59 protein-coding genes and 2 pseudogenes (1 of these 61 cut by a window edge) are annotated in these 54520 nt (G+C 61.8%); 41 read left to right on the top strand and 20 right to left on the bottom strand.

The features are described from left to right. Window positions 1–704: the 3' portion of a glycoside hydrolase family 25 protein gene (locus NKI20_RS21170; protein ID WP_352833872.1), read on the top strand. The gene continues 7 nt to the left of window position 1, outside the view; the window shows 704 of its 711 coding nt (coding positions 8–711); the start codon falls outside the window, past its left edge; it ends in the stop codon at window positions 702–704. Between the two features lie 41 nt (window positions 705–745). Here the strand turns inward: NKI20_RS21170 and NKI20_RS21165 are convergent, their stop codons facing one another. Together NKI20_RS21165 and NKI20_RS21160 are read right to left on the bottom strand one after the other, a co-directional pair. Beyond that, window positions 746–1402 (bottom strand): uracil-DNA glycosylase, encoded by a 657-nt coding sequence (locus tag NKI20_RS21165; protein ID WP_352833870.1) that lies wholly within the window; start codon window positions 1400–1402, stop codon window positions 746–748. Between the two features lie 11 nt (window positions 1403–1413). Further along, window positions 1414–1995 (bottom strand): LabA-like NYN domain-containing protein, encoded by a 582-nt coding sequence (locus NKI20_RS21160; protein WP_023762095.1) that lies wholly within the window; start codon window positions 1993–1995, stop codon window positions 1414–1416. A gap of 328 nt (window positions 1996–2323) precedes the next feature. On the opposite strand from NKI20_RS21160, the gene rpoZ reads away from it, so the two are divergent. The 14 genes from rpoZ (at window position 2324) to NKI20_RS21090 (ending at window position 16778) form a co-directional block, all read left to right on the top strand. Then, on the top strand, window positions 2324–2725 hold the full coding sequence (gene rpoZ / locus NKI20_RS21155) for a DNA-directed RNA polymerase subunit omega (RefSeq protein ID WP_023762094.1): 402 nt from the start codon (window positions 2324–2326) through the stop codon (window positions 2723–2725). Window positions 2726–2853: 128 nt separating this feature from the next. Further along, entirely contained in the window at window positions 2854–5082 is a 2229-nt protein-coding gene (locus NKI20_RS21150) for a RelA/SpoT family protein (RefSeq protein ID WP_352833866.1), read from the top strand. Between the two features lie 95 nt (window positions 5083–5177). Beyond that, complete coding sequence (gene pyrE / locus NKI20_RS21145) at window positions 5178–5756, top strand: orotate phosphoribosyltransferase (protein WP_023762092.1); 579 nt, start codon at window positions 5178–5180, stop codon at window positions 5754–5756. Window positions 5757–5822: 66 nt separating this feature from the next. After that, window positions 5823–6203, top strand: coding sequence for a VOC family protein (locus NKI20_RS21140; protein ID WP_352728226.1), 381 nt, complete (start codon window positions 5823–5825; stop codon window positions 6201–6203). A gap of 251 nt (window positions 6204–6454) precedes the next feature. Next, window positions 6455–7054, top strand: a complete 600-nt coding sequence (locus tag NKI20_RS21135; protein WP_352599223.1) for a DUF2062 domain-containing protein — start codon at window positions 6455–6457, stop codon at window positions 7052–7054. Further along, the gene (gene acpS, locus NKI20_RS21130) at window positions 7051–7464 is read left to right on the top strand and encodes a holo-ACP synthase (protein WP_023762088.1); all 414 of its coding nucleotides are present in this window, start codon (window positions 7051–7053) and stop codon (window positions 7462–7464) included. Before NKI20_RS21135 ends, acpS begins: the two co-directional genes overlap by 4 nt. 78 nt (window positions 7465–7542) lie before the next feature. Next, complete coding sequence (gene lepB, locus NKI20_RS21125; RefSeq protein WP_352599221.1) at window positions 7543–8292, top strand: signal peptidase I; 750 nt, start codon at window positions 7543–7545, stop codon at window positions 8290–8292. Further along, window positions 8292–9047, top strand: a complete 756-nt coding sequence (rnc, locus tag NKI20_RS21120) for a ribonuclease III (protein WP_352833860.1) — start codon at window positions 8292–8294, stop codon at window positions 9045–9047. The genes lepB and rnc overlap by 1 nt, the downstream gene beginning before the upstream one ends. Beyond that, a complete protein-coding gene (gene era / locus NKI20_RS21115) occupies window positions 9044–9970 on the top strand; it encodes a GTPase Era (RefSeq protein ID WP_352833857.1) in 927 nt (308 codons plus the stop codon). The genes rnc and era overlap by 4 nt, the downstream gene beginning before the upstream one ends. Before the next feature lie 82 nt (window positions 9971–10052). Further along, window positions 10053–10946: an aminoglycoside phosphotransferase family protein gene (locus NKI20_RS21110; RefSeq protein ID WP_352833854.1), complete on the top strand. Its 894-nt coding sequence runs from the start codon at window positions 10053–10055 to the stop codon at window positions 10944–10946. Window positions 10947–11335: 389 nt separating this feature from the next. After that, window positions 11336–12505, top strand: a complete 1170-nt coding sequence (locus NKI20_RS21105; RefSeq protein WP_352833852.1) for a porin — start codon at window positions 11336–11338, stop codon at window positions 12503–12505. Window positions 12506–12641: 136 nt separating this feature from the next. Further along, the gene (recO, locus tag NKI20_RS21100) at window positions 12642–13418 is read left to right on the top strand and encodes a DNA repair protein RecO (protein WP_352599210.1); all 777 of its coding nucleotides are present in this window, start codon (window positions 12642–12644) and stop codon (window positions 13416–13418) included. Further along, window positions 13415–13933 (top strand): PaaI family thioesterase, encoded by a 519-nt coding sequence (locus NKI20_RS21095; RefSeq protein WP_352833849.1) that lies wholly within the window; start codon window positions 13415–13417, stop codon window positions 13931–13933. Before recO ends, NKI20_RS21095 begins: the two co-directional genes overlap by 4 nt. Before the next feature lie 79 nt (window positions 13934–14012). Further along, the gene (locus NKI20_RS21090) at window positions 14013–16778 is read left to right on the top strand and encodes a DUF2339 domain-containing protein (protein ID WP_352833845.1); all 2766 of its coding nucleotides are present in this window, start codon (window positions 14013–14015) and stop codon (window positions 16776–16778) included. Window positions 16779–16781: 3 nt separating this feature from the next. Here the strand turns inward: NKI20_RS21090 and NKI20_RS21085 are convergent, their stop codons facing one another. Both NKI20_RS21085 and NKI20_RS21080 read right to left on the bottom strand, forming a co-directional pair. Further along, window positions 16782–17210, bottom strand: a complete 429-nt coding sequence (locus NKI20_RS21085) for a type II toxin-antitoxin system VapC family toxin (protein WP_352663473.1) — start codon at window positions 17208–17210, stop codon at window positions 16782–16784. Beyond that, a complete protein-coding gene (locus tag NKI20_RS21080; RefSeq protein ID WP_023762078.1) occupies window positions 17200–17454 on the bottom strand; it encodes a type II toxin-antitoxin system VapB family antitoxin in 255 nt (84 codons plus the stop codon). Before NKI20_RS21080 ends, NKI20_RS21085 begins: the two co-directional genes overlap by 11 nt. Before the next feature lie 289 nt (window positions 17455–17743). On the opposite strand from NKI20_RS21080, the gene NKI20_RS21075 reads away from it, so the two are divergent. From NKI20_RS21075 to NKI20_RS21060, 4 genes are all read left to right on the top strand, one after another. Further along, window positions 17744–18262, top strand: coding sequence for an RNA polymerase sigma factor (locus NKI20_RS21075; protein WP_023762077.1), 519 nt, complete (start codon window positions 17744–17746; stop codon window positions 18260–18262). Next, window positions 18259–19050 (top strand): anti-sigma factor family protein, encoded by a 792-nt coding sequence (locus tag NKI20_RS21070; RefSeq protein ID WP_352833841.1) that lies wholly within the window; start codon window positions 18259–18261, stop codon window positions 19048–19050. Before NKI20_RS21075 ends, NKI20_RS21070 begins: the two co-directional genes overlap by 4 nt. A gap of 204 nt (window positions 19051–19254) precedes the next feature. Then, the gene (locus tag NKI20_RS21065; protein ID WP_352833838.1) at window positions 19255–20352 is read left to right on the top strand and encodes a peptidase C39 family protein; all 1098 of its coding nucleotides are present in this window, start codon (window positions 19255–19257) and stop codon (window positions 20350–20352) included. A 5-nt stretch (window positions 20353–20357) separates the two neighbouring features. Then, entirely contained in the window at window positions 20358–21821 is a 1464-nt protein-coding gene (locus NKI20_RS21060; protein ID WP_352599200.1) for a RimK family ATP-grasp domain-containing protein, read from the top strand. Between the two features lie 263 nt (window positions 21822–22084). Here the strand turns inward: NKI20_RS21060 and NKI20_RS21055 are convergent, their stop codons facing one another. The 3 genes from NKI20_RS21055 to ygfZ form a co-directional block, all read right to left on the bottom strand. Beyond that, window positions 22085–24223 (bottom strand): putative bifunctional diguanylate cyclase/phosphodiesterase, encoded by a 2139-nt coding sequence (locus tag NKI20_RS21055; protein WP_352833834.1) that lies wholly within the window; start codon window positions 24221–24223, stop codon window positions 22085–22087. 61 nt (window positions 24224–24284) lie between these two features. Further along, a complete protein-coding gene (locus NKI20_RS21050) occupies window positions 24285–24920 on the bottom strand; it encodes an HD domain-containing protein (protein ID WP_352599196.1) in 636 nt (211 codons plus the stop codon). Further along, window positions 24920–25780, bottom strand: coding sequence for a CAF17-like 4Fe-4S cluster assembly/insertion protein YgfZ (gene ygfZ / locus NKI20_RS21045; protein WP_352833830.1), 861 nt, complete (start codon window positions 25778–25780; stop codon window positions 24920–24922). The genes NKI20_RS21050 and ygfZ overlap by 1 nt, the downstream gene beginning before the upstream one ends. A gap of 74 nt (window positions 25781–25854) precedes the next feature. On the opposite strand from ygfZ, the gene NKI20_RS21040 reads away from it, so the two are divergent. Together NKI20_RS21040 and NKI20_RS21035 are read left to right on the top strand one after the other, a co-directional pair. Then, window positions 25855–27186, top strand: coding sequence for a dihydroorotase (locus NKI20_RS21040; protein WP_352833827.1), 1332 nt, complete (start codon window positions 25855–25857; stop codon window positions 27184–27186). A gap of 50 nt (window positions 27187–27236) precedes the next feature. Next, entirely contained in the window at window positions 27237–27464 is a 228-nt protein-coding gene (locus tag NKI20_RS21035) for a hypothetical protein (protein WP_352833824.1), read from the top strand. A gap of 58 nt (window positions 27465–27522) precedes the next feature. Here the strand turns inward: NKI20_RS21035 and NKI20_RS21030 are convergent, their stop codons facing one another. The 4 genes from NKI20_RS21030 to NKI20_RS21015 form a co-directional block, all read right to left on the bottom strand. Beyond that, the gene (locus tag NKI20_RS21030; protein WP_352833821.1) at window positions 27523–28311 is read right to left on the bottom strand and encodes a hypothetical protein; all 789 of its coding nucleotides are present in this window, start codon (window positions 28309–28311) and stop codon (window positions 27523–27525) included. Between the two features lie 70 nt (window positions 28312–28381). Continuing rightward, window positions 28382–28639 (bottom strand): hypothetical protein, encoded by a 258-nt coding sequence (locus NKI20_RS21025; protein ID WP_008874920.1) that lies wholly within the window; start codon window positions 28637–28639, stop codon window positions 28382–28384. 458 nt (window positions 28640–29097) lie between these two features. Further along, window positions 29098–29475 (bottom strand): TIGR02301 family protein, encoded by a 378-nt coding sequence (locus NKI20_RS21020; protein WP_031261008.1) that lies wholly within the window; start codon window positions 29473–29475, stop codon window positions 29098–29100. Window positions 29476–29568: 93 nt separating this feature from the next. Continuing rightward, entirely contained in the window at window positions 29569–30003 is a 435-nt protein-coding gene (locus tag NKI20_RS21015) for an NUDIX hydrolase (RefSeq protein ID WP_023762065.1), read from the bottom strand. Between the two features lie 125 nt (window positions 30004–30128). Here NKI20_RS21015 and NKI20_RS21010 point away from each other — a divergent pair, with 125 nt between their 5' ends. Then, window positions 30129–30890, top strand: coding sequence for an SOS response-associated peptidase (locus tag NKI20_RS21010; RefSeq protein WP_352833817.1), 762 nt, complete (start codon window positions 30129–30131; stop codon window positions 30888–30890). A 70-nt stretch (window positions 30891–30960) separates the two neighbouring features. Here NKI20_RS21010 and NKI20_RS21005 read toward each other — a convergent pair whose 3' ends face one another. Beyond that, entirely contained in the window at window positions 30961–31116 is a 156-nt protein-coding gene (locus tag NKI20_RS21005; protein WP_023762063.1) for a hypothetical protein, read from the bottom strand. Window positions 31117–31502: 386 nt separating this feature from the next. Between NKI20_RS21005 and cysS the strand changes: the two genes are divergently transcribed. The 10 genes from cysS (at window position 31503) to NKI20_RS20955 (ending at window position 40054) form a co-directional block, all read left to right on the top strand. Then, the gene (cysS, locus tag NKI20_RS21000) at window positions 31503–32936 is read left to right on the top strand and encodes a cysteine--tRNA ligase (protein WP_352833813.1); all 1434 of its coding nucleotides are present in this window, start codon (window positions 31503–31505) and stop codon (window positions 32934–32936) included. A gap of 298 nt (window positions 32937–33234) precedes the next feature. Continuing rightward, window positions 33235–33642 (top strand): endonuclease domain-containing protein, encoded by a 408-nt coding sequence (locus NKI20_RS20995; protein ID WP_352833810.1) that lies wholly within the window; start codon window positions 33235–33237, stop codon window positions 33640–33642. Next, the gene (locus NKI20_RS20990) at window positions 33639–34025 is read left to right on the top strand and encodes a VOC family protein (protein WP_352833807.1); all 387 of its coding nucleotides are present in this window, start codon (window positions 33639–33641) and stop codon (window positions 34023–34025) included. The genes NKI20_RS20995 and NKI20_RS20990 overlap by 4 nt, the downstream gene beginning before the upstream one ends. A 6-nt stretch (window positions 34026–34031) precedes the next feature. Then, entirely contained in the window at window positions 34032–34523 is a 492-nt protein-coding gene (locus NKI20_RS20985) for a GFA family protein (RefSeq protein ID WP_023762059.1), read from the top strand. Further along, on the top strand, window positions 34520–34996 hold the full coding sequence (locus NKI20_RS20980; RefSeq protein WP_031261007.1) for a GFA family protein: 477 nt from the start codon (window positions 34520–34522) through the stop codon (window positions 34994–34996). The genes NKI20_RS20985 and NKI20_RS20980 overlap by 4 nt, the downstream gene beginning before the upstream one ends. Continuing rightward, a complete protein-coding gene (gene pip / locus NKI20_RS20975) occupies window positions 34993–35952 on the top strand; it encodes a prolyl aminopeptidase (protein WP_352833802.1) in 960 nt (319 codons plus the stop codon). Before NKI20_RS20980 ends, pip begins: the two co-directional genes overlap by 4 nt. A 197-nt stretch (window positions 35953–36149) precedes the next feature. Then, window positions 36150–37766, top strand: coding sequence for a citramalate synthase (gene cimA, locus NKI20_RS20970; protein WP_352833797.1), 1617 nt, complete (start codon window positions 36150–36152; stop codon window positions 37764–37766). Window positions 37767–37770: 4 nt separating this feature from the next. Next, window positions 37771–38310, top strand: a complete 540-nt coding sequence (locus NKI20_RS20965; protein WP_352833794.1) for a hypothetical protein — start codon at window positions 37771–37773, stop codon at window positions 38308–38310. Between the two features lie 130 nt (window positions 38311–38440). Continuing rightward, complete coding sequence (gene rarD / locus NKI20_RS20960) at window positions 38441–39358, top strand: EamA family transporter RarD (RefSeq protein ID WP_352833791.1); 918 nt, start codon at window positions 38441–38443, stop codon at window positions 39356–39358. A 9-nt stretch (window positions 39359–39367) separates the two neighbouring features. Beyond that, window positions 39368–40054, top strand: coding sequence for a glutathione S-transferase family protein (locus tag NKI20_RS20955; RefSeq protein WP_352833788.1), 687 nt, complete (start codon window positions 39368–39370; stop codon window positions 40052–40054). A gap of 12 nt (window positions 40055–40066) precedes the next feature. On the opposite strand, the gene NKI20_RS20950 is transcribed toward NKI20_RS20955, so the two are convergent. Both NKI20_RS20950 and NKI20_RS20945 read right to left on the bottom strand, forming a co-directional pair. Then, window positions 40067–41065: a transporter gene (locus tag NKI20_RS20950; RefSeq protein ID WP_352833785.1), complete on the bottom strand. Its 999-nt coding sequence runs from the start codon at window positions 41063–41065 to the stop codon at window positions 40067–40069. 176 nt (window positions 41066–41241) lie between these two features. Next, window positions 41242–41532: a muconolactone Delta-isomerase family protein gene (locus NKI20_RS20945; protein WP_352833782.1), complete on the bottom strand. Its 291-nt coding sequence runs from the start codon at window positions 41530–41532 to the stop codon at window positions 41242–41244. Between the two features lie 110 nt (window positions 41533–41642). Here NKI20_RS20945 and NKI20_RS20940 point away from each other — a divergent pair, with 110 nt between their 5' ends. Continuing rightward, window positions 41643–42539, top strand: a complete 897-nt coding sequence (locus NKI20_RS20940) for a LysR substrate-binding domain-containing protein (protein WP_352833779.1) — start codon at window positions 41643–41645, stop codon at window positions 42537–42539. 354 nt (window positions 42540–42893) lie between these two features. On the opposite strand, the gene NKI20_RS20935 is transcribed toward NKI20_RS20940, so the two are convergent. Further along, window positions 42894–43505, bottom strand: a complete 612-nt coding sequence (locus NKI20_RS20935) for an LOG family protein (RefSeq protein WP_352833777.1) — start codon at window positions 43503–43505, stop codon at window positions 42894–42896. Window positions 43506–43648: 143 nt separating this feature from the next. On the opposite strand from NKI20_RS20935, the gene NKI20_RS20930 reads away from it, so the two are divergent. Next, window positions 43649–45124 (top strand): LysM peptidoglycan-binding domain-containing protein, encoded by a 1476-nt coding sequence (locus NKI20_RS20930; protein WP_352833774.1) that lies wholly within the window; start codon window positions 43649–43651, stop codon window positions 45122–45124. A gap of 29 nt (window positions 45125–45153) precedes the next feature. Here the strand turns inward: NKI20_RS20930 and NKI20_RS20925 are convergent. After that, window positions 45154–45393: pseudogene (locus NKI20_RS20925) on the bottom strand (NAD(P)H-dependent oxidoreductase); the annotation flags it as partial. On the opposite strand from NKI20_RS20925, the pseudogene NKI20_RS20920 reads away from it, so the two are divergent. The 4 genes and pseudogenes from NKI20_RS20920 to NKI20_RS20905 form a co-directional block, all read left to right on the top strand. Further along, a pseudogene (locus tag NKI20_RS20920) lies at window positions 45385–45517 on the top strand (LysR family transcriptional regulator); the annotation flags it as partial. The pseudogenes NKI20_RS20925 and NKI20_RS20920 overlap by 9 nt on opposite strands. A 67-nt stretch (window positions 45518–45584) precedes the next feature. Beyond that, window positions 45585–45926: an ArsR/SmtB family transcription factor gene (locus NKI20_RS20915; protein ID WP_352833771.1), complete on the top strand. Its 342-nt coding sequence runs from the start codon at window positions 45585–45587 to the stop codon at window positions 45924–45926. A gap of 77 nt (window positions 45927–46003) precedes the next feature. Continuing rightward, complete coding sequence (locus NKI20_RS20910) at window positions 46004–47884, top strand: ABCB family ABC transporter ATP-binding protein/permease (protein WP_352833769.1); 1881 nt, start codon at window positions 46004–46006, stop codon at window positions 47882–47884. 129 nt (window positions 47885–48013) lie between these two features. Continuing rightward, complete coding sequence (locus NKI20_RS20905; RefSeq protein ID WP_352833766.1) at window positions 48014–48361, top strand: antibiotic biosynthesis monooxygenase family protein; 348 nt, start codon at window positions 48014–48016, stop codon at window positions 48359–48361. A gap of 9 nt (window positions 48362–48370) precedes the next feature. Here NKI20_RS20905 and NKI20_RS20900 read toward each other — a convergent pair whose 3' ends face one another. Continuing rightward, window positions 48371–49234: an SMP-30/gluconolactonase/LRE family protein gene (locus NKI20_RS20900; protein WP_352833763.1), complete on the bottom strand. Its 864-nt coding sequence runs from the start codon at window positions 49232–49234 to the stop codon at window positions 48371–48373. 345 nt (window positions 49235–49579) lie between these two features. On the opposite strand from NKI20_RS20900, the gene NKI20_RS20895 reads away from it, so the two are divergent. Continuing rightward, window positions 49580–50809 carry a DMP19 family protein gene (locus NKI20_RS20895; protein ID WP_352833761.1) on the top strand — a complete coding sequence of 410 codons (1230 nt, stop codon included), beginning with the start codon at window positions 49580–49582 and terminating at the stop codon, window positions 50807–50809. Window positions 50810–50838: 29 nt separating this feature from the next. Here the strand turns inward: NKI20_RS20895 and NKI20_RS20890 are convergent, their stop codons facing one another. After that, window positions 50839–51102 carry a lysozyme inhibitor LprI family protein gene (locus NKI20_RS20890; protein WP_352833758.1) on the bottom strand — a complete coding sequence of 88 codons (264 nt, stop codon included), beginning with the start codon at window positions 51100–51102 and terminating at the stop codon, window positions 50839–50841. 131 nt (window positions 51103–51233) lie between these two features. Between NKI20_RS20890 and NKI20_RS20885 the strand changes: the two genes are divergently transcribed. Both NKI20_RS20885 and NKI20_RS20880 read left to right on the top strand, forming a co-directional pair. Continuing rightward, window positions 51234–51932 (top strand): phosphatidylserine decarboxylase, encoded by a 699-nt coding sequence (locus tag NKI20_RS20885; RefSeq protein ID WP_352833755.1) that lies wholly within the window; start codon window positions 51234–51236, stop codon window positions 51930–51932. A gap of 2 nt (window positions 51933–51934) precedes the next feature. Then, complete coding sequence (locus NKI20_RS20880) at window positions 51935–52753, top strand: CDP-alcohol phosphatidyltransferase family protein (protein ID WP_023761626.1); 819 nt, start codon at window positions 51935–51937, stop codon at window positions 52751–52753. On the opposite strand, the gene NKI20_RS20875 is transcribed toward NKI20_RS20880, so the two are convergent. Then, window positions 52750–53349, bottom strand: coding sequence for a TetR/AcrR family transcriptional regulator (locus NKI20_RS20875; protein ID WP_352833752.1), 600 nt, complete (start codon window positions 53347–53349; stop codon window positions 52750–52752). The genes NKI20_RS20880 and NKI20_RS20875 overlap by 4 nt on opposite strands. Before the next feature lie 103 nt (window positions 53350–53452). Then, a complete protein-coding gene (locus NKI20_RS20870; RefSeq protein WP_352833749.1) occupies window positions 53453–54253 on the bottom strand; it encodes an SDR family oxidoreductase in 801 nt (266 codons plus the stop codon). Between the last annotated feature and the right edge of the window lie 267 nt (window positions 54254–54520).

Here is a 54520-nt window from a genome sequence, read left to right as displayed (position 1 = left end):
ACCGGATTGTCCTCTTGGGTTTGGCCAGCCTTGCCGTGGTATGTTTCGTCGCAGCGGGCGGCTATCTCTATTTCAGGTCATTCTCGCCGGACCGCGATAGATATCCGGTCAGGGGCATTGACGTCTCCCATCATCAGGGCCGGATCGACTGGCGGCGCGTTGCCGCCGACGATGTCGCCTTTGCCGTCATCAAGGCGACGGAAGGTGGTGACCACATCGACGATGCCTTCGCAAGGAATCTGGAAGAGGCCCGGGCTGCCGGTCTGGCTGTCGGCGCCTATCATTTCTTCACCTTCTGCCGGCCAGGTGGCGACCAGGCGAAGAATTTCATCTCGGTGGTACCGCGCGATCGGCCCTTGCTGCCGCCGGTCGTCGACATCGAGTTCGGCGGCAACTGTCCGCAGCGACCAACTCCGGAGCAACTTAGCGCCGAACTGGCGGCGTTCCTCTCGCCTGTCGAGGCGGCGTTCGGCAAGCCGGCAATCATCTATCTGACCGACGAGGCCGCGCGGACCTATGCCGGGCGCATCACTGCGCGCCCGCTTTGGCTTCGCTCATTGCTTCAGCAGCCGGACCGTGACGACTGGGTCTTGTGGCAATACCACAACAGGGGTCGCGTCGACGGCATCGATGGCGATGTCGACCTGAATGTGCTGCAGGGTGGGCCAGCGGTGTTGAACGTGCTGTCTGCGCCGCTGCGCTGACAGTCTGCCGACGCCAGATTCTATTCCCCGCAGAACATCCGCTACGTCCGCAGGAATGTCGCTATCTGGCTGAAAACACCAACGAACATCGCCTCGGTCAGCACGCCGGTATTGGTATTGTAGCGTGAGCAGTGATAGCTCGAAAACAGCGTGATGTCCCCGGCCGGCAGTTGTCCGCCATGCTTGAACGGATAGGCGGCGACACGCCTACCCAGTGCCCGCACCGTCGACTGGTGCGCGATCGATCCCAGCGCCAGTACGGCGCGCAAATTGGGGAACCGGGCAATCGTCGGCACCAGGAACGTACGGCATGTGGCGATTTCGGCGCCCGCCGGCTTGTTCTCCGGCGGGACGCAGCGCACCGCATTGGTGATCGCCGTGCCGACCAGTTCCAGTCCGTCATCCGGCCGAGCCTTGAACTCGCCGCGTGCAAAGCCGTGCAAAATCAGGGTCGAGTAGAGCAGGTCGCCGGCAAAGTCGCCGGTGAAAGGGCGTCCGGTACGGTTGGCACCGCGCAAGCCAGGCGCCAGTCCGACGATAAGCAACCGAACCGTGGCATCGCCTTCCGGCGGCAGGAAAGTCGGCACCGGCGCATTGAACCAGGACGGTTCGCGCTGCCGCCACTCGGCGATGAAATCATGCAGCCGTGGGCAGAGCGGGCAATCGCGATCGGGTTCGGATGCGGAACGGGCGGTCAAAGCGACCGGCCTCAATAGTCGTCCTCGTCGACTTCGGCCGGCTCTGGCCGGCGCACCGGCCGCTCGGACGGATCGCGGCCAACCTCGTTCTTCAGTGTCGTCAGGTCGATGAAATGGTCGGCCTGGCGACGCAGATCGTCGGAAATCATCGGCGGCTGAGAGGCCATGGTCGAGACGATCGACACCTTGCGGCCACGCCGCTGCAGCGCCTCGACCAGTGTGCGGAAATCGCCGTCGCCGGAAAAGATGACGTAGTGGTCGACGACATCGGCGAGTTCCAGCGCATCGACCGTGAGCTCTATGTCCATATTGCCCTTGATCTTGCGGCGGCCCGTCGAGTCGGTAAATTCCTTGGCCGGCTTGGTAACCACCTTGAAGCCGTTATAGTCGAGCCAGTCGATCAGCGGACGGATCGAGGAGTATTCCTGATCCTCGACCAGCGCCGTGTAATAATAGGCGCGCAGCAGATAACCACGCTTCTGGAAGCTCGCCAGAAGCTTGCGATAGTCGATGTCGAAGCCTAGCGCGCGCGACGTCGCATAGAGATTGGCGCCGTCGATGAATAGGGCGATTTTTTCACGAGGGTCGAACATGGAAAATTATTCCTTCTCGAAATAAATGGCCGTCTTAACGAAATGCGATAGCGACGTTCGGTCAGGCTCATAATAAACCGGCTGACCTCTATGCCATCCGAGATAGCGCCAGTTTCGCGGCAATCCAAGGGCGTGTCGCAGCACAGCAAGCAATTGTGATCGGAACACCGAACGCATACGTACAGGCTGATTTTGCGGAATCGGGTGTTTGACCCAGAGAATGAGCGCCCTGCAGTCCCGCCATTGCCATGATGCTTGTATTTTGGCGGCGTTCGGGTTATGGACCGCGCCTGTTTTCCATCAAATCCATCGCATGAAAGGGGCATCCATGGCCCGCGTAACCGTTGAAGATTGCATCGACAAGGTCGACAACCGCTTCGAGCTGGTGCTGTTGGCCGGCCACCGCGCCCGGCAGATCAGCCAGGGCGCACCGATCACCGTGCCGCGTGACAACGACAAGAACCCGGTCGTGGCGCTGCGCGAGATCGCCGACGAGACCCTGTCGCCCGACGACCTCAAGGAAGATCTGATCCATTCGCTGCAGAAGCATGTCGAGGTCGACGAGCCCGAAGCTGATGGCGAAGCGATTGCCGATCAGACCGGCGCCGCTGTCGCGGCCACCGACGCCGACGACACCGAGGAGAACATCACCTTCGATCGCATGACCGAGGAAGATCTCCTGGCCGGCATCGAGGGCCTGGTACCGCCGGAAAAGAGTGACGACTACTAAGCGAGCGCTCTGGGCCTGCCTGGAATACGTTTCCGGCACTTCCGTCCAGTCAGTTTCGTGGCTATCTAGGAGATGCGCCGTACGCTAGTGCGGCGCATCAATCATTTCACCGCTGCGAGATCCCGCCCATGATGCGTCAGTATGAGCTTGTCGAGCGCGTCCAGCGCTACAAGCCTGACGTCAACGAGGCGTTGCTCAACAAGGCCTATGTCTATGCCATGCAGAAGCATGGCCACCAGAAACGCGCTTCCGGCGATCCCTATTTCTCGCATCCGCTCGAAGTCGCCGCCATCCTCACCGAAATGCATATGGACGAGGCGACGATCGCGGTCGCCCTGCTGCACGACACGATCGAGGACACCACGGCGACACGGGCCGAGATCGATGAGCTGTTCGGGTCCGAAATGGGCAAGCTGGTCGAGGGACTGACCAAGCTGAAGAAGCTCGACCTCGTGTCGAAGAAGGCCGAGCAGGCGGAAAACCTGCGCAAGCTTCTGCTGGCGATTTCGGAAGACGTCCGCGTGCTTCTGGTCAAGCTCGCCGACCGCCTGCACAACATGCGAACCCTCGACCATATGCCGGAGGCCAAGCGCCTGCGCATCGCCGAGGAGACGATGGAGATCTATGCGCCGCTGGCCGGACGCATGGGTATGCAAGGCATGCGCGAAGAGCTCGAGGAGATCGCCTTCCGCTTCATCAATCCGGAGGCCCATCGCGCCGTCACTGCCCGGCTCGCCGAAATCTTCGAGCGCAACAAGGGTGTGCTGTCCGAGATCGAAAAGGCGCTGTCGGGGCTGTTCGAGAAGCATGCGATCAATGCCAGCGTGAAAAGCCGTCAGAAGAAGCCGTGGTCTGTGTTCCGCAAGATGGAGGCCAAGGCGCTGTCCTTCGAGCAGCTGTCAGACATTTTCGGCTTCCGCGTCGTCGTCGACACCATCGAGGACTGTTACCGGGCGCTTGGCGCCATTCACACGACATGGTCGATGGTGCCGGGCCGCTTCAAGGATTACATTTCGACACCGAAGCAGAATGACTACCGATCGATCCACACCACGATCGTCGGGCCGTCGCGTCAGCGCGTCGAGCTGCAGATCCGCACCCGAGAGATGAACAAGATTGCCGAATACGGCGTCGCCGCCCATTCGATCTACAAGGATACCGGCGGCAAGACGAACGGTGCCGCCCATGCGATCTCGAAAGAGACCAACGCCTACGCCTGGCTGCGGCGCACCATCGAGCAGCTTGCCGAGGGTGACAATCCCGAGGATTTCCTCGAAAACACCAAGCTGGAGCTGTTCCAGGACCAGGTATTTTGCTTCACCCCGAAAGGCATGCTGATTGCGCTGCCGCGCGGCGCGACACCGATCGACTTTGCCTATGCGGTGCATACCGATGTGGGTGACACCTGCGTCGGCGCCAAGGTCAACGGCCGCATCATGCCGCTGATGACGGAACTGAAGAACGGCGACGAGGTCGAGATCATCCGCTCCAAGGCACAGGTGCCGCCGGCGGCGTGGGAATCGGTCGTCGTCACCGGCAAGGCGCGCTCGGCCATCCGCCGCGCCACCAAGAACGCCATCCGCAAGCAATATTCAGGTCTCGGCATCCGCATCCTGGAACGCGCCTTCGAGCGCGCCGGCAAGACTTTCACCAAGGAGAGCCTGAAGCAGGTGCTGCACCGCTTGGCGCGCAAGGACATCGAGGATGTGCTGGCCTCGGTCGGGCGTGGCGAGCTTGCCTCCGCCGACGTCATGAAGGCAGTATTCCCCGACTACAAGGACGAGCGCATCACCACGGCCGCACCCAAGCCGCGCGAGGAGGGCTGGTCGAAGATCCGCAATGCCGCCGGCATGCTATTCCAGATTCCGGGCCGCGCCGCGCGCAAGGACAAGGACCAGCCACGTGATGGCGCCGTGCCGATCCGCGGCGTGCGCGGCGACCTGCCGGTGCGTTTCGCGCCGGAAGGCGCGGTCCCTGGCGACCGCATCGTCGGCATCGTCCAGCCGGGCACCGGCATCACCATCTATCCGATCCAGTCGCCGGCGCTGCAGGCTTTCGATGATCAGCCAGAACGCTGGATCGACGTGCGATGGGACATTGACGAGCGCACCAAGGAACGCTTTCCGGCGCGCGTCTCGGTCACCGCCATCAATGCACCGGGTTCGCTCGCCGATATCGCCCAGGTGGTGGCATCGAACGACGCCAACATCCACACGCTGTCGATGGTGCGTACCGCGCCCGACTTCACCGAGATGCTGATCGATCTCGAGGTCTGGGATCTGAAGCATCTCAACCGGCTGCTGTCGCAGCTCAAGGATAATTCGAGCGTCAGCGACGCACGGCGTGTGAACGGGTGAATAGTGAATAGTGAATAGTGAATAGTGAATAGTGAATAGTGAATAGTGAAAGAAGGTGCTCACCACCATTCACCATTCACCGCATGGAGCAAACAATGAACACTGATGAAGTGCTGGACATTTTCCGCGAGGCCGGTGCTGTTCTGGAAGGGCATTTCATTTTGACCTCGGGCCTGCGCAGTCCGGTCTTCCTGCAGAAGGCGCGCGTGTTCATGCATGCCGACAAGACCGAACGGCTGTGCACGGCGTTGGCCGAGAAGATTCGCGCTGGCGTGCCCGGCAAGATCGACTACGTCGTCGGCCCGGCAATCGGCGGGCTGATCCCGGCGTACGAGACTTCGCGCCATCTCGGCGTGCCGGCGATCTGGGTCGAGCGGGAAGGGGGCGAGTTCCGCCTGCGCCGCTTCGAGATCACCAAGGGCGCGCGCGTCGTCATCGTCGAGGACATCGTCACCACCGGCCTGTCGATCCGCGAGACCGTCGCGTGCCTGCGCGAGCTTGGCGCCGAAGTGGTTGCCGCGGCCTGCATCATCGACCGTTCGGCCGGCAAGACGGATGTCGGCGTGCCGCTGATCGCACTCGCCGAATATGAGGTTCCGGCCTATCCGGCCGACCGGCTGCCGCCGGAGCTGGCCGCCATCCCGGCGATCAAGCCCGGCAGCCGCAACATCTGACCATCCATGTCGCCCAAAAGTGTGGAGCGGTTTTGGGGTAACGAGATGCATGAAAACAAATTGGATATGATTGCCGGCATCGATCATTTCGTGTTGACGGTCGCTTCGCTGGAAGTGACCTGTGACTTTTATCAGCGCGTGCTGGGCTTTGAACGCATCGATACGCCGGGCCGGCCGACAGCACTGGCTTTCGGCACCCAGAAGATCAATGTGCATGAGGTTAGCCGCACCTTCGAGCCGAAAGCCAAGGCGCCGACGCCGGGCTCGGGCGACTTCTGCTTGATCACAGACCGGCCGTTGGGCGAAGTCAGCACCCATCTTGCTGCCAATGATGTGGTGGTGGAACTAGGTCCGGTCGAACGTGTCGGGGCCCGAGGACCGATGATGTCGGTCTATTTCCGCGACCCGGACGGCAATCTGATCGAGGTCAGCGAATACCTCCCATAGCCGCAGGCCAGGCTACGCCTTTCGGCGATCCGACTGTCCGTTCCTTAAATTCGCCGCTATTGTCCAATGTTCGAAGCAAGGACTGCCACCGCGAAGGCGGCAACAAGCGCGCACGAAAGGGTTTGGTTGTTCTCCCGCCAGCGCGTCGCTATATCAAGGTTGCGATTGCCATAGGGTGATCGTCAAGCGCAAGATGTGGCTGTCACGTCCGGCTGAAAGTGCCGGCGCGGAACCTGTGGAACGGGAACAGAGTGCTTTTTCGACGCCGCAAGCCTGATGGCCTATTCGAACGGGTGCGCACCTACCTTTGGCCGCGCCGCTCGTTTTCGCGCTCCCTTCAATATTTTTCCAAACGCATCCTGCGGCTGAAGGCCACACCGCACGCGGTGGCGGCCGGCGTCGCTGCCGGCGTCTTCGCTTCGTTCTTTCCCGTCGGCTTCCATTTCATCATCGCCGCCGTCCTTTGCTGGGTGATTGCCGGCAATCTCGTCGCGGCGGCACTCGGCGCGGTGTTCTTCGGCAATCCGCTGACATTTCCTCTGCTGTGGGGCGCCTCCTGGGAAACAGGCAAGCTCATCCTGCATGATCGCCTGCCGCAGCACGGGCCGCCGGCACATCTGGGCGAGATGCTGCATAGCCTGTCCTTTGCGCAATTGTGGAAACCTATCCTTGAGCCGATGCTGATCGGCGCGATTCCTCTCGGGTTGGTGTTCGGACTGCTGTTCTATGGCGTCACGCGCTGGGGCATGAACGCTTTCCGCGAGCAGCGGCGCAAGCGCCTGGCCGAGCGTGCACGCCGACATCAGCAATCGTCTCATCCTGGCGCCAGCATCGGTTCCGCCGCACGATGATCATCGGCATCGGCAGCGACCTGATCGATATCAGACGCATCGAGAAGTCGCTGGAACGTCACGGTCGGCGTTTCATCCAGAGAATCTACACCGAGGTCGAAGAGGCCCGCTCCGAGAACCGCCGGGCGCGTGCGGCGTCCTACGCCAAGCGCTTCGCCGCCAAGGAGGCCTGTGCCAAGGCGCTGGGCACCGGTCTGGCGCAGGGCGTGTTCTGGCGCGACATGGGTGTCGTCAACATGCCCAGCGGCGCGCCGACCATGGCGCTGACGGGAGGCGCACAGGCGCGGCTGGCCAAAATCCTGCCAAACGGTCATCGGGCGGCAATCCATCTCACAATCACGGACGATTTCCCGCTCGCCCAAGCCTTTGTGATCATCGAGGCGTTGCCCGTCGAAGAAGCGCCACATTGATTGCATCTGACGACCGGCATTGACGTTGCCCAGCGCGCGCCGAGACTCTATACCATCCAACGCACAATCGAGGACGACATGAGCGTGGCTGAAAAAACTGTGAAGAAATCCGGCGGCCTTGGCGAGACCGTCAGCGTCATCGTGCAGGCGCTTTTGCTCGCCCTGGTCATCCGCACGCTCTTGTTCCAACCCTTTTCGATCCCATCGGGATCGATGCGGCCGACGCTTCTGGAAGGCGATTATCTGTTCGTCACCAAATGGTCCTACGGCTATTCGCGCTATTCGCTGCCTTTCGGCCCCGACATCTTTTCGGGTCGCATCTGGGGCTCCGAGCCAAAGCGTGGCGATGTGGTGGTGTTCAAGTTCCCGCCGGATCCGTCCGTCGACTACATCAAGCGCGTTATCGGCCTGCCCGGCGACAAGATCCAGGTCAAGGACGGCCAGCTTTTCATCAACGGCGAAGGCGTGCCGCGCGTGAAAACCGGCCAGATCGACAATCCCGACATTACCGAGGAATCGCGCCCTATCGACGTCTATCGCGAGACCTTGCCCAATGGCGTCAGCTACGACACGCTCGACTTGAATTCGAACTCGATCGGCGACAATACGCGCGAATTCGACGTGCCGCCCGGCCATTATTTCATGATGGGTGACAACAGGGACAATTCCGCCGACAGCCGTTTCACTGTCGGCTACGTTCCCGCGGAAAATCTGGTTGGCCGCGCCAATCTTGTTTTCTTCTCTATCGCCGGCAAGGCGAGCCCGCTCGAAATCTGGAAATGGCCGTCGCTGATGCGTGCTTCGCGCCTGTTCCACTTCGTCAATTGATGGCTTTGAAGCGCCCGACAGGCGAAACACTGGCCGGTTTGGTGAAGGCCAAGACCGGCCACGTCTTCAAAGATATCCGCTTGCTTGAGACCGCCTTGACGCATTCCAGTGCGGTCAAGGCGGCAAGCAACAATCAGCGTCTGGAATTCCTTGGCGATCGCGTGCTTGGGCTCGTCGTCGCCGATATGCTTTTCGAAAGGTTCCCTGACGCCCCGGAGGGTGAAATCGCGCCGCGCTTCAACGCGCTGGTCGATGCGAAAACATGCTCCGAGATCGGCATCGAAATGCAGCTCGAGGATCTGGTCCGGGCCGACGCTGCCTTGAAGATGCGGTCGCGTGGCTCCGGCGGAAACTATCTGGCGGATGCGGTCGAAGCTCTGATCGCGGCGGTCTACGTCGACGGCGGCATCGAGGCCGCGCGGCGGTTTGTCCTGCGTTACTGGGAACCGCGCTCGCGGTCGGTGGTGACAAAGCCGCTCAATCCGAAATCCGATTTGCAGGAATGGATTGCCAAGACCAGCGATGCACGCCCCGAATATGTGATCGAAAGGCGCGAAGGCCCGGACCATCAACCTGTCTTCACGGTGTCCTTGCAGGTCCGCGGCTTTGCGCCGATAAGCGGCACCGGCGGCTCACGCAGGGCCGCCGAAGAAGCAGCGGCTTCGGCGTTTCTTTTGCGCGAAGGCGTCTGGGCAACCGCATCGGCTCAAAAAACGGAGGGCGCGGGGCGCTCTAGAGAAGGGAGCGCGGCATGACCGCTACCGAAGAGCCGGCAATGGAAGCTGCCCCGACGCATTCCGGCTTCGTCGCCCTGATCGGCGCGCCCAATGCGGGCAAGTCGACGCTGGTCAACCAGCTGGTCGGCGCCAAGGTGTCGATCGTCACGCACAAGGTGCAGACGACCCGCGCCATCGTGCGCGGCATTGCCACGCATGACAATGCGCAGATCGTTTTCGTCGACACGCCCGGCATTTTCAAGCCGAGGCGGCGGCTCGACACGGCGATGGTGACCACCGCCTGGGGTGGCGCCAAGGACGCCGATATCGTGCTGCTTTTGATCGACGCCGAGCGTGGTATCCGGGGCGACGCGGACGCCATCCTGGAACGGTTGAAAGATGTGCGCCAGCCTATGGTGCTGATCCTAAACAAGGTCGACCGCGTCAAACACGAGGCGCTGCTGGCCTTGTCGGCGGCGGCCAACGAAAGGGTGCCGTTCAAGCGCACCTTCATGGTTTCGGCGCTCACCGGCTCCGGTTGCAAGGACGTGCTCGATTATCTGGCTGAGGCTCTGCCGGCCGGCCCATGGTACTATCCGGAAGACCAGATCTCGGATCTGCCGATGCGCCAGCTCGCCGCCGAGATCACCCGCGAAAAGCTTTATCTCAGGCTGCATCAGGAACTGCCCTATTCCTCGCATATCGAAACCGAGAAATGGGAAGAGAAGCCGGACGGCTCGGTGCGTATCGACCAGACGATCTATGTCGAGCGCGACAGCCAGAAGAAGATCGTGCTCGGCCACAAAGGCGAGACCATCCGCGCCATTGGCCAAGCGGCGCGTATGGAGATAGCCGGCATCCTCGAACAGAAGGTGCACCTGTTCCTGTTCGTCAAGGTGCGCGAGAACTGGGGCGACGACCCCGAACGCTACCGCGAGATGGGGCTCGAGTTTCCGCGCTAATGCGGGATCCGGACCTGAAGGTCCACGCATGGAAAAAGCGGGACCCGGAAAAGACTATGCTCAATAAATCCGCTTCCGGTCCATGGTCAGCAGGCTGAACATCGACACAGCGCTTGTCAGCCGACTGGTCGCCACTCAATTTCCCCGCTGGAAGGATCTTGCGGTCAGGCCGGTCGAGTTTGGCGGCTGGGACAACAGGACCTTCCATCTTGGCGACGAGATGACCGTGCGGTTGCCGAGCGCCGCGGCCTATTCCCTGCAAGTGGAAAAGGAGCACCGCTGGCTGCCAAGGCTGGCGCCATTGCTGCCGCTGCCGATCCCCGTGCCGTTGGCGATGGGAGTTCCGGCTGAAAATTATCCCTGGCCTTGGTCCATCTACCGCTGGATCGAAGGCGAGACGGCAAAGCGGGAGCGTATCGCCAGCCTGCCGCAATTCGCGACGGATTTGGCCGCGTTCCTGGTTGCCTTGCAGCGTATCGATCCCACAGGCGGCCCGGCGCCGGCACAGCACAACTTCTTTCGGGGCGGACCGCTGACCGTCTATGACAACGAAGCGCGGCAAGCGATTGCTGCCCTCGACGGCAAGATCGATACCGCCGCCGCCAGCGCGGTCTGGGAAGCAGCGCTTGCCGCAACATGGCACGGCGCGCCGGTCTGGTTCCACGGTGACGTCAGTTGGGGAAACTTGCTGGTCAGGCAAGGCCGGCTCAGCGCGGTGATCGACTTCGGAACCTCGGGCGTCGGCGATCCCGCCTGCGATCTGGCGATCGCATGGACGCTGTTTGAAGGCAAAAGCCGGGAAGCGTTCCGCGCCGGCGTTCCGGCTGATCAGGCGATGTGGGCGCGCGGTCGTGGCTGGACGCTTTGGAAGGCGCTGATCACCGTTGCCGGGCAGATAGACGTCAATCCGGTCGAGTTTGAGAAATCCCGATATGTGATCGACGAAGTGCTTGCCGAACACGCGCAGCGGGCCTGACGCGCCACGGCGATGCGGCCAAGAACCCCGATTGATGTCTGAAAGATTCCGTTATTTTGATAGGACGGGCCGATATTGTTCAGCGTTCTCTGGTTGAAATATATGATTAGCCGCGAAACTATCGAAATATATATTGAATATATGACGTCGTGCCGATTGTGCCATCGAGATATGCATAAGTGTTATTTGTGCAACACGGTATTAAACTGTTTCAAGGAATCACCGTTATTTCCCAAATCGTCATTGAAGGCCGAAGATCGATGGGTATGTTCGCCCTCGAAAAGGGGGCGCGGTGCGAACCTTTTTCGTTGTGGGGATGAGGCGGGAAAACATTGCCGCCAGCCACAAATCCGAAAGCCATTTAAAACTTTGACTGGAGAGGTCAGAAAATGAACATCAAGAGCCTCCTTCTCGGCTCAGCCGCGGCACTTGTCGCGGTCAGCGGCGCGCGCGCCGCGGACGCTGTCGTCGTCGCCGAACCGGAACCGGCCGAATACGTCAAGATCTGCGACGTCTACGGCGCCGGCTACTTCTACATTCCGGGCACCGAGACCTGCCTGCGCATCGGCGGCTATGTCCGTTATGACATCGGCGTCGGCGATGCCGGCTCGCTTGATGGTGTCAACCATGTCCCTGACCATCAGAGCGACAGCACTCATTCGACCTATTACAAGAACACACGCTTCACACTGAAGACCTGGACCGGTCAGGAGACCGAGCTCGGTACCCTTAAGACCTACACCGAGACCCGCTTCAACTACGGCAACAGCAGCGGCGACTATTCTGATCAAAGCGCCACCAACGCGAACGACTGGCAAGGCCGTAACAAGTCTCTCTCGCTGCGTTTCGCTTGGATTCAGCTCGGCGGCCTGCGCGTCGGCAAGGACGATACTGCTTTCGATACGTTCATCGGCTACGCCGGCAACGTCGTCCAGGACACGCTGGTTCCGTATGGCGGGCAGGAGAGCAACGTCGTTCAGTACTACTTCGACGGAGGCAACGGTCTCACGGGGTTGGTCTCTCTTGAAGAAGGCGCCGGCAAGGTCGGCACCATCGACAGCTATGTTCCGCATGTCGTCGGCGGCTTGAAGTACAAGGGCGACTGGGGTGCGCTCACGGGCGTCGTCGCCTATGACAGCAATTACGAGGAAGTGGCCGGCAAGGTTCGTTTGGACGTCAACGTGAGCAAGGAACTGACGTTGTTCATCATGGGCGGCTACGGCACGGACGACAATCTCAACGACAATGCGGGCAACGCCATCGATGCCAGTGGTCGCGGCTTCTACAAGCAGTGGGGCGGCAACTGGGCGGTCTGGGGCGGCGGCACCTACAAGTTCAACGACAAGACCGCGTTCAACGCCCAGGTCTCTTATGACGACTGGAAGAACCTCGGCGTCGCCGCTAACGTTGCCTATACCGTTGTGCCCGGCTTTACGGTCACGGCTGAAGTCGACTACCTCAATGCTGGTAAGTTCGAGGACGCCGACTTCAACAACTGGACCAAGGCTAACAAGAAGAGCAGCGTCGGCGGCATTCTCCGCTTCCAGCGCTCGTTCTAACGGATCGACTGACCTTACCAGCCCGCCCGCAGCGATATGCTGCGGGCGGTTTTTTTATGCGCTGTGCCGGCATCAGCCCGTCAAGCATCAAACCCAACCCTTGATTTCGCTATCCAACCGGTGAAATGCTTAGGGCATGGAATGGCGCGACGAGGGAATCATTCTCGGCACCCGCAAGCATGGCGAAACCAGCGCCATTCTCGAGGTGATGACGCGTACGCATGGCCGTCATCTCGGCCTTGTTCGGGGCGGCCGTTCGCGCAAGCAGCAGCCTGTCCTCCAACCGGGCAATCGTGTCGACCTGTTGTGGCGGGCGCGCCTTGACGAGCATCTCGGCACGTTCCAGGCCGAGGCGATAGAGATGAACGCGGCCCGCCTGATGGACAGTGCCGTCGCCGTCTACGGGCTGCAGACCATGGCCGCGCATCTGCGGCTGTTGCCCGAGCGCGACGCGCATGAAGGTCTCTACGAAACGCTTGCCGTGATGATCGCCCATCTCGACGATGCCGATGCCGCCGGCGAACTGGTGGCGCGCTTCGAGCTTCTGGTTCTGGACGAACTCGGCTTTGGCCTCGATCTCAGTCAATGCGCCGCTACCGGCACGCGGCAGGACCTGGCCTATGTCTCGCCAAAATCGGGTCGCGCTGTATCGCGTGAAGCAGGCGCACCATGGCGCGACAAGATGCTGGCTCTGCCGGCCTTCTTGCAGCGCGGCTCCGGCCTGCGCGCGGATCCGACTGATGTCGAAGACGCCTTCCAGCTGACCGGTTTCTTCTTAACCCGCCACGTCTATGAGCCGCGCGGCATAGAGCCGCCCGACGCTCGCGCCGGCTTCCTCGCCGCATTGCGCAAACACCATGCGCGCGGCAAGACCATAGCCGGCGAGGATGCGGCCAGAGAAATCATCACATGAGCGAGGTCGAGCTTTATCCGGGCCGGGTCTCGCTGCTCGGCCTCGGCACCATTCCGCATGCCGACATCCTGAAATACACCGGCTTGGAATTGCTGCAGCGCATCGTCGACGGCAAGTACCCTGCGCCGCCAATCTCCTTCCAGCTCAGCTTCGCGCTGACCGAAGTGTCGGAAGGCCGTGCCGTGTTTCGCGGCGTACCCAATGAGCGCCATCTCAACCCGCTGGGCGGCGTACATGGCGGCTGGGCGGCGACTCTGCTCGATTCGGCCCTGGCCTGCGCAGTGCAGACGCTGCTCGAAAAGGGCGAGGCCTACACGACAGCGGAGTTCAAGGTGAACTTGACGCGACCCATCACGCCGAAAACCGGCGAGGTGGTCTGCGAGGGCAAAGTCATTCACAAAGGTCGCACATTGGCCGTATCGGAAGCGACGTTGAAGGATGCCGGCGGCAAGCTGCTGGCTTTCGGCACCGAAACATGCTCGATCTTTCCGGCCGCCAATCTGACGGCAGTTTGAGTTTTGCGGCCGTTTGGCCGCCGCATTTGAGTGTCACTAAAACTGTCAGCGAAAACCGGCCTGGTTTGGGGGAACCGCCATGTTTGAGAGCCTGATCGGCCTTGTCGCCATCATCGCCTTGTTCGTCATCGTTTCGCGCCAGCAAAGCCGCATCGGCCTGATCGAGCGCGAGCTTGGCGCGCTGCGCAGCCTCGTGCTTTCAGGCGTCGTGCCGTCCAAGGCCAGGCCGTCCGAACGGGCCTCACCCGACAGCGCGCCCGCCGATGTGGCTCCGGCCGTAGCAGTCGCGGCCGACATTCCCTCGCCAGCGATAAGCGAGCCCGTGGTCGCACAGCGGTCGCCCGCCACGGAAGAGGAAGCCCCGGAGGCCGGGCCATGGGCTCCAAGCAAGACGGCACCGAAGGCAGCGGAACCTTCCGCGCCGACCGCTCCGGCGAGAGCCGCCCGCCAGTCGGATGTCGAAACGGCACTCGGCACCCGCTGGGCGGTCTGGGTCGGCGGCATCGCGCTGGCGCTGGGCGGCCTGTTCCTGATCCGCTACACCATAGAGGCCGGTATTTTCGGCCCCGGCGTAAGGCTGACCATGGCCGCGGTGCTCGGCCTGGTGCTGGTCGCCGGCGGCGAGTTCATCCGTCGCACAGGCTTTAGAGTGCCGGTGCAAGGCGTTGCCGGTGCCTACATTCCAGCGATTCTGACCGCCGCCGGTGCCTTCATCCTGTTCGGCACCGTCTATGCCGCGCACGGCATTTATGGCTTCATCGGCCCGGCATTCGCCTTCACGCTGCTCGGCGCCATCGGCGTTGCGACGATCGCCGCCGCCCTTGTCCATGGTCAGGCGCTGGCCGGCATTGGCCTCGTCGGCGCCATGGTGACGCCGGTGCTGGTCGCCTCGCAGGCACCCAATCCCTGGGCGCTGTTCGGTTATCTCGCGATCGTGCTTGCCGCCACCGGAATCATCGCCCGCATGCGCGACTGGAAGGCGCTGATGGCGGCGGCCTTTTTCGGCACCGGTGCCTGGACCATCCTCTACATGACCGATGCGCCGGAGGCGAACCTCTCCGCCATCCTGTTCATCGACGCCGTCACGCTGGCCGTGCTCGCCCTTGTCTGGCTCGCCCGCCGTGGCGATGAAGCCGTGCAAGCCAGCGTTTTCGACTGGCCGTCCATCGTGCCTGGCCTGTTCGTCGCATTTTCGGCGCTGGGCCTGTCGGTCGACCCGGTCTTCGCCGCCGCCGGCTATGCCTTGCCGGGCGCGGTGGTGATCGCCGCAATGGTGGCCGTGGCGCTCTATCACCCGCTGGCGCTGCCGCTGCTTTATGCCGCCGGACTGGTCACCGTGCTGATCTACCTCGGCATTATCCCCCCAACATCGATCGTTTCCGACCTTTCGGGCGGGGCGCTGGGCGTCGATGGACTGCCAGTGGCCATGTCCAATGCGCTGACAATGCGCATAGGCATCGCACTTGGCCTGGTCTTCATCGGCACCGGCTTCTGGGCCGCGCGCAGGTTCGCCGCCGGAACGCAGATCCGCCCCGCCTCATGGGCGGCATGGGGCGTCATCGTTCCGCTGGTCATCTTGGTGGCGCTCTGGTTCACCTTCGGCAATCTCGACCGCGACTTTGTCTATGCCGCCGTCGCGGCACTGCTGGTCGTCGTTTTCGCCGCCGGCGGCGAGTGGATCGCGCGGGCCGAGGATCCGCCCCTCAAGGGTGGTATCGTGGTGTCGTTTGCCTTGGGCGGCGCGGCCGTCGCCGGTCTCCTGATGCTGCATATGGCTTTCGATTCCGGCTGGACCACCATCCTGCTCGGTGCGGCGGCCATCGTGCCGGCGCTGGCCACGCGCTGGCGCTCCTATCCGGTGCTCGGCTGGATTTCGGTCGGCGCGGTGATCGCAGTGCTTGGCCGCGTCGCCTTCGACCCGACCATCGTCGGTGCGGAGTTCCTCTCCACGACACCGGTGTTCAACTGGCTGCTGCCGGGCTACGGTGTGCCGGCGTTGGCCTTCGGCTTCGCCGCCTGGCAGCTCGCGCGCACCACCCCCACACTACCAATGGCTGGCAATGGCAGGCCGCGCCTGGCTATGGAAGCAGCAGCGGCACTGTTTGCGCTGCTGACGCTCGCCATGCTGGTGCGCCATGCCATGCATGGGGGCGTCATCGACACGGGTGCTATGACGCTCGCCGAACAGGCGATCTACACGCTGATCGCCATCGGCGCCGGCGCCATCCTGGTCGCCATCGACATGCGTTCGCCAAGCTCGGTGCTGCGCTATGGTTCGATGGCCGCCGGTGTGGCTTCGGTCGCCTTCATCGTCATCCGGCACTTCGTGGTGCTGAACCCGTTGTTGTCAGACGAATCGACCGGCCGGATCCCGGTGTTCAACCTGTTGTTCCTCGCCTATCTCTTGCCGGCCATCGCTGCCGGCGGGCTGGCGCTCTACACCAGGGACAAGCGGCCGAAATGGTATGCGCAGATGCTGTCCGTGGTGGCGGCCGTGCTTGCCCTGGCCTATGCCACACTGTCGGTCAGGCGGCTGTTCAAGGGCGAGTTCATCGGCTTGTGGAGCGGGCTCGGCCAGTTGGAGACCTACACCTATTCGGCGCTCTGGCTGATCATCGGCGTCGCCCTGCTCACCGCCGGCGTATGGCTGAAGTCGCAGGTGCTGCGCATTGCCTCCGCCGCGCTGATCGCGATCGCCGTGCTGAAGGTTTTCATCTTCGACATGTCGGAGCTGGAAGGTGTGCTCAGGGCACTGTCCTTCATCGGCCTCGGCGCCGTGCTGATCGGCATCGGTCTGTTCTATCAGCGGCTGCTGACGCGGGCGGCCAAATCTGAAGTCGGGTAGGGCTCAAGCCAGGTCGGTCTGCGAAAAATCGTTGCCCTTGTAGAGCAGCGGTATCCGGTGAGCCTTGGCACACGCGTAACTGAAGCAATCTCCGAAATTCAGCTTGGCGGGATGGCCCACATATCGGCCATAGTCGCGAGCGGCTTTGATGGCGAGTTCGCGGATTCGTGCATCTATTGGTATCTCTACAGCTCTAAGCTCGGCCAGGAAGCCTACAACGATCGTTTGGCACCGATCGATTAAGACTGCTGGTGTCAGGGCTTGGTCGCCGTTTTCCGCCAGGGATGTACTGCGGGCTATCCCAATGATCGCTTCGAATGCGGAGCTCGGAGAAAAATAGAGCTTGTCGGCACGTTCAGCTTTTCCTAGCAGACTGTCCGCATCTGCCTCCTGCAGGAGGATCGCGATGATAGCCGAAGCATCAAGGAACATCAGGTTCTCCCCATCCTTCGTCCATGAATTTTTTCATGTCGAAGTTCGGGTCACGAGGACCAAGCGCGCTTGCAGCGTCCTGAAACTTCTTGATGCGCTCGCTCAATGGAAGGACGGCGTTCGTCCGTTCAAGCTCGCGCTTGAGGGCAATCCGGACCGCTTCCGTCTTTGTCGGCGCCTTGATCGCAGACTGCAACTGGCGAGCCAGCGCGTCGACCTCGTCATCACGGATGTAAAGCGACATACTCGGCTTCCTCGTCAGACGTATATCTTAAGTTGAATATACAGAATATACGATTTTGAATATACATTCTCCCGGGCGGATTTTCAATTCTGCCGGATGCGTTTTCGTCTATCGTGCGGAAAGACGAGATACCCTCTCAGTTTTCTGCCGGGAATAATTTAGCCGGTCATGTCGTTATCTCATTGCTTGGGTGACCGGGGCGGCGGACCGCTTCGCGCTGGCCGCTTGCGCCGCGCTCGGAAGGCGCGTTCAATCGCTATCAACAATGGTGACCTCAGAAACAGCGGTCATGGACGAAAAGAAGGCAGCAATCCTTGGCGAAATACCGCGCCTGCGCCGCTACGCACGCTCGCTTTTGCGCGACCGCGACGCTGCCGACGATCTCGTCCAGGATTGCCTCGAGCGGGCGCTTGTGCGGCTCGATAACTGGCAGACAGGAGAAAGCCCCCGTAGGTGGCTGTTTACGATCATGCATCATTTGTTCATCGACCAGATGCGCAAGGTGAACCGCCGCGGCGAGGCGGCGATGCTGCCATTAGCGGCCGCTGAGGCAGTCGCCCAGCCGTCCGAGCAGATGGAGAGCATCGCCTCGCGCGAGATCATCGACGCGTTGCAGGCGATCAGCCCCGACCGCCGCGCAGCCCTGGTCATGGTTGCCATCGAAGGCTTCTCCTATGCCGAAGCCGCCAGCATTCTTGCCGTGCCCGCCGGCACGCTGATGTCGCGCATCGCGCGCGGGCGTGAGGAATTGCGCGGATTGCTGGACGACACGGCGCGTCGCCGCGCGATAAGGATCGTCGAGAAATGATCCGCCGTGACTTCTCCGAACGTGACATCCACATGGCGCTCGATGGCGAGTTGCCCAGCGACGAGCGCGCCGCCTACGAAGCCTGGCTCGACGCCAATCCCGAGATGAAGGCCAAGAGCGCCCGCTTCACCGCCGATCGGACGGCGTTGCAGGCCGCCTTCGCCGGAGTGCTGGACGAACCCGTGCCTGCGCGGTTGCGCAAAGTCGTGCTCGGCGAGGCACCGGTCAAGGTCGCGATGCCACGCTCGCGCTGGTGGCTTGCCGCGGCCGCTGCTGTGCTTGTGGTCGCCGGCGGGCTTGGCGGCTACCTTGCCGGCATCGATGGCATCGGGCAGGAGAACCCGGCGGAGGATCGGCTGGCCGAGCAGGCAATCGCGGCCCATATCGTCTTCGCCGCTGAAAAGCTGCATGCTGTCGAAGTGCCGGCCAGCGACAAGGATCATCTGGAGACCTGGCTGTCCAATCGGGTAGGACTGAAGCTGGTGGCGCCGGACCTGACCGCGAACGGTTTCCAGTTGGTCGGCGGCCGGTTGCTGCCAGCCGGAGAGAGCAAGGCCGCGATGCTGCTCTACGAGGACGACAAGGGCCAGCGCATATCTCTCTTCGTGACGGCACAATCAGCGGAGAACGCCAAGGGAACTTATGCATCGGCGCAGGACGGTCCCCGGGCCGTCTACTGGCTGGACAAGGGCTATGGCTGCGCCGTCGTCGGCTCGCTGCCGCGCGAGCAATTGGCCATCGTGGCAAAGAGCGCCTATGGTCAGCTTCTGGCCGGCCTGGCCAGTTGAAAGGCGCCGCTTTTGATGGCAACACCGATCTATATTGGTGATCTGGTTCAACGCGTTTTTACATCGCCGACTGCTGTCGAATCTGTCACAATTCGGCCCTATTCGAGGTGCGATAGCGCTTTCTGGCCGTCAGTATTTCGACTGATGTCTTGAACGTTTCAAGTAGGGCATTTCCCACCACCAATCGAGGTTCTCTGAAGCCGCATGCCTGCCGAGATCCGCACGGCCCGCGCGTCTGACGTCGATGATCTCGCCGCCATAGAGAAAGCTGTTTTCTCGACCGACCGTATTTCCCGCCGCTCCTTCCGCCTGTTTATCGAACGTGAAACCGCCGAGACCCTGGTCGCCGAAGTCGATGGCCGCTTGGCCGGCTACGCGATCGTGCTGTTTCGCAAGGGAAGCGGCGTGGCGCGCCTCTATTCGATCGCCACCGGTCCGTTTTTCGGTGGGCTAGGTGTCGGCCGCATGCTGCTCGGATCCGCCGAAGAGGCCGCCTTCGAACACGATCGCATGATGCTGCGTCTCGAGGTGCGCGAGGACAACAGCCGCGCGATCCGCATCTACGAGCAAGCCGGCTATCGCAAGATCGGCCGCGAACCAGGCTACTACGAGGATGGCGAGACGGCGCTGCGCTACGAAAAGACCTTGCGCGGCGACGTTCCGATCGCCACCAAGGTGCCGTTCTACCAGCAGACTTGCGAATTCACTTGCGGCCCGTGCTGCCTGATGATGGCCATGGCCAATTTCGATCGCGGCTTCGTGCCGGATCCGGTCATGGAAATCCGCCTGTGGCGCGAGGCGACGACCGTCTTCATGATGTCGGGGCCGGGCGGGTGTGAGCCTTTCGGCCTTGCTGTCTCGGGGTACGAAAGCGGGCTTGCGGCGGAGGTCTACGTCTCCTTCTACGGCGCGCTGTTCCTGCAATCGGTGCGCAGCGAGGACAAGCGCCGGGTGATGGAACTGGCCCAGGTCGACTTTCGCCGGCGCGCGGAACTTTACGGCATCCCGGTGAATTACCGTCCGTTCACCATCGACGATATCAGGGCCGCGATCGCTGGGGGAAAACTGGTGCTGGTGCTGATCAGCGGCTTCCTGATGTTCGGAAAGAAGGTGCCGCATTGGGTGCTGGCGATCGGCGATGACGGCGACCATATCCTGATCCACGATCCTTGGGTCGAGGACGAAAGGCAGGAGACCATCCTTGATGCCGCCAATATTCCCGTGCCTTACGGCATCTTCATGAACATGGCGCAGTTTGGCCGCGACGGACTGCGTGCCGCCATCACTCTGGGAAAGCGCTGATAACAATGACCTGGGTTATTCTTACAGGCAGGCAGAGCGATCTCGACCAGGTGGCGACACCACACAAGATCATCACCAATCGCGACTATCTCGCGCATCCTTCGTTGTTTCGCGGCCAGCGCCCGAAAGTCATCAACCTCTCGAACAACTACGCCTACCAGAGCCGAGGCTACTATGCCTCGCTGCTGGCAAGCTCGCGCGGGCATAAGGTGATCCCGACGGTCGAGACGATGATCGACCTGTCGGAGCGCAAGCTTTATGAGCACGCGCTGCCGGAACTGGAGCTGGCGCTCAACAAATGCCGCAAGGACCTCGGCGGCGCCTTCCCGCAAAAAGTCTGCATCTTCTTCGGCATCGGGCCGTCGAAAATCTGGGACCGTTTCGCCAAGCTGTTGTTCGACTGGTTCCGCGCACCGGCGCTCGAAGTCCACATCAAGGACAGCGCCGAATGGGCCTCGATCCGCAAGATCGGCTTCCATCCGCTGGCGCGCATGACCGAGGACGAGGAAAAAAGCTTCATCCAGTGCCTGGAGACCTACACCAACCGCGAGTGGCGCGACACCAAGGGCCGCACGCCGGCGCGCTACACCTTCGCCACGCTGGTCGATCCACATGAGGAATTGCCGCCGTCGGAGATATCGTCGCTGCGCTATTGGGCCAAGATCGCCGAAAAAATGGGCGTCGAAATCGAGCCTATCACCAAGCGGGACCTCGCCAAGCTCGCCAACTACGACGCGCTGTTCATCCGCGAGACGACTTCGATCTCCAACCACACCTATCGTTTCGCCCGCCGCGCCCAGCAGGAAGGCATGCCGGTCATCGACGATCCGTTGTCGATGATCCGTTGCACCAACAAGGTCTATCTCAACGAGCTGATGGCCTACAACAAGGTCCCGGTGCCACCGACGGTGATGATCGCCGGTACCTCGGACCTCGAACTGGCGGCGCAGACACTGGGCTTTCCGCTGGTGCTGAAAATCCCGGATTCGTCTTTCTCACGCGGCGTCAAGAAGTGCGCCAACTTCGATGAACTGAAGACGCTCGCCACCGAATGGCTGGAGGATTCCGATCTTCTGATCGCGCAGAAGTTCATTCCGACCGAATATGACTGGCGCGTCGGCGTGCTCGGCGGCCAGCCGCTGTTTGCCGTGCATTATCTGATGGCCAAGAAGCACTGGCAGATCGTCAATCACAAGGCCAACGGCAAGCCCGACCAGGGCGGCATCAAGACCTTCACGCTGAAGGAAACGCCGGCGCATGTCGTCGAGACGGCGGTAAAGGCGGCGCGCTGCATCGGTGACGGGCTCTATGGCGTCGACCTCAAGGAAACCAAGGACGGCGTCTTCGTCATCGAAGTGAACGACAATCCCAATCTCGACCATGGCTGGGAGGACTCCGGCGAAAAGGACGAAGTCTGGGTGCGGCTGACGCAGTGGTTCCTGGAGCGGCTGGATCGACCTGGGCGGTAGTCAACCGGGCTTCGAGGTTTTGCCGGCTGCGATCGCAAGGAGATCTACCGCACCTTTCGTGATGGGGACCGGGCGAGCTCCGCGTGCACCACATCGCGGCTGACATAACCGCATAGAGTTGCATGCCGAGCATCACGCGGTGCGCCTTCTCATCAACTGCCGCAGTTTCATACGCTGATTGGAGGGCATTTGAAGGTGGTCGAGCCGAGCTCTGTCAGCTTCCACGGCAAATACTTCGAGATGCTACGCTGATGAAGGCCGGCTCACCCGGTTTGGCTATGCACCGAACGGGATTCTAACAGGCGCTGAATATCGGCCGCCTTTGACGGCACGCCGATCAGATAGCCCTGCGCCTCGTTACAGCCATTGCCTCTCAGCATGTCGAGCTGCGCCTCGGTCTCGACACCCTCGGCGGTGACGGTGATGCCAAGCTCGGCACCCAGCCCAATGACGGTGCGAACGATCGCCGCAGTGTCGCGATTGCCCAGATCGTGGATGAACGAACGGTCGATCTTGATCTTGTCGACGGGAAAACGCCTGAGATAACCGAGCGAGGAATAGCCGGTGCCGAAATCGTCGAGCGCGATGCGAATGCCGAGCCCGCGCAACTGCCGCAATGTCCTCAGCACGGCTTCACTCTCATCCATCAGCACGGTTTCGGTGATTTCCAGTTCCAGCCGGTCGGCGGGCACGCCGGAAAAGGCGAGAGCCGAGACGACGCTACGGGCAAAGTCGCCGCTTTTGAGCTGCACGGCCGAGACATTGACCGCGATGCGCAGGCCGGCTGGCCAGCCTGCCGCAGCGCTGCAAGCCTTTCTCAGCGCCCACTCGCCAAGCGGCACGATCAGTCCGATTTCTTCGGCGACCGGAATGAACTTGTCGGGCGCCACCGTGCCCCGCTCTGGCGAATGCCAGCGCATCAAGGCTTCGGCACCGACGATCTCACCGGAGGCGATGTTCATGATGGGCTGGAAATCGAGATCGAACTCCTGTCGAGGCAGCGCTGCCTCGAGGTCGGTCTCGAGTGCGCGTCGTGCCCGCACCATGGCGTCCATTCCGGGCTCGAAAAAACGGTACAGATTGCGCCCTTCGCTCTTCGCCCGGTAGAGCGCCGTATCGGCGTTTTTCAGCAGCGTATCGGCGTCGCTGCCATCGTCGGGAAACACAGCGATGCCCATGCTGATGCCGACATGCATATCGCGGCTCTTGTCGCGGAAGGGTTTTGCGATCGTTTCGACGATCCGCTTCGCCAGTTTCTCAGCATCGGCGATACCCTTGAAATTGAACTGGATAATGACGAATTCGTCGCCGCCGAAACGGGCGACGACATCCGTTTCACTGCGCAGGCAACGCTGCAGCCTGTCGGCCACGGTCTTCAGCAGCCAGTCGCCGGCCGGGTGCCCCCAGCTGTCGTTGATGGCCTTGAAGCGATCCAGATCGAGCGAGAAGATTGCTAGCGGCGTAGCCGCCGGGTCTTCCAACGCAAGATCGAGGCGTTCGCGAAACATCTGGCGGTTGGGCAACCCGGTCAGCGTGTCGTGATGCGCAAGATGTGTCATGCGCTCTTCGGTGCGGCGGCGTTCGGTGACGTCGTCGAAGGTCGCCACCCAGCCGCCGCTCATCGGCTGGCGTGTGACCAGAATCGTCCTGCCGTCGGTAAGATGCCGATACGCCGAATGCATTTTCCCTGCCACCAGGCAGGCTTCGGTTTTGGCGACTTCGCTATCGACGTCGATCTTCGTATAGATGCCAAGTTCCAGCAATCGTTCGAGTGCGTCGCGGTGCGTCGTCCCGAGCGGGAAGTCCGCCGCGGTGACGTTGTAGAGTTCCAGAAAGCGCCCGTTGCGCACGATCATCTTGCCATCGGCGTCATACATCAGCAGGCCCTGCGACATGTTGGCGAGCGCGGCGTCGAAGCGGCGGTGCTGCTCCTTGAGCTCTTGTTCGGCGCGCCGGTGTTCGGTGATGTCCTCGTAGATCGAGACCCAGCCGCCCAGAGCCAGCGGGCGATGCGAGATGTTGATGATGCGACCATCCGACAACGTCTCCTCATAGGTCGAGGGTTTCGCCTGGTCGATATAGGGCTTGCGGATGGCGTAGAGCTGTTCGGCGCTTTCCGAGGCGATGCCTATGTCGACGCTATGGCGCAGAATGTCGAGGAACGGGATGCCGGGCCGTATCACCTTGGGGTCGAGACAGAAGATGTTGATATAATTGCCGTTGCAGATGATCATCCGCTCGTCGGCGTCGAACATGCAAAGGCCATGCGACATGTTTTCGACCGCGGCCGAAAAACGTTCGTTCCGTTCGCGCAGTTCGTCTTCCATATGGCGCGAGCGATCCATGCCTTCGGGCTCCCGATCCGGGACGGCCGAACCACCCTTGGCATCAGCGACGGGCATGAGGCGCCTGCGGATCGTCATCGAACGAGCTACTGTGGTCTCCGCCGGTTAATTTAGCGTTTTAGCCGACCGCGGACGCCGAAGCCTGATGCCGCGACCTCTCGATGGCGGAAAACCGCTTCAGGAACGCATTCTGCGCCCAGGTCACCGATCGCGGCGTGAGGTCGAAGCGGTCGGCATTGAAGCCGCGCGGACGGCCGAAGAATTCGGTCGCCTCGGCGGTCGAAAACCCGGCAAGCAGCGTCGCCTCGAAATAGGCGGCGATCTGGTCGGCGCGCTTGATCTCCTTGCGCAGCGCGGCAGCTGGTTCCGGCGGCAGCGAGAAGCGCAGATGGATGGCGCGCTGCAACCGCAACTCACAGTCCTTGTAGCTTCCGCCCATCACCGATTTGAACGGTGAGATCATGTCGCCGATGACATATTCGGGGGCGTCGTGCAGCAGCGCGGCCAGCCGCGCATCGGGCGAAGCCTCAGGCACCAGATCGCAGAACAGCGCCTCGACCAGCAGCGAGTGCTGGGCAACCGAAAAGGCATGTTCGCCGCTGGTCTGGCCGTTCCAGCGGGCAACGCGGGCGAGCCCATGCGCAATGTCCGAAATCTCGATATCGAGCGGCGAGGGGTCGAGCAGGTCGAGTCGGCGGCCCGATAGCATACGCTGCCAGGCGCGTGCCGGCGCGCCGACACGGTCGGCCGCCATCAGGCCTCCTCCGCGCTGACGGCTTCCTGCGGGAAGGCGAATTTTGCCCAAGTCGGGATGGCAAGTGAAACGGTGGCGTCCCCGGCCATGATCGGCTGACCGGCGTCGATCGCCGCCTTGATCCGGTCGATGCGGGCAATGGCCAGACCTGTCGTGCCGACAGTCGAGCCGAGCGTGCCAACCGGCCGTCCCGCGACGGTTAGCTCGGTGCCTGATGCGGGTAGGGACCTGTCGGCCGATGCAATCAGTACGCGCCGCCGGGCCGTGCCGCGATGCTGCATGCGCGAGACGACCTCCTGGCCGACATAGCAGCCCTTTCTGAAACCGACACCGCCGGTTTCGTCCAACAGCACGTCATGGGGGAAAGCGTCTCCAAGTTGGTAGTCGCTGCCGCTTTCGGCAACACCGCCGGCGATACGGAAGGCGTGCCATGCGGCGAGGTCGCTTCGATCATCGGTTTTGCTATAGGAGCGCGCGACGGCGCCGCTCGGAAAGCGCGTGTCTGTCACCGCCGTTGAATCGGATTGTGAGGGGGTTGATTCCGGTCCCCATGCGACGGTGACAAGCGCCTGATCGGATTTGGCAATCTCGACCTTGGCGCGCAGTCTGTAGAGCGTCAGCCGGCGCATGAAATCGTCCGAGATATCGGCACGGCATTCGAGCCGGAATGCATTCTTGCCGGCGCGCGAGATGAGGAAATCGAACAGGATCTTGCCTTGCGGCGTCAGCAGCGCGCCGGGCTTCGCCTCGCCAGGTGCCAATATGTCGAGATCGGTGGTCAGGATGTTCTGCAAAAAATGCTTGGCGTCGGGACCCGAGACGGAAATGAGGGCGCGGTCTTTGAGCTGGGCAAAGGGCATGGGCGGAAAGCAGCCTGATCTTGCAAAATGGTCGGCCTTTACGTAAGCCGCTGGCACTCCCCCCGCAAGAGAGCATGGCCATGATCTACGACCTCATCCTGACAGGCGGCACAGTGGTCAACCATGATGGCGAAGGGGTCCGCGATATCGGCGTGAAGGACGGGCGCATCGCCACCATCGGCGATCTCCGCCAAGCTTCGGCCGGCGAGACGATCGACTGCCGCGGCCTGCATATCCTGCCGGGTGTCATCGACAGCCAGGTGCATTTTCGTGAACCTGGACTGGAGCACAAGGAAGATCTGGAAACGGGTTCGCGCGCGGCGGTGCTTGGCGGCGTTACCGCCGTGTTCGAGATGCCCAACACCAATCCTTTGACCACCAGCGAGGCAGCGCTTGCCGACAAGGTTCGGCGCGGCAGCGGTCGCATGCACTGCGATTTCGCATTCTGGGTCGGTGGCACCCGCGAGAATGCGAAAGATGTCGGCGAGCTCGAGCGGCTGCCGGGCTCGGCCGGGATCAAGGTTTTCATGGGCTCGTCCACCGGCGATCTGCTGGTCGAGGACGACGAGGGCGTGGCATCGATCCTCCGAAACACGCGCCGTCGCGCAGCCTTTCATTCCGAGGACGAGTTCCGGCTGCGCGAGCGTCTGAACGAACGCATCGATGGCGATCCGTCATCGCACCCGGTCTGGCGAGATGAGATCGCCGCCTTGCGCTGCACCGAACGGCTTGTACGCATCGCGCGCAATGTTCGCGCCCGCATCCATGTCCTGCACATCTCGACGGCCGAGGAGATCCTATTCCTCGAACAGCACAAGGATGTCGCGACCTGTGAGGCGACGCCGCATCATTTGACGCTGAGCGCGGACGATTATGCGCGGCTCGGCACGCTGATCCAGATGAACCCGCCGGTGCGTGCCGCGCGCCATCGCGATGGCGTCTGGCACGGCATCGCGCAAGGCATCGTCGACGTGCTCGGCTCCGACCACGCGCCGCACACGCTGGCCGAGAAGGCAAAGCCCTATCCGACTTCACCCTCGGGGATGACCGGCGTGCAGACGCTGGTGCCGATCATGCTCGACCACGTCAATGCCGGCCGATTCACGCTGCAACGCTTTGTCGACCTGTCCAGCCACGGCCCGCAGCGTATCTTCGGCATGGCTAGAAAAGGCCGCATCGCCGCCGGCTACGACGCCGACTTCACCATCGTCGATATGAAGCGGCGCGAAACCATCACCAACGCGCAGGCCGGCTCGAAAGCCGGCTGGACGCCTTATGACGGGAGAGAAGTGACCGGTTGGCCGCTCGGCACCGTCATTCGCGGCCGCCGCGTCATGTGGGAAGGCGAGATCGCCACGCCAAGCCAGGGCAAAGCGGTGGAGTTTTCCGAGGCATTGGTTGGATAGCTGGTTCAAGCGTCGGATTTTAACCGGCGATCCATTAAGTTAAGAGGGCTATGAACGCAGATATCGCGCCCATGATTGTCCCTGCCGAGTTTCCAGAGCTTGGTGCACTTGCTTGGAATCGCGACCCTGTGCGCTCGATTCCAGCCGGGGAGGCATTTGCGCTATTCGAGCGAAATTGGCGTTTTGTCGATCAAAAGCGGCTTTCGACGCGTGAAAAGCTGCTTATCCAGACTCTGGCAGATAAGTTTGGTCACGGCATCCTTTTGACCACTGTCTGAAGTTCCTTTCGGCCGGATGCCGGAATCGACGAGGGACCGCGTCGATAGCTGGCGGAACTCAATCCCCGGCGACGAAGAAGGTCCATTGTCCGGTGGGCGTAATGCCGACACGGTAGAAAATGTAAGCGCCGAACTGCTTCATGTCGTCGAAATCGCCAGCGGTGACGATCTTGAACAGTTCGACCCGCTGCTTGGCATCCAGCTTGTCCAACGGCATGGCAAAGAAATACGGCCACACATAGAGTTCTTCCGGCTTGCCGGCATCGAGGTGAACATAACCGGCATTGAGCACCTCTTCGAGGATGGCAAGGATCTCCTGGCCATCCGGATCACCCGAGAGGCCTTTAAGGAAGGCGATGGCGTCGCCGTCTATGTCGGTCAGCGATATCTGCGTCATGCTGCCGCCCGTACCGATCAAGGGCCGCAGTTTTTCGATGTCGCCGCCCTTGCAGGCCTCGACGATCAGATCATGCATGCGCCGGACCGGTTCCGGCAGCTTGCCGAGATCGTAGACAACCTCCGGCAGGGGCGTGTCCGGATCGACGCGCGGCCTGGTCACGCCGCCATCTGCCGGGCTGTCGGGCTCGGATTCGCCCGGAGCAGCCGGCTGGCCGGCCGGAGGCGGCGTTCCGACCGGGTTGGGCATCGGCACGGTGCTTCCCGGGGGCGACATGTCGTCGTCCGCCGGCTGCGTGACTGTTGGAGGTAGCTCTTCGCGCTTGATCTCGCTCAGCGCATAAGCGGGGCTGCTTGCGAGACATACAACCATGGGAATCGCGGCACAGCAAGCGGCGAAGCAGATGTAAAGGACCAAGCCACGCGGCTCGCCTGACATCGAAAAACTCACTGCCCGTTTCTCCCTGCTTCCGGGCATGACGCCCGAGCGGCGTTCCGTCGTCAAAGAGCCGGACGTCGGTTCAGTGCCGCAGCCGTTCAGGTTCGAAGGCGCCAGCAATCACCTTTTCACGCATACGGTCGAGCAGGGCAAGGGCCGAGGTCTCGCCATTGGCACGCAACATCTCACCGAAGGCGGTTTCGAGCGCTGCTTCGGCAATGATCTCGGGCTCTATGCCGGCGGAGAGACCTTCCGCCCAGGCCTCGCTGTGGCTTTCCACGGCGGTCAGGCGTTTTTCTTCCCGGACCAGCGCGTCGATGTCGTTGACACCATGTTCCATAAGCGAATGTCCACCTTTCAAGCAGCGATCCATCGATGTGGATCAGGCCTGATCTGTTCATTTCACACGCGAGGCAATTAAGTATTTGTAAATACGACATTTTTTTGATCGTATGTTACAAAGACCGGTTGCCTTGCGCGAGGCTGCGTTCGACCCGAGTCAAACTTAGCCGATTAGCGCGGCACGCGGGGCGAAAACCTTCAGTTTGAGTTAATTCCGCATTCTCGCGATAAGGTTTTGTTAATACTGTTGCAGAAGCGCCACATGAGGATTGCACCAAGATATCGCTTGGCACAAGCCGGACATGTCGGCTGTCACCGGCAATGGCCCGGATAATTGTTGATGAGGAGTTGAAACGCCCAAAGCACGTCGCTTTTCGTTGGAGTCAGGCAACGCGCTCTAGGCTTTCTAATTTATGCCGTCTTATCCAAAGCCGCTGCGCACTTTGGGCGACATGCCTAGTTGCCGTAACGCGAGGCGATATCGCGTGACAGCGTCTCGCCTTCCTTCATATAGCGGCTGATGGCTTCGGTCGCCGAGGGTGTGCACTGCGTATAAGTGCCGCCGAAGGAGCGATAGCCGCGATTGAAGCTGGCGATGAAACGGGCGCGCCGCTCGGCATCCGGATTTTCCGAATCGAGCAGCTTCTCCATCTCGACACGCCACTGGTCGCCCTTCTCGCCGCATAAATTGCGCAGGAAATGCAGCGACCCCAAAACCTCCGCCAATCGCATCAGCCCCGGCTCGAACGGCGACTCGGCGCTAAGTGCGGGCCGTATCGAAACGGCTGCGCTGACGGACAGGCATATGGCGAGGAGCATGGATGAACGGTTCATGAATCTTCTCTGCCGAACGGCATAAGCCGTTCTGGCTTTGCCAGACAGCATAAGTCTTTGTGACGAAACAATTTGTCGCCTGCAAGGCGATTTTCAGGACTGGGGCCTGCCGTGTCCGCCGGGATTCAACAAGTCTTCGGCAACCGCGAACACCGAGCCGGCAAGCGGCAGTGTCGCCATCTCGCTGAGCGTATAGAACGCAGCCGTCTCGGCGTCGTCGCTGGCCACCGCCTCACCGCCGGCATAGGCTGCGCCGAAGACCGTGAGGAGATAATCGACGGGGTGGCTGTCGTCCCTGCCGTCGATATGGATTTCCCGAAGCGGGTGGTAATCGGTGGCCCGCAAGCCGGTCTCTTCCAGCAGTTCGCGGGCGGCAGCCTGCTCCAGCGTTTCGCCGGGTTCGACCTTGCCCCCCGGAAAGGCATAGAGTCCTCGCGAGGGTTGCCGGGCTCGCTTGACCAGAAGCACGGTATCCGCACGCACGATGGCGACCGAGACTGCAGGCAGTATCTTACGCGCTTCGTTCATGGATCCCGATCAGGCGTGGAGGTAGGTCTGTTGTGGACCGCCCAGCATGGGCGAGCTTTAGCGGTTGCGCAACGCCGGTTCTATCGCCACTTTTGAACGAGACCATTCGAGGGCAGCAACAGACAATGTGCGGACGTTTTGCCTTGACCGCGACGCCGTATCAGACCGCCGCCGTGCTGGGCTTGGCCGAACTGGAGGAGTTCCCGCCACGCTACAACATCGCGCCGACACAGCCGGTCCTGATGGTGATCGCCGGCCCTCCGCGGGCGCCGGGCTCGAATCTGCCGGACCGCCAGCCGATGCTGGTGCGCTGGGGGCTGATCCCGACCTGGGTGAAGGACACAAGCGAGTTTCCACTGCTGTTCAACGCGCGTTCTGAGGGCGCTGCCGAAAAGGCCTCGTTCAAAACGGCGATGCGCCATCGCCGTGCTTTGGTACCGGCCTCCGGCTTCTACGAATGGCGGCAAACCGGTGGCAGGAAGGGGCAACCCTACTGGATCAGACCCAAGCATGGCGGGTTGGTCGCCTTTGCCGGATTGATCGAGACCTATGCCGAGCCGGGCGGTTCGGAAATGGACACCGGCGCCATCCTGACAGTCAACGCCAATGCCGATATCGCGCATATCCATGATCGCATGCCGGTGGTGATCGATCCCAGGGATTTCGCCCGCTGGCTGGATTGCCGCACGCTCAAGCCGCGCGATGTGGCCGACCTGTTGCGGCCGACACAACTCGATTTCTTCGAGGCGATTCCCGTCTCCGACCTCGTCAACAAGGTGACGAACACCGGACCGGAAATTCAGGAGCGGGGCGAGATCGGGCCGGAGCCCGAGAGGGTCAAGCGCCGGAAGCCCGGCGCGGACGACAGTCAGATGACGCTGTTTTAGCCTGAGGCCGTTGTTGAGAGGCGCATATCGGCGCCATCATGCCCGGCTATGCGGCCGGTCGCAAACCGCTTCAGGCGGCGCGGGGCGACACGATCTTCTGTGCCGGCTTGTTCTTCTTCGCGGTGTGCAGAAGGGCGGCGACGATCGCGGCAGGACCGACTGCGCGATAGTGGTTAGCCAGCGCCGGTTGCTTGGCGCGGTTGGATTCTTGTTTGCTGCGAGGCATGTCTCTCTTCCCAGATAACATTTTCGTGTCCGCGTTTGATGGCCGATTCTGACCAAATCGTGACGCCTGCTGATCTAGTCGACGAATGTTTCATGACTGTGCCGACATGTTTAATAAAATGTTTCTGTGCATCATTACCTGTGATCCAGCGACGTTTTTGCCGAAACTAGCGACTTGACGGCAACACTGGCCAAGGCGATAAAGCCGGCCATGAAAACGTCTTTCGCCATTTGTGGCATTTGCATTATTGGCTAGCCTCGCGCTGGTCCGGACGTTTTCGCCTCATCTTTCCCAGATTGGACAAACGCCCCGGCCAGTAGGCTGGAATCCGGTCTTGCGCCTCGGCGCTAGGCGGGTCCTGAACACAACAGACCGGGAAGGCACGAATGTCTGACGCATCGAAGGGCCTGCGCCTCTACAACACGCTGACGCGGTCGAAGGAGGATTTCATCCCGATCGATGCGCGCAATGTGCGCATGTATGTCTGCGGCCCAACCGTCTATGACTTTGCCCATATCGGCAATGCCAGGCCGGTGATCGTCTTCGACGTGCTGTTCCGCTTGCTGCGCCATGTCTATGGGCAGGCGCATGTCACCTATGTGCGCAACATCACCGACGTCGACGACAAGATCAACGCGCGCGCCTTGCGGGATTTTGGCGGCGAGATCGCCTCAGGCAAGCTTTCGCTCAATGAAGCGATCCGGCGGGTCACCGAAAAGACCGCCGATCAGTTCCACAAGGATGTGGCTGTTCTCGGCTGCCTGGAGCCGACGGTCGAGCCGCGCGCCACCGAATTCGTCGAGCCCCGAGCTGACGGCAAGGTGGACATGATTACCCTGATTCAAAGCCTGATCGAACGCGGCCATGCCTATGCTGCGGCAGGCGAAGTCCTGTTCGACACGGCGTCGATGCCTGACTACGGCCAGCTGTCGAAACGCAATCTCGACGAGCAGCAGGCCGGCGCTCGCGTCGCCGTCGACGCGCACAAGAAAAATCCCGGTGATTTTGTCCTCTGGAAGCTGTCGTCGCCGGAGGAACCGGGCTGGAATTCGCCATGGGGCCGAGGCCGGCCGGGTTGGCACATCGAATGCTCGGCAATGTCGGCCGCCTATCTTGGCGAGGTCTTCGATATTCATGGCGGCGGCCTCGACCTGATCTTTCCGCACCATGAGAACGAAATCGCCCAGTCGCGCTGCGCCCACGGCACCGATGTGATGGCCAACATCTGGATGCACAATGGCTTCCTGCAGGTCGAAGGCCAGAAGATGTCGAAGAGCCTCGGCAATTTCTATTCGATCAATGAATTGCTGGAGACCGAGACCTTCGGTGGCCGCAAATGGCCGGGCGAGGTGCTGCGGCTGGCGATGCTGATGACGCACTACCGCGAGCCGATCGACTTTTCCGTGCGCAAGCTGGAAGAGGCTGAGAACACGCTGCGCAAATGGAAGCGGGCGGCGGATCTGGCGCCGGCGGCGGGGCAGTTGCCGGTGGAGGTCATCGATGCCTTGTCCGACGATCTCGCCACCTATGCCGCCTTCCAGGTTTTGACCCAATTGGCCGGCGAGGCAGCGGACGGCAACAATGCCGCTGCGTCGCTGAAGGCGTCGCTGCTGTTCCTCGGCTTCGATGTCGCCTCGGCGAAGGTCGATGAAGACTACATCGCTAAAGCCATCGCCAAGCGTCTCGCATTCATCGCCGCGAAGAACTGGGCCGAGGCCGACCGCATCCGCGATGAACTGCTGGCACAAGGTATACAGTTGAAGGACGGCAAGGACCCGGCCACTGGGGAGCGTGTGACAACCTGGGAGGTGAAACGGTGAGGTTGGCGCGAAACTCTTTTGCAAGGTTGGCGGAGACGCTGGCGACAGCCGATCTCCCCCCTTGCGGGGGAGATGTCCGGCAGGACAGAGGGGGGTGTGAAGGAACGCCAGCGTTTCCGTTTGCACTCCCACGTTTCAACCATTTCCCGAGAAGGCAGCGGTCTTCAGCGGATAGGCCGGCGGGACAGCACCCCCCTCTGCCCTGCCGGGCATCTCCCCCGCAAGGGGGGAGATTGGCAGCTCCGCCGAGTAGACCTGTTCTGCAACGTTTAGCAGCCTTCTCGTACGAAGGTGCCTGATGGGTCACGACCTCGTCCCATCACGCCAGCGCAAGAACGCAAAATCCATGCGTCGTGTGATGACCGACGCCGAGCTGAAGCTCTGGAACGAGCTTCGCGCGCATCGGCTAATGGGCTTAAGCTTCCGCCGGCAGGTGCCAATCGGCCCTTATATCGTCGATTTTGCCTGCTCGGACAAAAAGCTGATCATTGAGGTTGATGGTAGCCAGCACGGAGACGCTGAGCACGTAGAGCGCGATTCAGAGCGCAGCGCATATTTGAAGAGTAGCGGCTGGACCATACTGCGCTTCTGGAACGACGACGTCATTCGCGATATCGACAATGCCTGCCAGCACGTCGTGATCGAGGCCGGCCTGGCCGGCGCCGAAGTGCCGGCATGCGAACCAGCAAGGGAGTCCGTTCCATGATCGACCATCTTGGTATCACCGTTGCCGATTTCGACGCTTCGAAGGCTTTCTACGACAAGGCGATGGCGCCGCTGGGTGCCGCGCTCCTCTACATGGTGCCGCTGGAATATACCGGCGGCGCCAAGGTCGGTGGCTATGGCCGTGACCGGCCGGTGTTCTGGCTGAGTACCGGCAAGGACAAGCCGAGGGACCGCCAGCACGTCGCTTTCACCGCGCGCAGCCGCGCCGAGGTCGAAGCCTTCCATGCCGCGGCACTTGCCGCCGGCGGCAAGGACAATGGCGGGCCGGGCCTGAGACCACACTATCACCTGGACTACTACGCCGCCTTTGTCCTCGATCCCGACGGCAACAACGTCGAGGCCGTCTGCCATGCCACGGAGTGAGCGGCGATGAGCCTCGACAATCGGCCGATCTATACCGGCGGCTGCCAGTGCGGCGCGGTGCGCTTTCGCGTCGAAGGCGCGTTGGGAGACGCTTCGATCTGCCATTGCCGCATGTGCCAGAAGGCGTTTGGCTCGTTCTACGCGCCGCTTGTTTCAGTGCGCGGGGCGAAGCTCGACTGGACGCGCGGTGAGCCGAAATATTTTCGCTCATCCAACCATGTCGATCGTGGTTTTTGTGCCAATTGCGGCACGCCGCTGACCTTCACCGCGCCGGATGGTGTCGGGCTGGCGATCGGTGCGTTCGACAATCCGGCGGAGATCGTGCCGTTGATCCAGTGGGGCACGGAGGCAAAGCTGCCCTATGTCGATACGATCCCGGAACTGCCGGGCGAGGAGACAATGGCCGATATGTCGGCGGCCCCCTATCTGGCCGATCTCGTCTCCTATCAGCACCCAGACCACGACACCGAACAATGGCCGCCAAAGGAGAAGTCATGACCGATCAGGTAAGAACCGGCGGTTGCCAGTGCGGCGCCGTGCGTTTCCGCATTCATGGAGCGCTCGGCCGTCCCTCGATCTGCCATTGCCGCATGTGCCAGAAGCAGTTCGGCTCGTTCTTCGGTGCGCTGGTGACGGTGCCCAGGGATGGCGTCGAATGGACCCATGAAGAGCCGAGTTACTTCCAGTCGTCGGTCAACATCGATCGTGGCTTCTGCGCCCGCTGCGGGACGCCGCTTACCTATCGGCAGCCTGGTGGACTGGAGATCGCCATCGGCGCCTTCGACGATCGTTCGGACCTGGCACCGCAGATCCAGGTCAATTACGCAGCGCGGCTGCCCTGGGTGGAGACGATCTTCGACCAGCCCGTTCACCAAGACCCCGACTACTACGCGAGGCAGGAGCAGATCATCTCCTTCCAGCACCCCGACCATGAAACAGCGGACTGGCCGATCAAAGGTTTGCAACTATGAGCTGTCAATTGCGTACCCTCTACCCCGAAATCGAGGCGTTCGATTCCGGCATGCTCGATGTCGGTGACGGCCATCGGGTCTACTGGGAGCGTTCCGGCACCAAGGGCGCCAAGCCGGCGGTATTTCTGCATGGTGGGCCGGGCGGCACCATCTCGCCAAAACACCGGCGACTGTTTGACCCGAGCCTTTACGACGTCATCCTGTTCGACCAACGCGGCTGCGGAAAATCGACGCCCAATGCCTCGCTCGAAGCCAATACGACATGGCATCTGGTTGCCGATATCGAACGGCTGCGCGAAATGGCCGGGTTCGACCAATGGCTGGTGTTCGGCGGCTCCTGGGGCTCGACCCTGGCGTTGGCCTATGCCGAAACGCACCCTGAACGGGTCAGCGAACTGGTGGTGCGCGGCATCTACACGCTGACGCGCGCCGAACTCGAATGGTACTATCAGTTCGGCGTCTCTGAAATGTTCCCGGACAAATGGGAGCGGTTCCTGTCGCCGATCCCCGAGGCCGAGCGTGGCGACATGATGGCCGCCTATCGCAAGCGGCTGGTCGGCAGTGACCACAAGGCCCAGATCGAGGCAGCGCGCGCGTGGAGCCTGTGGGAAGGCGAAACCATCACGCTGTTGCCGGAGCCGGAGACCAGCGGACCGTTTGGGCAGGAGGACTATGCCGTCGCCTTCGCCCGTATAGAGAACCACTATTTCGTCCATGCCGGCTGGCTCGAGGAAGGGCAGCTGCTGCGCGACGCGCACAAGCTGAGCGAGATTCCCGGTACCATCGTCCACGGTCGCTACGACATGCCGTGCCCCGCGCGCTATGCCTGGGCGCTGCACAAGGCCTGGCCGAAGGCGGATTTCCACCTGATCGAGGGTGCCGGCCACGCCTATTCGGAGCCGGGTATCCTTGACCGACTGATTCGGGCCACGGATGGTTTTGCGGGGAAGATATAGTCGATGTACGGCGATCCTTCACACCCCCCTCTGGCCTGCCGGCCATCTCCCCCGCAAGGGGGGAGATTGGATGTCGCCTTCGCTTTCGCCAATCGCCGACGTTGCAGGACCAGCGCTGTCGTCAAAGCTGCCGATCTCCCCCCTTGCGGGGGAGATGGCCGGCAGGCCAGAGGGGGGTGCCCAAGCACCTTGCTGTCATGAAAAAGGAAAGACTGTTCCTCTTCGACACCACACTGCGCGATGGCCAGCAGACGCCGGGCATCGACTTTTCCGTCGAGGACAAGATCGCCATCGCCAAGCTGCTTGACGCCTTCGGCCTCGACTATGTCGAGGGTGGCTATCCCGGCGCCAACCCGACCGACACGGCCTTCTTCCAGGAGAAGCGGACGACACGTGCCAAATTCGTCGCCTTCGGCATGACCAAGCGGGCAGGGGTATCAGCGTCCAACGATCCCGGCCTTGCCTCACTGGTGCAATCTAAGTCGGACGCCATCTGCTTCGTCGCCAAGAGCTGGGACTACCACGTCCGTGTCGCGCTCGGCTGCACCAATGAAGAAAACCTCGACGCCATCAAGGCCTCTGTCGAAGCGGCGATCGCCGCCGGCAAGGAGGCGCTGGTCGACTGCGAGCATTTCTTCGACGGCTTCAAGGCCAATCCCGGCTATGCGCTGGCGTGTGCCAGGACCGCCTATGATGCAGGCGCGCGCTGGGTGGTGCTGTGCGACACCAATGGCGGCACGCAGCCGTCGGAAGTCCGCGCCATCGTCGAGAAGGTTATTTCGTCCGGTATGTCAGGCGATCATCTCGGCATCCATGCCCATGACGACACCGGTCAGGCAGTGGCCAATTCGCTGGCCGCGGTCGAGGCCGGCGTGCGCCAGATCCAGGGCACGCTCAACGGCATCGGCGAGCGCTGCGGCAACGCCAACCTGATCTCGATCGTGCCGACGCTGGCGCTGAAGCCGGCCTTCGCCGATCGTTTCGAGACGGGCATTTCGGCTGAGGCGCTGACTGGCATTTCGCGTCTGTCGCGGGCTTTCGACGAGCTCTTGAATCGCGCTCCGGAAGCGCAGGCGCCCTATGTCGGCGCCTCCGCCTTCGCCACCAAGGCCGGCATCCATGCCTCGGCGCTGGCCAAGGAGCCGGCGACCTATGAGCATGTGCCGCCGGAAACGGTCGGCAACCGCAGACGCGTCATGGTTTCGGACCAGGGCGGCAAGGCCAATTTCCTAGCCGAACTGAAGCGGCGCGGCATCGACGTACCGAAGGACGACCACCGGCTCGATGCGCTGATATCAGTGGTCAAGGAGCGCGAGGCCGAGGGTTACGCCTATGAGGGTGCCGACGCCAGCTTCGAACTCCTGGCGCGCAAGATGCTGCACGGCCTGCCGGAGTTCTTCAAGGTCACCTCGTTCCGCTGCATGGTCGAGCGCCGCTTTGACGCCAACGGTCAGTTGAAGACGGTGTCCGAAGCGATCGTCAAAGTGCTGGTCGACGGCGAGGAGAAGATGTCGGTGGCCGAGGGGCATGGCCCGGTCAACGCACTCGACATCGCACTGCGTAAGGATCTCGGCAAATTCCAGGGCGAGATCGCCGATATGGAGCTTGCCGACTTCAAGGTGCGTATCCTCAATGGCGGCACCGAGGCGATCACCCGCGTCCTGATCGAATCGCATGACGGCACCGGCGCGCGCTGGTGGACGGTCGGTGTTTCCGAAAACATCATCGACGCCTCGTTCCAGGCGCTGATGGATTCCATTGTCTACAAACTGATGAAGAACCGCGAGATGGCCGGCCTTGTGGCGGCGGAGTGAGGCGATGGGTTTTTCGATCAGCTGGCTAGGCTTTCGCGATTACGGCGCAAAGGAAGCCGCCGCTTTGTTCGGGCGTCAACTCGGTGATCCATCCGAAGATTTCGATGCGCCAATAAGCGTCTATGCCAGCGAAAAGCACTGGGCGATCATCATTCTCCAGCCCTGCAGTTTCCCAAACCCGCCCTCCCAGTATCTGGCCGCGATTTCGCAAGGCCGCGAAGTCATAATCGCACATATAGAAGAGCATATGATGTTCGCACGTGTCGAACTCTGGCGCGACGGCAAGAATATCTGGAAAGTATGGCATGGCGCCGACAAGAATGTCAGGGATCTGCATACCACGGGCGATCTTCCATCATCATTTGAAGCGTTAAAACGGCGATGTTTTTCAAAGCAGGACGAAGAAGACATCAAAGGTACCGAAGTCGATTTTGTTTTTGACCTTCCTCTTGATCTTGCGGCCGAGCTGACGGGCTTCCGGCACGATGAAGGTGCTCCCGACCGCACTTTCTTCGAGCTAATTGAGAAGACGGCTCAGCCCTAGAATCGTATTGCGGACGAATAAGCTTGCAATGCATTCAGGACAATGGCGGTTGAACCATCAGCGAAAGTCCATTGATCCATCAGAACTTTGCGATGGTCTTGGCAAAGTGGCTGGGCCATAGCGTTGGCCCATGGCCACTGAAGCAATTATCCTGGACGCTGATTCCAAGGCCCGTCGCGGCTTCCTGCTCGCACTGGGCGCTTATTTGCTATGGGGAATGCTGCCCTTCTACATGAAGGCCGTGGCGCATCTGCCGCTCGCCGAAGTCATTGCCCACCGCATCGTCTGGTCAGTGCCGATCGCCGCCGCCGTTCTGGTCTGGGCCGGCCGCACGGCGGATTTCAAGGCGGCACTGCGTTCGCCGCGCACTATCGCCATGGCCGCGCTGACGGCGGCGCTGATCTCGGTCAACTGGGGCGTGTACGTCTGGGCGATCGCCGTCGACCGCACGGTCGAAACCGCGCTCGGCTATTACATCAATCCGCTGGTCAGCGTCGTCGTCGGAGCCCTTTTGCTTGGCGAGCGGCTTGACCGGCTTCAGATCGCAGCAGTGGTACTGGCGGCGGTCGCCGTCGCGGTACTGACCATCGAAGGCGGCAAGCTGCCCTGGGTGTCGCTGGCCTTGGCGTTTTCCTTCGCCGCCTACGGCTTCTTTCGCAAGACGCTGCCGATCGGCCCCAGCCAGGGGTTTCTGCTCGAAGTGCTTTTGCTGTCGGTGCCGGCGCTTGGCTACATCATCTATCTGATCGCGACCGGACAGGACCACATCGTATCCAGCAGCGGTGCCGACACGGCGTTGCTGATCGGCTGCGGTCCGGTCACGTCGGTACCGCTGCTGTTGTTCGCCTTCGGCGCCAAGCTGCTGCGCCTCTCCACCATCGGCATCATGCAATATATCGCGCCGACCATGGTGTTCCTGATCGCCGTGCTGATCTTCAACGAGCCTTTCGGCACCACTCAGGCGGTCGCGTTCGCGCTGATCTGGGCGGCACTGGCGGTCTATTCCTGGTCGATGCTGACGACAGCGCGCAAGGCTTCTGCCCGGTAAGGAGTTTCGATGTACCTGTTGCACATCGCCAACAAGAACTATTCCTCATGGTCGCTGCGGCCCTGGGTGCTGATGCGAGAGCTGGATATCCCATTGGAGGAGCGGCTGACGCCGTTCCCGACCGGATCGAGCTGGGAGCTCTACCGGTCGTTCTCGCCCAGCGGCCGTGTGCCGTGCCTGATCGACGACGGTTGGGCGGTCTGGGACTCGCTCGCCATCGCCGAATATCTGGCAGAGCGCCACCATGGCGTTTGGCCCGTCGAGGCAAAGGCACGCGCATGGGCACGCTCGGCCGCCGCCGAGATGCATTCGAGCTTCACCGCACTGCGCGGTTCATGCCCAATGAGTTGCGGCCTGCGCGTGAAGCCGTTTCCGATGTCCGATGCGCTGAAGCAGGATCTCTTTCGCCTCGGCGATCTCTGGAACGATGGCCTTGCCCGTTTCGGCGGACCGTTTCTCGCCGGCGCTCATTTCACCGCCGTCGACGCCTTCTTTGCCCCAGTGGCGTTTCGGGCACAGTCGTACGGGCTCGTTTTCGAAGGAGCGGCCGCCACCTATCCGGCGCAGTTGCTTGCCTTGCCGGCGATGCGCGAATGGTATGCGGCGGGCCTTGCCGAGACCTGGCGCGAGCCCGACCATGAAGCGGAAGTCGCTGCCGCCGGCACCGTCCTCGAGGATTTTCGCGCCTCGGCGTGAAAGGTACTGACGTTACATTCCCCGGCCGAGCCGTCGGACGAACAGATAGGTAGCCGCGGCGATAACGAGCGATACCGCCGACACCACCCAAAACCCCATCGGCGTGTTGACCAGCGGCAGGCCGCCGACATTCATGCCGAACAGGCCCGAGATGATGGTCATCGGCAACAGCACCGCTGTCATGACAGAGAGAGCATAGAGGAGCTGGTTCGACTGCATGGTCAGCTTGGCCATCAGCTCGTCCTGCAACAGCCTTGTGCGCGCCTGCAGCTGCTCGCCGTCATGATAGAGCGTATGCGCCCGTTGCGAGAGCCTGACCGCCATGTCGTTGATCGGGTCAGGCAGCTCGTTGCGATGCGAATGATCGAGATGCCGGAACAGATTGGTGATCGTCGCCATCTGCCGATGGATCACCACCAATTGTCGGCGCGCCTCGACCAGCGCTTGTCGTTCATTGTGCCATGCATCGCGCACGACACGGTCCTCGATGCCGTCGAGCGTGTCGCCCAGCTTGCGGAGCTCGGCCGACATGCCGTCGAGCGACTGGCCCGTGACCGCCTCGATCAGTTCCGCCGGCGAGCGGAATTTCCGCGATCCATTTTCCACCGCCTTGCGGACGGCGTCGACCGATTCCAGCGGCTGCTTGCGAGCGCCGATCAGCATCGTGTCGTTGAAGGCGAAGCGGAAATGGACGAGTCCGCGCGCCTCCGAAAAGTCGTGCCTGAGATCCGGCAGATCGCCATAGAGCCAGCCATCCTCGAAGTCGATGTGGCAGCCATGGCTCGGAGCAAGGAAGGCGTCGCGCACCGGCCCCGGCAAAGCCCTTTCGGCGCCGATCTCCTGGCGTGCGTGCAGGTCAGTGATCTGGTAGCTGCGCCATGTCCAGTGCGCGGCCGCGGCGTCCCTGGTTCGCACGCCCTCTGCGGTGAAGTGATAGATGAAGAACAACCCGTGCCCATCAGGCAGGTAAGGCGACAGGTCAGTGCCTTCCGGGGCGAGAGCGATATCCATGGGCGAGGCGCCAGATTGAGGTTTCGAGCATGGCGCCGCGTGGCGGTCGCCTGATCCCAATTGCTAGCACGTGCGAACCCGGTTTCGTGTGACGGTTTCTTGACAGCCGATCACAGCCTGTCGATCGCCGCGTCAATCCGGTGGTGACGCCTTCGCCGCCACCGGATTGCGTCCTCTCAGCGCTTCGGGCCGAACCCAGGGTAAGGATTGAGCGGCACGATTTCGGAGATATCCATCATGCCGGCCTTGATCAGGGGCAAGGTGGCGAGATGGCCACGCACGTCCGCGTCGCTGCCGGCCTCGAACATCATGCCACTGCCTGGTATATCGCCGCGGTTCCATACCTGGCGGACCGCGCCTTCGGCGTAAAGCGTTCGGCGCTGTTCGGCCTCACCGGGCAGCAGCGGCGCGAAATCGGCATCGGTAAACTTTTCGGTGTTGCGAGTGAGAAGGGCAAAGAACTGCATGTCGGTCTCCTTTGGTTGGGATGGCCGAGTATCACTCCCACTGGTCAGACTGTCCAAGACTGATTAGGCTATAGTTAAGACCCGTGAGGACTTGGAACCTCGGAGAAAAAATGTTCGACCTGCGCCAGATCAGGTATTTCGTCACCGTCGCCGAAGCCGGCAATGTCGGTCGCGCCGCCGAGATGCTGCATATCTCGCAGTCGCCGCTCAGCCGGCAGATCATGCAGCTCGAGGAGCAGCTTGGCGTCTCCCTGTTTGAGAGGTCGAAGCAGCGGGTCCATCTCAATGCCGAGGGTCGCGCCTTCCTCGCGGAGGCCCGCTCGCTGCTGTCCAATGCGCGACGACTGGAGGAGTTCGGCCGCAACCTGGCCAGCGGCGCCATCGGCCGTCTCGCCATCGGCTACGTCGAAGGCGCCGTGCATGCCGGGCTTGTCGCAGGCATGCTGCGCCAGTTCCGCCGCGACCGGCCAGACTTTCACCTTCAGTTGCGAAGCCTGCGTTCGGCGGCGCAGCTGGAGGGGTTGCGGCAGCGGGTGCTCGATCTGGGCTTTGTCTATTCGCCGCCAGCCGACGATGACCCGGATGTCGCCGCCATGGCGCTGCGGCATGAGCCGTTGGTGCTGGCGATCCCCGAAGATGATCCGCTTGTCCAAATATCAGAGATCGGGCCGCATCACCTCGACGGCCGCACCTGGATCACGGTCGTGCGCCAGCCCGACGACACCAACCGCGGGCAATTCCTTGCCGCATGCGCCAAAGCCGGTTTTCTGCCCGACATCGCCTATGAGACGGCTGACCCGCTGACCTCGCTCGGTCTGGTCAGCGCCGGCCTCGGCCTGGCGACGGTGCAGGCCAGCCTGCGTGCCGCCGCTCCGCCGCGGATCGTGTTTCGCGACCTGCCATGGTTCGAGCGCACGGTTTCCATCCATCTTGCCTGGCGACGTCATGACCGCCGCGCGGTGATCGCTGATCTGCGGCAGGCAGCTGCAGTAGGCAGTAGGCAGTAGGCAGTAGGCAGTAGGCAGTAGGCTAGGGCTCCGCACTCAGGTTAACAAAGACCTGACGACAGTTCGGCGGTGTCGGCTTTTGTGCCGGTAATAGGAATTTTTTCTTGATTCCGTGCCCTCAGCTATGGTATATATTTCTCTATGGTGCTGATTTGCGCCAGTGACCCGCCGCACAGGCGGGTTTTTCGTTTGATGCTCCGTCAGCCAATGCGCAGGCGAAGGCTCCGAAGGAACCCGTTAACCCGAGTTCGTTGCCCTGGGCAGTAGGCAGTAGGCAGTAGGCAGTAGGCAGTAGGCAGTAGGGGTTGCCGTCCCCCGGCATTCACACTGCCTACCGCCCTATTCCCTACTGCCTCACATCTTGTCTATCACCGACTGCACGCCCTCGGTCGGGGCGTCGACGGAGGACCCAGCCACCATGATGGCGGCGACGATCGCTTCGGGGTCGTCGACAACCAGCGGCTTGACTCGCTGCGCGGTGTGGATGAAGCCCTGGGCCGCCATGTGATCGAGCAACGACAGCATCGGATCCCAGAATCCGCCGACATTGCCGAAGACGATCGGCTTGCGGTGATGACCGAGCTGCGCCCAGGTCATGACCTCGACGATCTCCTCGACCGTGCCGATGCCGCCCGGCAGCGCCACAAAGGCGTCGGATTTCTCGAACATCTTGTGTTTGCGCTCGTGCATGTTGTCGGTGATCAAGAGTTCGTCGAGCCGGTCAAGCGCGGTTTCCGTTGCCTCCCTATTGATCAGGAAGCGCGGAATGATGCCCGTCACCTTGCCCCCCGCGCGCAAGGCGCCTTCGGCGACGGCGCCCATGATGCCTTTGGTGCCGCCGCCATAGATCAGCCGCAGGCCCGCTTTGGCAATCGAGCGCCCGAGCAGGTGCCCGGCCTTGATATAGATTTCATCGCGGCCCGGAGACGAGCCGCAATAGACGCAAACGGATCGAATCGTGTTCATGCTGATGATTGGTGATTGGGTCTGAAAGCGCGGTCAAGCCCCAAGGGTCAACAAGCTCGGGCTTTTTCTTGTCGGTCCCTCTTTCTTGTCGACATGGGCAAAACAGGCTAGACCGGCGTTAGGTGGCTAAGGGGTAGAGAAATATGGTGATTAATCCATTGAAGGCGTTCCTGTTCGTGGCGGGTGGGACCGTTGCGGCTGCGGGGACCGCCTATGTTTCGGGTGCGCTCGACCCGTATCTTAATCCGACGCCGCCGGCGCAAGTGGCTGCCTTGACGCCGCCCGCGGCGCCGAAGCCGGCTGATCCCGGCACGGAAGCGCGGCTTCCAGCAGCGGCTGTGCCGGCCGCGCCCGCCGCGGTGCCCCAGATAACGGCGCCGGCCGCACCGGCAACGGGTGCAGCGGTTCCGGCAGCGCCGGCTGCGGCCGGTCCGATCGCACCGTCCTTCGATGTCGTGCGCGTCGAGAGCAACGGCTCCATTGTGATTGCCGGCAACGCGGCGCCCAACGCGAAGGTCGAGATCCTCAACGGCACGCCCGTGCTCGGTTCGACGGTCGCCGGTCCCGACGGCGCCTTTGTCATCGTGCTCGACGATCCGTTGAAGCCTGGCGACTATACGATTGCCCTGCGCGCGACCACCGGCGATGTCGTGACGCCGTCGGTGCAGACCGCAGTCGTCTCGGTTCCAAAGAATGCGGCCGGCCAGGTGCTGGCGATGGTCGAGGAGCCGGGCAAGCCGGCCGAACTGCTCACCGTTCCCGCGCCCGAGGCAAAGCCGGCCGCCCCGGCTGCCGGCGACCAGGCCGCCGCGCCGGCGGCTCCCGCGGCGGCGCCCGCAACTGCTTCGGCACCAGCCGCGCCGGCTCCGGCGCCGGCCGTGGCTGAAGCGTCACCTGCTCCGGCAGCCCCATCGGCGCCGGCTGCGCCAGACGTGTCCGAACCCAAGATCGTCGTCGAGGCGGTGGAGATCGACGGCAACAAGATATTTGTTGCCGGCCTCTCAGATCCGGGCCGCAAGGTGCGCGCCTATGCCAATGATATCCTGCTCGGTGACGCTCAGACGTCGCCGAACGGCCATTTCCTCGTCGAGGCGACGCGCGACATTCCGGTCGGCAGCTACACCATCCATGTCGACGGTCTCGATGCCGACGGCGTGAAAGTGGTGGCACGCGCCGCCGTGCCGTTCGAGCGCGAGCCGGGTGAATCGATCGCCGCCGTGGCGCCCGCGGAGCTCAAGCCTGCCGAACCTGCTGCCGCCGAAGCGCCTGCCGCTCCAGCCGATGTCGCGGCTGCTCCCGCAGCACCGGCCGGTGAGGCTCCGGCCGTTGTGGTGGCAGCCACGCCGCCAAGCGATGTGCCCGAGACCGTAGCGCCCAAGCTCGAACATGCGGACGGCGCCGTCATCATCCACCGCCACGACACGCTTTGGCGGATTTCACGGCGTGTCTACGGCCATGGCATGCGCTACTCGACCATCTACCTCGCCAACCAGGATCAGATCAGCGATCCTGATCGCATCTGGCCGGGACAGGTGTTCAAGGTCCCGGAAAAGTCCAAGGAAGGCGAAGCCGCCGACCTCAAGGCGATGGGCAAGCAGGTGACGACAAAGACCAACTAGAGACAAGGCTTTCCAGAGGTCGAAGTCAGCTAGCTCGTTGAGCCGCTTAGGTGAAGTTTGAACCCGGTCATGTTCTGATCGCCCAGGTCGGGGCGTAGCTTCATGCTCGGAATCAAATAGTCGCCGCCATTCTGCCGGCGATAGGGAATGGGCTGCGCGGTAGCGAGCGTTCTCATTCGCTCGCGCAGGCGCTCGGCAGCGGGCTCGAAGTCGGCTTCACCGAAGCGGTCGACGCTATAGGCGACAAATGGCGGGAGCAGCTGCCGTCCGTCCCGTTGAACATGCTGATCGTCCCGGAGCGCGGGCGTTGCAAGGGTTCGCCTGCTGGTCGACTTTCTGGCTGAACGGATAGCCGATATCCCGGGGATCGAGAAGTCCATCTCACAGCGTTAGCCGCTATCTGGTCTGCCCAGAAGAGTAGCTTGCGATAGCGCCAACCATCGTTTATCGCCGATGGACGATGAGCGACAGCCCCTTCGAAACCCATACACTCCGCTCCGCGTCGGAGGCCCCGGACAGCCGCGCCGTCGCTGCTCGGCTGGCAGCGCTTTCGCACCCGGCGCGTATCGAAATCCTGAAATACCTGTCGGCCAGCAGCTCCTGTTGCTGCCGCGAGGTCGTCGATCGTTTCGATCTGGCGCAGTCCACCGTGTCACAGCATTTGAAGATATTGGTCGAAGCCGGGCTGGTCCGGTTCGAGCCTGATCGCCAGCGCTCGCGCTATGCGATCAACCACGCCGCGCTCGCCGATGTCTCGATGTCGCTGACCGCGCTCGTCAATTCCTGCTGCTCCGGCCGCTAAATCCATGATCCCGAAAAGTGCAGCCCTGTTTTCGGAAGAGATCATGGTCAAAAAGACATAAGAAGAAGGCACAAAGAATGGCCAAAAAAACCGTCTCCGACTCCTCGACCTTCAAGACGCTGCTCAACCTGTGGCCCTATATGTGGCCGGCGGATCGCGCGGATCTGAGAGCCCGGGTCACCTGGGCGACGCTTCTGTTGGTTGTGGCCAAGCTGACGCTGGTCGCCGGTCCCTATTTTTTCAAATGGGCGACCGATGCGCTGGCCGGTGACGCCAAATCGGTGCCGCCGCTGCCGAGCTTTCTGCTGGCGCCCGTCATGCTGGTCGTCGCCTACAATGTCGTGCGACTGGTGCAGCTTGGCTTCAATCAGTTGCGCGACGCGCTGTTTGCCCGCGTTGGCCAGTACGCAGTGCGTCAGCTTGCTTTCCGCACCTTCGTCCACATGCACCAACTGTCGCTGCGCTTTCATCTCGAGCGCCGGACCGGCGGCCTGTCGCGCATCATCGAACGCGGCACCAAGGGCATCGAGACGATCGTGCGCTTCATCATGCTTAATACAGCGCCGACGATTCTCGAATTCGCCCTGACCACCGGCATCTTCGCCTACACCTATGGCTGGAAATATGTGGCGGTCGTCGCGGTCACCGTCTGGGTCTATGTCTGGTTCACGGTGCGCGCCAGCGACTGGCGCATCTCGATCCGCCGCGACATGAACGACAGCGACACCGATGCCAACACCAAGGCGATCGACTCGCTGCTAAACTACGAAACGGTCAAGTATTTCAACAACGAAGGCATGGAGGCCGAGCGCTTCGACCGCTCCATGGCACGCTACGAGATATCGGCGACGCGCATCTGGACCTCGCTTGGCTGGCTGAATTTTGGCCAGGGCATCATCTTTGGCCTCGGCACAGTCATCGTCATGTGCATGTCGGCGCTGGAGGTGCAGGCCGGCACGCAGACGGTCGGCGATTTTGTCTTCATCAACGCCATGCTGATGCAGTTGTCGGTTCCGCTCAATTTCATCGGCTTCATCTACCGCGAAATCCGCCAGGGGCTGACCGATATCGAGCAAATGTTCGACCTTTTGGATGTGCCGCAGGAGATCGTCGACAGGCCGGATGCGAAGCCACTTGCTGTCAGCGCCGGCAAGGTCGAGTTCCGCGACGTTCAATTCTCCTACGACCCGAACCGCAAGATCCTGAAGGGCGTCAGCTTCGAGGTGCCCGCCGGCAAGACCGTCGCCATTGTCGGGCCATCGGGCGCCGGCAAGTCGACCATCTCGCGGCTTCTATTCCGCTTCTACGATGTCCAGGACGGCCAGGTGCTGATCGACGGCCAGGATATCAGGGACGTGACGCAGGAGAGCCTGCGCGGAGCAATCGGCATGGTGCCGCAGGATACTGTGCTGTTCAACGACACCATCGCCTACAACATCCGCTACGGCCGCATCGGTGCCAGCGAGGAGGATATGCGCAAGGCTGCCGAACTCGCCCAGATCGGCCCCTTCATCGAGCGGCTGCCAGACGGCTACAAATCGATGGTCGGTGAGCGTGGGCTGAAACTCTCGGGCGGCGAGAAGCAGCGCGTGGCGATCGCCCGCACCATCCTGAAAGCCCCGCCGATCCTGATGCTCGACGAAGCGACTTCGGCCCTCGACAGCCACACCGAGCAGGAAATCCAGGCGGCGCTCGACTTGGTCAGCCGCGGTCGCACCACCATCGTCATCGCCCACCGGCTGTCGACGGTGATTACGGCCGACGAGATCATCGTGCTGCAGGACGGCCAGATCGCCGAGCGCGGAACGCATGCCGAACTGATGCACAAGCATGGCCTCTACGCCTCGATGTGGGATCGCCAGCGCGAGGCAACGGAAGCCGAGGAGCGGCTGCGCATCGCCCGCGAGGGCGACGAACTTGGCGTCATCGTTCGCCGCCGGCTATCCGAGGTGAATTGATGCCGCCTACCAGGTGAGCCGCCTACCAGATGAGAAGGAAGAAATTTCCGCTTGACCTCAACTTAAGTTGAGATTGTAGGTCGTTCTTGGAGCCCGGAAGCAACATGATCCAAGAACGGAATGATCGAAATGAGCAAGACAAATCAGAACGTTAACGGCGGCAGCGTGTTCAGGGTGGACAAATTCGTCGTCCCGGCCGCCGCTCGCGAAGAGATACTGGCCAAGGTCAGGACAACGCATGAATTGCTGCGCCTGCAGCAAGGCTTCGTGCAGGATTTCCTACTCGAGCAATTCTCGGGTCCTGGCGAGTTCAACCTCGTCACTATCGTCGAATGGGAGAACCAGACGGCCGTCGACAATGTCGTGCCGATCGTCAAGGCGGCGCACGAGCGCATCGCCTTCAACCCGCAGGAGACGATCGCCCGGCTCGGTGTTCGGGCCGACATCGCCAACTATCAGCGTATTCCCGGACTGTAATAGGATTTCCTACGGCCAGCCGACGCCGGGTGCCGGTGCGTCCACGCTGAGCACCTGGCCGGTGCGCGCGTCGCTGACCATGTGCTCGAAGCCACGCCATTCGGCGGCGAGAATGAACAGCGTTTTCCTGTCGGTGCCGCCCAGTATGCAGGCAAAGCAGCCGCGATCGACAACGACTGTCTGCAACACCTCACCGCCTTCGCTCACGCGCACGCAATGCTTGTTGGGAACATCCGCATACCAGATCGCCCCCTCGGCATCGAGGCAGATGCCGTCGGGATAGCCATCGAGATCAGCCCAGACCCGCCGATTGGACAGAGTGCCGTCGGCGGCGATGTCGAAGGCGGTAAGCCGGTTGGCATGCGATTCGGCGACGATCAGCGTCTTGTTGTCCGGGGTGACCGCCATGCCGTTGGCAAAGGCGATATTCTCGGCCACTTGCCGGACCGCACCGTCCGGCGTGACCAGCACGATCGTGCCGGGACCGAAATGCTCGCCCGGCGCCGGCGCCGGGCCACCGCCATTGACATAGATGTTGCCGCGCCCATCGACAACGATTTCGTTCCACGGGCTTTTCGAGAGGCTGCGCAAATCGGCATGGGTGACGAGTCTTCCATCTGCTTCCTGCCGCAGAAGCAAGCCGTCGCGACCGGAGATGACAAGCAGACGGCCATCCGGCAGCCAGTCGATGGAGTAGGGCAGGACAGCCGGCACGGTAAGCACAATCTCGCGGTTGCCGTCGGCATCGACGGCGATGATCTCGCCGGTGCCCCAGTTGCAGACCCAAAGCCGTCCGTTGTGCCAACGCGGCGACTCGCCGAAGGCGAGGCCGGCGGTCAGGAGATGCGCTTGGGTGGCCGGTTGTTTCTGCATTTGCGAGAGCTCCTTGTTGCGCACGTCATCATGGCCGGGCGGTCCAGAAAGACGCTGTCTCACCAAGGACGGATCACGGCGTGCGTTGCCGACAGGCATCACGCAACAATTCAACTCGGCCACCTCTACGCTGAGCTCCTGAAGCAAAATCTCGAAATCAGTTTTCTGAATGCTCTAAAAACGTCGGCGACTAGACATTTGAAAATGAATTTCAAATGCTTTTATTTGCTCTTCAAGGTATTATTCTGCTGCTGCAGATAAGAAGGCCGCTGGCATGTTCGGAATTTTTTCGCGAAAAAGCTTCAACAGTCGACAACGGTTTCGGCCGTCCGTTCGGAGCAGCCGATGGCCAGCCCGCATGTGTCTTCAGTCATTGTCCCGTTTTCAGCTGTCGAGCGCGCTGCCAAGGAGAATTACGTCGCTGATCTCGTGACCGCGGTCATGGATTTCGTCAACGCGATGCTCAACCAGGGCCTCTACGAAGATCACGAAATTCCGGCATCGGCGAGGCAGTTTTTTCATACCTATCTCTACGCCCTGGAAGTAAGCAATGGCGGCCACAGCCAATTTATCCGCAACTACCATGGTGGCTTCGACAAAATTACCTCCGATGCGAGGTTGGCTCTGGCTGGAATGCGAGCGACAAATCATTTGGCTGCTTTGGAACAAATGGTTGCTTGGGTCAGGGAACACCCAAAAGAAGCGGAGGAACAGACCGGATTCGAAGGTGGTCGCGCTGATTTCCTTGATGAGCTCGACGATCTTTTTTACAAGGAGGAAGATAGCGTCCCGTTGCTTGCCCGCGCAGTGGGTTGGATTGCCTCATGGCCTGAACTGGAGATTGTCGATGATGCCGAATGCCAGGAGGCCATTCTCGGCGTTGTGATGGCCAATCCCAGGCGCGAACCTCGATTGCGCCATCGCTCGGTGTTCCATCTGAAAGCAGTGATGACGAGCCGACTTCAAGTGGGCATCGGTTTAGCCTGTGCAGGCTTGCCGCAACCCGAGGTCAAGCTTGGGGTCGGCGAAGGAAGGATGTTGGACATAGACGGCGAGAAGCAGATGGCTTTTCCTGTCGTAACCAATGCCTGCAGGGCGCTGTTGTGCGTGGTCACGTCGACGCATACAGCGGCATACCAGTACCTTGCTGCCGATGGCACGGAACTGGAACTCGACTTCGGACCCAACGACAGCGTCACCGACGACATCGATGAGTTATTTGGTGACAGTGCTCCACATGTCGGCTTGAAGCTGTCGCATGTCGGCGCCGATTCAATAGCGACCGTCATCAAATTGGCTGAAGCCTATCGGGCGCCAGCAGCCCTCGACCTTCTTTTGCGCAGGGCTGGAGTAGACACTGCAGGAGCAGTTGCCTTGCCGTCGATGTTGGTTCCGAGAGAGGGAGGATCGGTCGTCAGTTGGACAGTTGCTGCTGGCGGTAGACCATTGCTCCTATTGTCCGCTCCCAACGGCAGCATGCTCTTGAGATCGAGCGCGGAAGACCCGCTAGCGGACGCCGGCAGGCTTGAGATTGAAGAACATTTTGCGCGAGCCGAAGCCGATGGCGCCAACTAATCTGGTCCGGTCGTCTCGATGGCGCCGCGCTACTTTTTCTCCGTCAGGAAGAACGTTCCATCAGCATGGGCGGCGCAAATGGCCTTTTCCGCCACGCTGGCGGCCTTGCTGCAGTCAAAGGATAGCTTGGCTTGCGCTATTGCGCTGCCATTCGATGCCGCCAGCGCGAGCAGAACCGCACTTGTGGCGGCCCATCGCTTGGCAATGAGGTGCGCCGTGTTGGGGTTTAAGATCATGGGCGGTCGGCTTGTTCCCGCATTTTGAACCGGCGGTGCCCCGAATTCTGCCGACAATGACGCCGACAGGCGAGCGCACCACCGCTTCTGTAGGACGCGGCCAATACAGCCTTGCCGATTGTTGCGTTGCGGCGAGGGGGGCTTTCGGCTATTGAGGCCGCAATTGAAACGGAGCCCGCTTTTACCCGATGAGCCTTGTCGATACGGTCAAGAACGCGTTGGTACCGATCCATCGCGAAGGCTATCCCTTCATCGCGGCCTTTGGCGCGGCAACGCTCTTCCTCGGCTATTTCTCTTCGATCCTGTTCTGGATAGGCCTTATCCTGACGGCCTGGTGCGTCTATTTCTTCCGTGATCCCGAGCGCGTCACGCCGGTCGACGACCACCTCGTGGTCAGCCCCGCAGACGGCATCATTTCTGCGGTCGGGCCGGCCGTGCCGCCTCGCGAACTCGGCCTCGGCAATGTCGAAATGACCCGCATCTCGGTGTTCATGAACGTCTTCTCCTGCCACGTAAACCGCGCTCCCGTACGCGGGCGCATCACCAAGATCGAGCATCGGCCGGGAAAATTCCTCAATGCCGAACTCGACAAGGCCAGCACCGAGAACGAGCGCAACGGCCTGGTCATCGAGAGTCCCAACGGCACGGTTGCGGCTGTGCAGATCGCCGGCCTTGTGGCGCGCCGCATCGTCTGCTGGGCCGAGGCCGGCGGCTCGATCGCCATCGGCGAGCGCTTCGGCCTGATCCGCTTCGGCTCGCGCGTCGATGTGTTCCTGCCGCTGGCCGCCACGCCGCGTGTTGCCGTTGGCCAGACGGCGGTCGGCGGCGAAACCGTGCTGGCCGAATTCGGCGGTGTGGCCGGCACGCCTCTTGTTCGGATTTCCTGACGGTGGGCACGCAATACAAAAAGTTCGAGGCCCACGCCAGCGGCGGTCCGCGCATCCGGGAAATCCCTATGCGCATGGTGCTGCCCAATCTGGTCACCGTGCTGGCCATCTGCGCCGGCCTGTCCGGCATCCGCTTCGGCTTCGAAGGCCGTTTCGAGCCGGCGGTGGTGATGGTGCTGCTTGCGGCCTTCCTCGACGGCATTGACGGTCGCCTGGCGCGGATGCTGAAGGCGACCTCCAAATTTGGCGCGCAGATGGATTCGCTGGCCGACATCGTCAATTTCGGCGTCGCACCGGCTCTGGTGCTCTATGCCTTCCTGCTCGACCGCGCCGGCTCGCCGGGATGGATCGCCGCACTTCTGTTTGCTATCGCCTGCGGGCTGCGGCTCGCCCGTTTCAACGTGCTTGACGACGAGAAGGCCGATCGCCCCCTATGGCAGTCCGAATATTTCGTCGGCGTGCCGGCGCCGGCGGGCGCCGTGCTGGTGATGCTGCCGCTCTATCTTTATTTCCTCCGCACCGGGCTGGAGCCCAGTCGTCCAGCCGCCTTCGTCGCCACCGGCTTCACGATTCTGGTCGCCTTCCTGCTGGTCAGCCGGCTGCCGGTCTATTCCGGCAAGAACCTGAGAATCCCGGGCGACAAGGTGCTGCCGATTATCCTTGGTGTCGTGCTCTACGTGCTCCTGCTGATGACCTATCCCTGGTACACGCTGACGGCTTCGGTCGCCGGTTACCTGATCTTCCTGCCGTTCAGCGTGCGCGCCTATTCGAAACGCGCCAAGCTGGAGGGTGAGAAGATACCGCCTTCGGATATAGGTTAAGGCGGGGGCTTGAGCCCTTGCACTAACAAATCGCTCCAGGCGGACGCAAAACGTTCGTCGCCGATGTCGATCGCACGTTCGCCCCATATCGCCTCGAAGACCCGGAACATGGCGACGCTGCCGACGATGACGGCAGCGACCGCCTCGCTGTCATGTGGGCGCAGTTCACCCTGACGCTGATGCTCCCGCAGCCATTCGGCGACGGCGAGATACGTGCTTTGCATGATCTCTGTACGCGCCGAAGCTTTCAATTCGGGGAAATGCTCCAGATCCCGCCACAGGATGCGGAGCACGTCACGATTGGCGCCGAGTTTTTGAAGCATGCTTCCCACAAGTCTCCGTGAGCCCTCCTCGATGGAAAGCGTCTTCTCGCCAAGTTCCGCCCGGCCTTCCCGCGCCGTGCCGACGAACTGCTCGATCGCGGCGGCAAGCAAGTCCTCTTTCGAAGAGAAATGCTTGTAGAGCGCGCCGGAGCCGCGAGACAGACCGGCTGCTTCCTGGATATCGGGAACGCTTGTCCGATCGTAGCCGCGTTCGCCAAACAGGCGGATAGCCGCGCGCACAATACGCTCGCGTCCGGTTGATGGCGGCTTCATGGCTGCTCCTGGCTCAGTGACCTGATGAATGGATTCGCAATGGACATTAATACCTGCCAGCATCGACGATCGCTCGTGCCGGCGATGCAGAGACAGGATTCGACTAGCGGGCGCTTCGGTGGTGTTCGGAAAGCCAACTCTTCCAGGTCTTTTCGCCAAAACGCCCGGCGGTTTCGACCAAGCCCATTCTAAGGCCCATCTTTCGACTGATAGGCAGCGGCAGGACGAGACGTGCTAGCCCAAGTGCGTCGCGGTATAGCCGCGCGAAACTCGAGAAAGGCATCACGTCCGGGCCACCTATTTCCATACGGATGCCCCTTTTCCCATCGGTGACAGCCGCTGCGAGATAGCGGGCCACGTCGCGTGTATCCACCGGATTTGAGGGCGAGGTCGGAAGCGGCCAGACCGGCAGCCATTCCAGCCCGCCGAGCATCTTCGCCAGAAGGTAATAGAACGGCGTGGCGCGGATGACCGACCATGGGAGCGAGGACTCTCGTACGAGCTGTTCGCCTGCCAGTTTTACCCGGGCATAGGGCAGGCGGCTGAATTCTAGGCCGACGATCGACACGAAGATGAAGTGGCTTACGCCGGCACGCTGCGACGCGGCAAGCAAATGCCGCGTGCCCTCGACATCGACGCTGGCCGGACTTGAGAAGAAATCTATCAGCCTCATGCCGCGCCTGGCGATCGGCGACAGCGTCGCGGCGTGTATGACCGTGTCGATGCTGACAAGAGCCTCATCGATGCCGTCGCCGGTTGCGAGATCACCTAGAGCCCACTCAACGGAATTGTCTTGCCCGGTTTTTCTGGCGAGCAGCCGGATAATGTGCCCAGCCTCGTTCAACGCCGGCACAAGATCGCGGCCGAGATGCCCTGTTCCCCCGGTAACAAGGATTTTTGCCATTCAAGACCTCCCTCTGAGGCAACGCCCCTTAGTGGTGAGTGAATGATCACTCACCACTAATTTGGCGATAAGGCGAGAATGTGACGAGGCACGCATTGCGCTCTCGGTCCGGCTCAGAACAAGGGCTTGCAGCGGCCCCGGGGGGGGGGGGCCCACGCCCCGCGCCCCCGGGCCCCCCCGGGCGTGGCCCCGGAGATGGGAGGGACCACAGGGGAGTATAAAAAAAAAACAGGCCCACGCGCCGCGGGGGGTGTTGGTGGTGGGGGT

The organism is Mesorhizobium sp. M0830 (genome assembly GCF_040319965.1).
Classification (GTDB): domain Bacteria; phylum Pseudomonadota; class Alphaproteobacteria; order Rhizobiales; family Rhizobiaceae; genus Mesorhizobium.
Note: the sequence above shows the minus strand (reverse complement) of the source record. Positions and strands in the feature narration are given on the sequence as shown.

What these genes read in the sequence shown, in the direction of transcription:
- NKI20_RS21160 (WP_023762095.1), bottom strand. Translation starts at nt 1,995, where the DNA reads ATGTTCGACCCTCGTGAAAAAATCGCCCTATTCATCGACGGCGCCAAT.
- rpoZ (WP_023762094.1), top strand. Translation starts at nt 2,324, where the DNA reads ATGGCCCGCGTAACCGTTGAAGATTGCATCGACAAGGTCGACAACCGC.
- NKI20_RS21150 (WP_352833866.1), top strand. Translation starts at nt 2,854, where the DNA reads ATGATGCGTCAGTATGAGCTTGTCGAGCGCGTCCAGCGCTACAAGCCT.
- pyrE (WP_023762092.1), top strand. Translation starts at nt 5,178, where the DNA reads ATGAACACTGATGAAGTGCTGGACATTTTCCGCGAGGCCGGTGCTGTT.
- NKI20_RS21140 (WP_352728226.1), top strand. Translation starts at nt 5,823, where the DNA reads ATGATTGCCGGCATCGATCATTTCGTGTTGACGGTCGCTTCGCTGGAA.
- acpS (WP_023762088.1), top strand. Translation starts at nt 7,051, where the DNA reads ATGATCATCGGCATCGGCAGCGACCTGATCGATATCAGACGCATCGAG.
- lepB (WP_352599221.1), top strand. Translation starts at nt 7,543, where the DNA reads ATGAGCGTGGCTGAAAAAACTGTGAAGAAATCCGGCGGCCTTGGCGAG.
- rnc (WP_352833860.1), top strand. Translation starts at nt 8,292, where the DNA reads ATGGCTTTGAAGCGCCCGACAGGCGAAACACTGGCCGGTTTGGTGAAG.
- era (WP_352833857.1), top strand. Translation starts at nt 9,044, where the DNA reads ATGACCGCTACCGAAGAGCCGGCAATGGAAGCTGCCCCGACGCATTCC.
- NKI20_RS21110 (WP_352833854.1), top strand. Translation starts at nt 10,053, where the DNA reads ATGGTCAGCAGGCTGAACATCGACACAGCGCTTGTCAGCCGACTGGTC.
- NKI20_RS21105 (WP_352833852.1), top strand. Translation starts at nt 11,336, where the DNA reads ATGAACATCAAGAGCCTCCTTCTCGGCTCAGCCGCGGCACTTGTCGCG.
- recO (WP_352599210.1), top strand. Translation starts at nt 12,642, where the DNA reads ATGGAATGGCGCGACGAGGGAATCATTCTCGGCACCCGCAAGCATGGC.
- NKI20_RS21095 (WP_352833849.1), top strand. Translation starts at nt 13,415, where the DNA reads ATGAGCGAGGTCGAGCTTTATCCGGGCCGGGTCTCGCTGCTCGGCCTC.
- NKI20_RS21090 (WP_352833845.1), top strand. Translation starts at nt 14,013, where the DNA reads ATGTTTGAGAGCCTGATCGGCCTTGTCGCCATCATCGCCTTGTTCGTC.
- NKI20_RS21085 (WP_352663473.1), bottom strand. Translation starts at nt 17,210, where the DNA reads ATGTTCCTTGATGCTTCGGCTATCATCGCGATCCTCCTGCAGGAGGCA.
- NKI20_RS21080 (WP_023762078.1), bottom strand. Translation starts at nt 17,454, where the DNA reads ATGTCGCTTTACATCCGTGATGACGAGGTCGACGCGCTGGCTCGCCAG.
- NKI20_RS21075 (WP_023762077.1), top strand. Translation starts at nt 17,744, where the DNA reads ATGGACGAAAAGAAGGCAGCAATCCTTGGCGAAATACCGCGCCTGCGC.
- NKI20_RS21070 (WP_352833841.1), top strand. Translation starts at nt 18,259, where the DNA reads ATGATCCGCCGTGACTTCTCCGAACGTGACATCCACATGGCGCTCGAT.
- NKI20_RS21065 (WP_352833838.1), top strand. Translation starts at nt 19,255, where the DNA reads ATGCCTGCCGAGATCCGCACGGCCCGCGCGTCTGACGTCGATGATCTC.
- NKI20_RS21060 (WP_352599200.1), top strand. Translation starts at nt 20,358, where the DNA reads ATGACCTGGGTTATTCTTACAGGCAGGCAGAGCGATCTCGACCAGGTG.
- NKI20_RS21055 (WP_352833834.1), bottom strand. Translation starts at nt 24,223, where the DNA reads ATGCCCGTCGCTGATGCCAAGGGTGGTTCGGCCGTCCCGGATCGGGAG.
- NKI20_RS21050 (WP_352599196.1), bottom strand. Translation starts at nt 24,920, where the DNA reads ATGGCGGCCGACCGTGTCGGCGCGCCGGCACGCGCCTGGCAGCGTATG.
- ygfZ (WP_352833830.1), bottom strand. Translation starts at nt 25,780, where the DNA reads ATGCCCTTTGCCCAGCTCAAAGACCGCGCCCTCATTTCCGTCTCGGGT.
- NKI20_RS21040 (WP_352833827.1), top strand. Translation starts at nt 25,855, where the DNA reads ATGGCCATGATCTACGACCTCATCCTGACAGGCGGCACAGTGGTCAAC.
- NKI20_RS21035 (WP_352833824.1), top strand. Translation starts at nt 27,237, where the DNA reads ATGAACGCAGATATCGCGCCCATGATTGTCCCTGCCGAGTTTCCAGAG.
- NKI20_RS21025 (WP_008874920.1), bottom strand. Translation starts at nt 28,639, where the DNA reads ATGGAACATGGTGTCAACGACATCGACGCGCTGGTCCGGGAAGAAAAA.
- NKI20_RS21020 (WP_031261008.1), bottom strand. Translation starts at nt 29,475, where the DNA reads ATGAACCGTTCATCCATGCTCCTCGCCATATGCCTGTCCGTCAGCGCA.
- NKI20_RS21015 (WP_023762065.1), bottom strand. Translation starts at nt 30,003, where the DNA reads ATGAACGAAGCGCGTAAGATACTGCCTGCAGTCTCGGTCGCCATCGTG.
- NKI20_RS21010 (WP_352833817.1), top strand. Translation starts at nt 30,129, where the DNA reads ATGTGCGGACGTTTTGCCTTGACCGCGACGCCGTATCAGACCGCCGCC.
- NKI20_RS21005 (WP_023762063.1), bottom strand. Translation starts at nt 31,116, where the DNA reads ATGCCTCGCAGCAAACAAGAATCCAACCGCGCCAAGCAACCGGCGCTG.
- cysS (WP_352833813.1), top strand. Translation starts at nt 31,503, where the DNA reads ATGTCTGACGCATCGAAGGGCCTGCGCCTCTACAACACGCTGACGCGG.
- NKI20_RS20995 (WP_352833810.1), top strand. Translation starts at nt 33,235, where the DNA reads ATGGGTCACGACCTCGTCCCATCACGCCAGCGCAAGAACGCAAAATCC.
- NKI20_RS20990 (WP_352833807.1), top strand. Translation starts at nt 33,639, where the DNA reads ATGATCGACCATCTTGGTATCACCGTTGCCGATTTCGACGCTTCGAAG.
- NKI20_RS20985 (WP_023762059.1), top strand. Translation starts at nt 34,032, where the DNA reads ATGAGCCTCGACAATCGGCCGATCTATACCGGCGGCTGCCAGTGCGGC.
- NKI20_RS20980 (WP_031261007.1), top strand. Translation starts at nt 34,520, where the DNA reads ATGACCGATCAGGTAAGAACCGGCGGTTGCCAGTGCGGCGCCGTGCGT.
- pip (WP_352833802.1), top strand. Translation starts at nt 34,993, where the DNA reads ATGAGCTGTCAATTGCGTACCCTCTACCCCGAAATCGAGGCGTTCGAT.
- cimA (WP_352833797.1), top strand. Translation starts at nt 36,150, where the DNA reads ATGAAAAAGGAAAGACTGTTCCTCTTCGACACCACACTGCGCGATGGC.
- NKI20_RS20965 (WP_352833794.1), top strand. Translation starts at nt 37,771, where the DNA reads ATGGGTTTTTCGATCAGCTGGCTAGGCTTTCGCGATTACGGCGCAAAG.
- rarD (WP_352833791.1), top strand. Translation starts at nt 38,441, where the DNA reads ATGGCCACTGAAGCAATTATCCTGGACGCTGATTCCAAGGCCCGTCGC.
- NKI20_RS20955 (WP_352833788.1), top strand. Translation starts at nt 39,368, where the DNA reads ATGTACCTGTTGCACATCGCCAACAAGAACTATTCCTCATGGTCGCTG.
- NKI20_RS20950 (WP_352833785.1), bottom strand. Translation starts at nt 41,065, where the DNA reads ATGGATATCGCTCTCGCCCCGGAAGGCACTGACCTGTCGCCTTACCTG.
- NKI20_RS20945 (WP_352833782.1), bottom strand. Translation starts at nt 41,532, where the DNA reads ATGCAGTTCTTTGCCCTTCTCACTCGCAACACCGAAAAGTTTACCGAT.
- NKI20_RS20940 (WP_352833779.1), top strand. Translation starts at nt 41,643, where the DNA reads ATGTTCGACCTGCGCCAGATCAGGTATTTCGTCACCGTCGCCGAAGCC.
- NKI20_RS20935 (WP_352833777.1), bottom strand. Translation starts at nt 43,505, where the DNA reads ATGAACACGATTCGATCCGTTTGCGTCTATTGCGGCTCGTCTCCGGGC.
- NKI20_RS20930 (WP_352833774.1), top strand. Translation starts at nt 43,649, where the DNA reads ATGGTGATTAATCCATTGAAGGCGTTCCTGTTCGTGGCGGGTGGGACC.
- NKI20_RS20915 (WP_352833771.1), top strand. Translation starts at nt 45,585, where the DNA reads ATGAGCGACAGCCCCTTCGAAACCCATACACTCCGCTCCGCGTCGGAG.
- NKI20_RS20910 (WP_352833769.1), top strand. Translation starts at nt 46,004, where the DNA reads ATGGCCAAAAAAACCGTCTCCGACTCCTCGACCTTCAAGACGCTGCTC.
- NKI20_RS20905 (WP_352833766.1), top strand. Translation starts at nt 48,014, where the DNA reads ATGAGCAAGACAAATCAGAACGTTAACGGCGGCAGCGTGTTCAGGGTG.
- NKI20_RS20900 (WP_352833763.1), bottom strand. Translation starts at nt 49,234, where the DNA reads ATGCAGAAACAACCGGCCACCCAAGCGCATCTCCTGACCGCCGGCCTC.
- NKI20_RS20895 (WP_352833761.1), top strand. Translation starts at nt 49,580, where the DNA reads ATGGCCAGCCCGCATGTGTCTTCAGTCATTGTCCCGTTTTCAGCTGTC.
- NKI20_RS20885 (WP_352833755.1), top strand. Translation starts at nt 51,234, where the DNA reads ATGAGCCTTGTCGATACGGTCAAGAACGCGTTGGTACCGATCCATCGC.
- NKI20_RS20875 (WP_352833752.1), bottom strand. Translation starts at nt 53,349, where the DNA reads ATGAAGCCGCCATCAACCGGACGCGAGCGTATTGTGCGCGCGGCTATC.
- NKI20_RS20870 (WP_352833749.1), bottom strand. Translation starts at nt 54,253, where the DNA reads ATGGCAAAAATCCTTGTTACCGGGGGAACAGGGCATCTCGGCCGCGAT.